Source organism: Pseudomonas sp. BIGb0558, from assembly GCF_024807515.1.
Taxonomy (GTDB): Bacteria; Pseudomonadota; Gammaproteobacteria; order Pseudomonadales; family Pseudomonadaceae; genus Aquipseudomonas; species Aquipseudomonas yamanorum_A.
This window is the reverse complement of the sequence record NZ_JANUEW010000032.1, coordinates 1-56,929: the sequence shown is the minus strand read 5'-3', so window position 1 is coordinate 56,929 and position 56,929 is coordinate 1. Positions and strand designations below refer to the sequence as shown.

The following is a 56,929-nucleotide window of genomic DNA, read 5'->3' as shown; positions in this document are numbered from 1 at the left end:
TAATTTGGGTGATGACGTATTAATGCTATGCGTGATCAATATTCTGAAAAAACGCTTTAAGGAATCGGATATCGCCGTGGGTGTCGATCATCCGGAGATCGCCCGCAACTTCAACCCGCGTATCAAGTGGCTGCACATCAAGGAGCCGGTCAAGGCCGACCTGGTGGTGCTGGGTGGCGGGGGCCAGTTCTTCTCGTTCATCCCGCCGGCCAAAGCCGCCACCGCCCGTCAGGGCATCGTGGCGAAGCTGCACAAGAGCCTCAAGGCGCAAACCGACCTGAAGTCCACGCTTCTGCGTTTGTATGTCGGCCTGCGCGGCGGCGTCGACCGGATCTATTTTCACCAGCGTCTGGCGGCGTTCTGTATCGGCCTGGGCCCGTTTGATGGCGGTGGCAAGTTGCTCGACCGCGCCGTCAGCGTGATCAATCGCTGCGACTACATCTCTGTGCGGGACGGCACCAGCCAGCAGCATTGCAACACCTTCGGCAAGTCCGACGTCGAGGTGTACACCGACCCCAGCCTGCTTTCCGACTTGTGGATCTCCAGCAAGGACCTGGAAATCGGCAGCCTCAAGAAGGGCAAGTACCTGTCCTTTATCCTGCGGGACTGGCCCCATGACGCGAACGGGCAGCAGTTCATCAAGGCGATGGTGCAGGCCGCTGATCAACTGGCCAGGCGCGGCGAGCAGGTGCGCCTGGTCTCGCTCTACAAAGAGCGTGACCAGCACCTGATCGACAAGTACGACCAGTTCGAATGGCTGTGCTGGGACGCTGCCGGCGAAACCCCTGAAACCTTCATGGCGAAACTGATCATCGAGTCCGACGTGATCATCAGCGCCCGTGCACACGGCGTATTGCTGCCGGCTTCCCTGGGCTTTCCGACCATCGCGGTCGAGATCGAAAACAAGCTGAAAAAAGTCCATGAAATGCTGCCCCGCGGCACCAGGCTCGTCAGCACCCCGGACCCTGAGGTGATCCTCTCGACCATCGCTGAGTTCAGGCAATCCAAAGTGCAAATGGCCGAGCACCTCAAGCAGGAGATCGCCCAGCGTTCTGCCCTTGCACAAAAAGCGGTGGACGACTTTTTGAACTGGGTCGATGAAAAATAGAGTTGAGGGGCAACCGACGTGAACAAGACAACCTCGACGCTACTCACTTTGGCGTGCGCGCTGCAGATGGCTGCCAGCGGCGCATCGGAGCTAAACGACCGTTGCGAGCAACCCATCAAGAACATCTACCCGTCACTGCCGGATGTTTCGCAGATGATCGACGGGCCCCAGGCGCAGCGCAGCATAAAGGGCAGCGCCAATCTGACGAACAAGGCCTACAGCCAGAAGATCAAGGACATCGCCGTGCACTTTCCGGCCGGTTCCTACGACCCGGGCTCGATGGTGCGCCTGGGTTTGCCCTATGGGGGCATTGAATTCAAGTCGCCGCTCCCGCCGCCGGGCCGGGAATGCCTGGTGCTGACCTACGAGTTGAAGTTCGACAAGAATTTCAACTTCGTAAAAGGCGGGAAGCTGCCGGGCCTCTACGGGGGCACCGGCAATACGGGCGGGAAAATACCCAACGGCCATGACGGTTTTTCCACGCGCTACATCTGGAAAGAAAAGGGTGCCGGGGCCATTTATGCCTACCTGCCCACCAGCAAAACCTGGGGCACCGCCGTAGGCCTGGGTACGTGGATCTTTACCGTCGGGCAATGGCACACCCTGGAACAACTCGTGAAGTTGAATACGCCGGGTAGGGCCGATGGGGTGATTTCCATCTGGTACGACAAAAAACTGGTGCACACCGAAACCGGGCTGACGTTCAGGGACACCCCGGACATCACCATTGATGGCCTGCTGTTTTCGACGTTCTTCGGCGGCAATAACCCCTCGTTCGCCACACCGGTGAGTACCAATATCCGCTTCCGCAATTTTGTGATGAGTTCCCAGCGCGTGACGGATACATCAGGGCAGGGCGACTAGATGAAGAACCTGAAACTGAATATCAAGAAGGCCGCCTTGGCCCTGTTCAACACGCTGCTCAGCCTGGCGCTGTTTTTCAACCTGCGGCGTTTTCTGCTGCGGGCAACCGGGTGCCGGGTGGGCGCCAATACCACGGTTCACCGCAAGGTGGTGCTGTTCTCGTTCGGCAACTGCTCGATCGGCAAAAACTGCACGATCAATTACGACTGCTACCTGGATAACCGCGCCGGCATCCGCATCGGCGACAACGTCAATATTTCCCATAACACCCGGATTTATACCCTGGGTCACGATATTGATGACCCGATGAGTTGCCTGGTGGGCAAGCCGGTGGTGATTGAAGACAACGCCTGGATCTTCCCCAATGTGATGGTGATGCCCGGCGTCACCATCGGCGAAGGCGCGGTGGTTTATCCGGGCAGCGTGGTGACGCGCAACGTTGAAGCCTATTCGATCGTGGGCGGCAACCCGGCCAAACCTATTCGCTCGCGAAATAAAAACATTCTGTACCGCGCCGACTTTCCTGTCTGGTTTGCCTTGTAAAGCACCCCGTGTGCCCACCCTTATTTATGCAGGATTCTTAAGTGAAATCATTAATGATTGCATGGATCGGCTATCAACGACGCGCCGATACCATGAAGCAATATTGGGCGTATGACATTCTGCATCTGCCCAACCGGTTCAAGAAGAAAGCGGCCCGGCCGCTGGACTATTTGATCAAGTCGTTCAAAACCCTCAAGACGCTGTTGGTCGGCTCGCCTGAAGTGCTCTGGGTGCAACTGCCGCCGAGCCCGGTCTTGCATATAGCACTGGCCTACAAGTGTGTATTCAACCGGCGCCTGAAGATTATTGCCGACGCCCACAACAGCCTGTTGCGTAAACAATGGATCGGTTTTCCGGGAACCGTGTCGCTGCTGAACCGGATTGATGCGGTGGTCGTACATAACTTCAAGGTCAAGGAAGAGTTGACGGGCCTGGGGGTCAAGGACGCGAACATCTTTATCCTGGAAGACCTGCCGTGCGACTTTCCGGCGGCCCCCGCCAGTGAGCGCGAGAGGCCGTATGTGCTGTTCCCTTGCTCCTTTGATATCGATGAACCGATCGAGATCGTGATCAACGCCGCCCGGGAAATGCCGGCGGTCGACTTCCTGATCACCGGCAAGCATCAGGGTAAGCTTTCCGAGGAACTCGTGGCCTCGCTACCCGGGAACATCAAGCTGACCGGCTTCCTCAGCAAAGCGACTTTCGAGCAGTTGCTGTGCAACGCGAATGTGGTGCTCGGCCTCACCACCCGCGACAACGTGCAGTTGAGCGTGGCCAACGAAGCGGTCAGCGCCGGGCGGCCCATGGCCCTTTCGAACACCACGGTGCTGCGCTCGTTGTTTTCCGAGGCGGCGGTGTTTGTGGAGACGCTGGACCCGCTGTCCATCAAGGCCGGTGTTTCACAGCTCATCGCCAATCAAGACACTTATAAAGAAAAGTCAGCCTTGCTCAAAGCCAAGCGAATTACCCGCTGGGAAGGGCAGGCGCAATTGTTAAGAACTGCCGCTGCTATTTAATGATGTCTATTAATTCTGACAGGAAGGGAACCGTCATGAGTCAATCAAGTGATGTTTTATTGATTTGTTCTGGAGGTGGACACTGGGTGCAAATGAGCAAGTTGCTGCCTGCCTTCGAGGGTCAAAAAGTTACGATTGCCACCGTCGATGTCAGTATTGGCTCGCAGTACCCATTGCATAAGTTTGCGCAAGTTCCGGACTTTAACCGCAGTGAACCCTTGAAGATCATCAAGGGCTTTTGCCAGATCTTTGCGATCGTCTACCGCAGCAAAGCCAAATACGTGATCTCCACGGGCGCCGCTCCGGGTTTGCTGGGTTTGATCGCGGGGAAACTCATGGGCAAAAAGACCCTGTGGATCGACAGCATCGCCAACCCCAAGCAACTCTCTTTGTCTGGAAGAATCGCGGTTTACTTTGTCGACGAGTTGCTCACCCAGTGGCCCTCGCTGTCACAAAACAGTCGGGCCCAATACAAAGGGAGGATCGTATAAATGATATTTTGCAGCGTTGGCACTCAAGCACCGTTTGAAAGAATGCTCGGCTACCTGAATGAATGGAGCCATGCCAATCCCCAGGTCCCGATTGTGGCGCAGGTGGGCAATAACGAAAATGACCTGGGCCGTATTACCGCCTACAAGACCATTGCCGAGCCGCTGTTTTCCAAGAACTTCAATGCCTCGAAGGTGATCGTTTCCCATGCGGGCATGGGCAATATCATTCGCTCCCTTGAACTGGGCAAACCCATCGTTATCGTTCCGCGCGACAGCCGACGGGGTGAACATATCAATAATCACCAGTTCGATACCGCCGAGAACTTTTCAGACCTGCCGTCTGTATTTATCGCCCATGACAAAGATGGGTTCTTTTCGGCGATTGATTCGGCGCTCAACTACAGCAGTGCAGAAAGTTCGTTGGACTTTACTGAGAGAAATCGTTTGATCAGTTATGTAAAGTCATTTACCTCTTAAGTCCTGATTGCTTGTCAATAAGCTCTTATTGCCTTTAATCATCGAGTAATCGCTATGATCCCAGTTATATTGTCTGGCGGCTCAGGCACGCGCCTGTGGCCGCTTTCCAGAGCACTTAAACCCAAGCAGTTTATTGCCCTGCACGGTGACTTGAGTTTGTTTCAGGCCACGTTGGAGCGAATCAAGAACTTGTCCATCGAGGGCGAGAGCGTCAGCCCTGCGATCATTGTGTGTAACGAAGAACATCGGTTCATCGTGGCCGAACAAAGTCGTTCGCTGGATTTGATCCCGCAGAAAATCCTCCTGGAACCCACTGCCCGCAATACCGCCCCGGCCATCGCGGCCGCGACGCTCTCGGCACTGGCGGACGGGGATGATCCGATCCTGCTGGTGCTGGCGGCAGACCATGTCATCGGCGATACGGACGCCTTCAACGCAGCCCTGACGTCGGCCAAGGCGGAGGTCAACAAAGGCAAGATCGTCACCTTCGGGGTGGTGCCCACCAAGCCGGAAACCGGCTACGGCTATATCCGCACTCAAGCGGCGGCGGTCGACGGCGCGGCGCATGTCGAGGCCTTTGTCGAAAAGCCTGACCTGGCGACCGCCCAAGGCTACCTGGCCCAGGGCAACTACTTCTGGAACAGCGGCATGTTCATGTTCCGCGCCTCGGTGATGAAAGCGGAGTTGGAGCGCTTGAGCCCGGAGATCATGGTGGCCGCCGAGCTGTCCCTGTCCAACGCGGCCCATGACCAGGATTTCACCCGGCTCAGCCAGGTGGATTTTGTGAACGCGCCCAACGTATCGATTGATTATGCGGTGATGGAAAAAACCGCTATCGCCTCGGTGGTCATCCTCAACTCCCCGTGGAGCGACCTGGGGGCCTGGGACTCGGTGTGGGAGGCGGGCGCCAAGGATGCCAACCAGAACTGCACCCAGGGCGACGTCTTGCTGCAAGACGTCACCAACAGTTATGTGCACGCCAGCCATCGGTTGGTCACCGTGGCGGGCATCAGTGATGTGGTGGTGGTCGAGACCGCCGACGCGATCCTGGTGACCACCAAGGAGCATGCCCAGGACGTGAAGAAAATCGTCACCGAGCTGACTAAAAACCACCGGATCGAAAGCGCGAGTCATCGCGAAGTCTATCGGCCGTGGGGCAAGTACGACTCGGTGGACCAGGGTTACCGGTACCAGGTGAAGCGCATCACGGTGAAGCCGGGGCACAAGCTTTCCGTGCAGCTTCACCACCATCGCGCCGAGCACTGGATCGTGGTGTCCGGCACCGCGAACGTGCAGATCGGCGACAAGCAGGTGCTGCTCACCGAGAACCAGTCCACCTACATCCCCATTGGCGTTGTGCACTCCCTCGAAAACCCGGGACGCATCCCGCTGGAGCTGATTGAAGTTCAATCGGGCTCCTACCTCGGCGAAGACGACATCATCCGCTTTGAAGACCGCTATGGCCGCCTCGAGCTTGTTTAAAGGAATATTGAAATGAATGTAACTGTATTTGGAATCGGCTATGTGGGCCTGGTGCAGGCGGCAGTGCTGGCTGACGCGGGGCATGAAGTGTGTTGCGTGGACATCGACGCCACCAAGGTCGAGAACCTCAAGAGCGGGATTATTCCGATCTTCGAGCCGGGCTTGAGTGCCCTCGTGCAGAAGAACCATGACGCCGGCCGCCTGCATTTCACCACCGATGCCGCCCAGGGCGTGCGCCATGGCGAGGTGCAATTCATCGCCGTGGGCACGCCGCCGGATGACGACGGCAGCGCCGACATCAAGTACGTGCTCTCCGTGGCGGCGACCATCGCACAGAACATGACCGAGCCGAAGATCATTGTTAACAAGTCGACCGTGCCGGTAGGGACAGCCGATAAAGTCCGCGCGAAAGTTGATGAGGTACTGAAGTCCCGTGGGCTTGAGGTGGAGTTCCACGTCATCTCCAACCCCGAGTTCCTGAAGGAAGGTTCGGCGGTGGCGGACTGCACGCGCCCCGACCGAATCATCATCGGCAGCGACAGCAACTACGCCGTGGAGCGCATGCGGGAGCTGTATGAACCGTTCAACCGCAACCACGAAAAAATCATCACGATGGACATCCGCAGTGCCGAGCTGACCAAGTACGCCGCCAACTGCCTGCTGGCCACCAAGATTTCCTTCATGAATGAAATGGCCAACTTCGCCGAACGACTGGGCGCAGATATTGAAGCGGTGCGTAAAGGCATTGGTTCTGATCCACGGATCGGCTACGACTTTATCTACCCCGGCTGCGGCTACGGCGGCTCGTGTTTCCCGAAAGACGTGCAGGCCCTGGAGCGCACCGCATCGTCCATCGGCTACCACGCCTCGCTGTTGTCAGCCGTCGAGGAAGTCAACAAGCGCCAGAAGCAGCACCTGTTCGGGCATATCCACCATCACTTCGGCGGGCAACTGGAGGGCAAGACCTTTGCGATCTGGGGCCTGGCCTTCAAACCCAATACCGATGACATGCGCGAAGCCTCCAGCCGGGTATTGATCGAACAATTGCGCAGCGTGGGCGCGCGGATTCAAGCCTTCGACCCGGAAGCGATGGCCGAAACCCAGCGCATCTACGGCATGAACGAAGACCTGCTGCTGATGGGCACCAAGGAAGCCGCGCTCCAGGGCGCCGATGCGTTGGTGATTGTGACGGAGTGGCGCGAGTTCAAGGCCCCGGACCTGGACTTCATCAAAGAAAAACTGAGTACGCCGGTGATCTTTGATGGCCGCAATATATTTGATCCGCAACGCATGAAAGCCAATGGATTCGAGTATTACGGTATTGGTCGCGGGTTATCCGTACGGCCAGTCATCTGATACTGACGATTATTAACATTGGTGGTTTGCAGTATCCACAAGTGAGATGATTCCGAGGAGGCTAATTGCGCGATTCACTCTATTGTCGTGCAGTTTTCATGGCCTCTTTATCTCCGTTCCATCACTACTCCCTTATTGCAAAGTTGTATAAGGGGTAAATATCGAGAAGGAGTCTGATATGAGGACATTACTGTTGGCCGGCGTGCTGGCTTTCACAAGTACGGCGGCACTGGCGGCGGGTGAAGTCGCCGGCGCAGCGGTGAGCGAGGCGGCCAGCACAGGCGGCGAGTCACTGTCGTTGAGCACTCCGCTGGTGGGCGGCGTGACGCTCGGTGAAACCGTCGGGGTCGGCACCGCAGTTGTCGGCGCTGCCGCTGCTGCGTCCAACTCGGGCGGCAGTTCCAATGGCGGTACTGCCGGCACTGGCGGCACAACCGGTACAGGTGGTACCACCGGTACCAACTAATCACCCGCAACTTGTGTTGTTCAAAGATCACCCGGAAGTTTCTGGGTGATCTTTTTTAGACTCGCCCTCGACTAGCGTAGTGCCATTATGATTCGTAGGTTACCTGTTCTTTTGCTGGCAAGTATCAGCTTGCACGGCTGTATGTTTTCGCCTGGTCAACACATGGACACGCGTCAAATGTCCAGTGAGGGTTCTCCCGAAAGTACCCGGGTGGAGTTGATTCCCATCACCCCCAAATTGATTGCCATGGATGCCGCCACTCACGTTCGTGAGTCGGTGCCCGCGGAGTTGTTGTCTTATGTGCCGGGCGGTTATCGCGTCGGCGCCAATGACCTGTTGTTCATCACGGTCTGGGACCATCCCGAGTTGACGGCGCCGTCGGGGCCGCAACAGCAGCTCGACGCCAACGGGCGCCTGGTGCGTCCGGACGGCACGCTGTTTTATCCGTATATCGGCAATGTTCCGGTGGCGGGTAAAACCATCGAGGAGTTGCGCGCCTTTATCGCCGGGCGCCTGGCGCAGTTTATTGAAAGCCCTCAGGTCGACGTCAGCGTGTTGCGTTTTGCCAGCCAGACCGTCGTCGTCACCGGTGCGGTGATCAAGGCCGGCCAACAGCCGATCACCACCACGCCCTTGAGCGCCGTGGAGGCTATCGGTGCTGCCGGTGTCGACCCGACGAATGCCGACCTGTCGGGCCTGACACTCACCCGGGACGGCCGTGAATACCGGTTGGACCTGGACAGCCTCAATCGCCAGGGCTCGCAACTGCAGGGCATCTACCTCAAGGGCGGCGACCGGTTGTACTTGCCCTATAACGACCAGAAACGCGTCTATCTCATGGGCGAAGTCAACCAGCCCCGGGCACTGAGCTTCAAGGGCAAATCGATCAACCTGACCGATGCGCTGGGCACGGCGGGGGGCTTGAACCAGACCACCTCCAATGGCAATGCGGTGTACGTGATTCGCGGCGTGGACAACCTGGAAGCCGAGCCGGCCAAGGTGTTCCAGCTCGATGCCCAGTCACCTTCGGCGCTGGTGCTCGCCACCCGATTCGACTTGCAGCCCCAAGACATCGTGTACGTCGGGCCGGCCGGCGTGACGCGCTGGAACCGCCTGATCAGCCAACTGCTGCCAACCGCCACTGCCATTGGGCTGGGTGCCCGATCGGCCAATGACCTCAGCGAAGTCAACAGCAGATAAGGCGCCATCCTGTCGTGAAAATTTTGCCTACCTGCGCCGGTCTGTCGATGGCGCTCTTGTTGTGCGGGTGTAACCCGTTGATGAGGGCGTCCTGGTACACCCTCGAAACCTCCGTCACCGGCCCTGAGCCGATTAATGTCACCCAGGCCCAGGTCGATGCGGTGCCGTATCCGCAGATTCTGGTCACCACGGCCGTCAGCGAAGGGGTGATGGCCATGGCCCGCCGCCGTGGCGACCTGGAGTTCTGGGTCGCCTCCGGCAAGCAGGTGGTGATGATGCGCGACGGCCTGGTGGTACGTACTGTCGGGTTGGGTTTTTCCCTGGACGGCACCCGCTTCAGTGGCGAGTCGCCGTTCAAGCGCGGCCTTCAACATTTGCCCGACGGCTATACCAGCACGCGCTGGATCGACCTGTATGACGGCAACCGGATCGGCGTCGCCGTCAACAGCCGTTTCAGCCCCCACGACATCGAGACCCTTCGCATTCTGGACAAGGATTACGCCTTGCTGCGCATCGACGAGCAGGTGGATGTTCCCACCTTGAATTTCCACGCTACCAACCATTATTGGGTCGACCCGCAGGATGGTTTCATCCTGCGCAGCGAGCAGCATTTGACGCCCCGGTTGACCCTGAAGATCGTGCAGTTGCGCCCCGACAGGGAGGCTGCCCGGTGAAGTGTTCCGAGCTTTTATGCCTTGGCCTGTTGTTGGTTGGCCCAGGCGTTGGCCAGGCGGCGGTCACGGTCAGTGGTGATGTGCGCAGCCCCGGCGCCTTCGAGGTCAAGCCGGGGGCGCGTTTGCTGGACGTTATTCGCCTGGCTCAACCCAACGCCGAAAGTTACTGGTTGGGCGCCGCCTGGCTGCACCAGTCGTTGATGGACAAGCAGGCACGGTTGAAGGCGGGTGTGCTGTTCGACCTGAAACTGCTGCAACGGGGCGCCTTGCTGGATGACCGGCACTCGCGGGCGGACTTGAGTGCGCGCCTGTATCAGCAGGTGGAGCAGTTGCCCGTCACCGGTCGCCAGGTGACGGTGCTGGACCCGATCGCCGTGGAGGCCGGGTTTGCCCGCAACGCCTTGCTGGATGATGGCGACCAGCTGGTTTACCCCGCGAGACCGTCCACCGTGGAAGTGCTCGGGGCGGTCGTGCAGCCCTGTGATGTACCGTACCAGGCCATGCGCGAAGTCCGGGAGTATGTCCGCGACTGCACCGTCCTCGATGACGCCGAGCGTGATGACCTGTGGCTGATCCAGCCCGACGGCCAGGTGCGCCGCGTGGGCGTGGCGGCATGGAATCGGGAGGACGGCATTGTGGCTGCACCCGGTAGCCGGATTCTGGTGCCGATCCGCAGCGATGACCTTGAGACGCCGACCCCCGATCTCAACCAACAACTGGCCGAGTTTTTCGCCACCCAACCGTTGGCTGAGGTGAACCCTTGAATTTACGTTTTGCTGCTGTATTGCTCTTGCCCTGCGGACTGGTTCACGGTGAACCCCGTTACACCCAAAACGACTTTGGCGGCGTGGGCCTGCTACAAACCCCCACTGCACGCATGGCCCCGGCGGGCGAGTTGAGCGCCAACGCCAACCGCACCGATCCCTACTCACGCTACAGCTTTTCATTGCAGCCGTTCGATTGGCTGGAGGGTTCGTTTCGCTACACCGCCATCAGCAACCGCCGTTACGGTGCCGAGGCGTTGAGCGGAAGCCAGAGCTTCAAAGACAAAGCCATCGACTTCAAGGCCCGCCTCTGGGAAGAAAGCCACTGGGCGCCCCAAGTGGCGTTCGGCGCCAGGGACATCGGCGGTACCGGGCTGTTTTCCAGCGAATACTTCGTCGCTAACAAGCGCTATGGCAACCTGGATTTCAGCCTCGGCCTGGCCTGGGGCTACCTGGGTAACCGAGGGGATTTCAGCAACCCGCTGTCGGTGTTCGGCAGCAAGTTCAACGACCGGCCCAAGAGCACGGCGGTGGTCGCCAGGGCAGGGGACGTGAACTCCAATGCCTACTTCAGGGGACGTCCTTCGCTGTTTGGCGGGATTGCCTATCAAACGCCCTGGGAGCCTTTGAGCCTGAAGCTTGAATACGAGGGCAATGACTACAAGCACGAGCCGTTGGACAACCCGATCAAGCAGGACTCGCCGGTCAACATCGGCGTGGTCTACAAGCTGGCCGACAGCGTCGATTTGAGTGCGGCCTGGGAGCGCGGCAACACCGCGATGTTCGGCATCACCCTGCACACCAACTTTGTCAGCCGCAAGGCGCCGGTCAAGACCTACGACCCACCCGCCGAACCGTTGCCGGCACGCATGCCCACCACCCCGGCCGACCAGGTCAACTGGGCCAATGTCGCGGACCGGCTGCAGCAGAATGCCGGCTACAAGGTGGAGCGCATTGCCCAGCGCGGCTCGGAATTGATGGTGTATGGCGAGCAGCAACGCTACTTCTATTCCGCCAAGGCCGTGGGGCGTGCCAGCCGCATTCTCGACAACAGCGCCAATCAGGACGTCGACTGGTTCACCCTGGTGAACAAGCGTTATGACATGCCTATCGAAGAAACCAGCGTGCCCCGTGACACCTTCCGTGCGGTAGTGAACAACGAGCAACCGCTGACGGATCTGCACCGTGCCACCGAGGTCAATCCGGCGATCGCCCATCGGGAAACCACGCTCTACACCGCCAAGCCTGCGCCGTTCAGCTACGGCCTGGGCCTGGGTTACAAACAGAACATCGGCGGCCCCGACGGGTTGCTCTACCAGTTCACCGCCGACGCCGACGCGGAGTACCGTTTTACCCGCAACACCTGGTGGAGCGGCTTGCTCAGTGCCAACCTGCTGAACAACTACGACAAGTTCACCTACGACGCGCCAAGCGGGTTGCCACGGGTGCGTACCGACCTGCGCCAATACATGACGACGTCGGATGTGACGATGCCGAACTTCCAGGTCAACCATGCGCAGCGCCTGGACCGCGACCTGTATGGCATGGTCTACGGCGGTTACCTGGAGTCGATGTACGCCGGGGTGGGCGGTGAAGTGTTGTTCCGGCCTGCGGGCAAGCACTGGTCGGTGGGCGCAGACCTGAACTTCGTGCGCCAGCGCGATTTCAACCAGGGCTTCGGCCTGCGGGATTACCAGACCATCACCGGCCATGTCACCAGCTATACCGAGCTGCCCTTTGACACCCTCGCGGCAGTCAGCGTGGGGCGTTATCTGGCACGGGACTGGGGCACCACCGTCGACATCTCCCGGCAGTTCAAGAACGGTGTGAAATTTGGTGGCTGGGTGACGCTGACCACCGCCTCGAAGGAAGAATACGGCGAGGGCAGCTTCGACAAGGGCATCTATATTTCGGTGCCGTTCGACGAGTTGATGAGCACCTCGACGATGCGTCGGGCGAATGTCGTATGGGCACCTTTGACCCGTGACGGCGGGGCTCGCCTGAACCGTGCCTACTCGCTGCAGACCATGACCGACGGGCGTGACAGCGAACTGTTCTACAACAACTTCGACAAGATCACTGAGTGACGCCAAGGTTATCCGCTGCCCGGTGCTGAATGCGCCGGGCAGCGCAAGGACCTGCAGCCACCCAACGCCAGGTGCAATGCCGGCGGGCAATACTCCCCTGACTTTCCCTCTGTGATTTCTATGCGAATGGCGTGGGCCTGGATGCCCAGGCGCTGCTGTGGGCGGTATCGTTGCGCATGGCGGGGGTTGGGCGGGGAGGAACGACAAACGCCCCGCAGGGCGCCTGGTGCCCCGCGCCGCCGGTGTGGCGGTACGGGGTAGGGAGGGATCAGTAGATGTCTTTGGAGAGTAGGGTAAACGGCGTTTTGAAGAGGATCTTGATGTCGAGCCACAGCGACCAGTTGTTGATATAGCTCAGGTCGATATCGACACGCTTTTGCATCTTCTCCAGGGTCTCGGTTTCGCCACGGCAGCCGTTGACCTGGGCCAGGCCGGTGATGCCGGGCTTGATGCGATGCCGCGCCATGTACGCGCGAATCTTGCCCGAGTAGTAGTCGTTGTGGGCCACGGCATGGGGGCGTGGGCCCACCAGCGCCATATGCCCTTGCAGCACGTTGAACAGTTGCGGCAGCTCATCGATGGAGGTGCGGCGGATAAAGCGCCCCACCGGGGTAATGCGTGAGTCGTTGCGGCTGGCCTGGCGCACCTCGCGGTCGTCATGCACGCGCATCGAGCGGAACTTCCAGACCTTGATCACTTCGCCATTCCAGCCGTGCCGGTCCTGCTTGAAAATCACCGGGCCGGGGGAGGTGAGCTTGATCAGCAAGGCGAACAGCAGCAGCAATGGGCTGAGCAGCACAATCGCCAACAGTGCCAGGCTCTTGTCCAGCAGCGACTTGCTGAGTGCTGCCGTCGGGCGACTGGTGAGCGGGCTCTCGTTGAGGAAGATCGCGGGCAAGCCATCTACTTCGGCCACGCTGTGATTGAGCAGGAGCATGTTGTTGAGGTCGGGCACCCAGATCACGTCCACGCTGATCTCCAGCAGGTTGACGTATAACTCCTCGATATGAGTCGCTTCCTGGAGCGAGTGAGTGATGTACAGCCGGCGAATACCGTGCTGCCTGATCAGCGTGGGAAGGTCGGGCAAGTCGCCGAGAATCTGCGGTTGAGTGCTGTTCTGTGGCGACGCTGTGTCTGGACCTACGAGGCCGACCAAGGGCGAGCGTTTTTGCCTGGAAAGTGTGTTGGCCAAGTCCGTTGCAAGTTTCCCGGTACCAATAATCAGTGATTTCTGGCGTTCGTGAAGTTGTCGATGGTAATACCTGGACAGACTGTGAATCGGAATGTAGCAAAGTGCTAGTACTGGATAGCTGACAGCGGCCCAGAGTAAGAGGATCTCCAGGGGAAACAGCGAGCTGGCATTACAGGCCACGCCGACAGCTGACAATATGCTGAGGGTCAATAACCAGCCCGTGAATAATCGTCCCAGTCCTACAAAAAAGTCATCTTTTTTGCTATAGACATCACATAACATGTAGGCCGGGATAGATGCCAGTATTGTAATGGCAGCCAATATCCGGTAGTGGGATTCCAGTTGTCCGGTCTTGAACAGTGCCAGTGAAAACAAAAGTACAACGACCATACTCACGGCAATAGCCCACTGCCCCCAAAAGGTGAGGCCCTTGGGTGTAAGGTTACGATGCATTCTTCTGTTGTTAAGCATACTTCTGCTCCCTGTGGTATCCACTCACGTGCTGGCAGGTTAAAGCGAGGCGTGGTTTTAATGACTATCAAATGGCAGGCGCACGCGTAGGCGTGCGTATTGATAGTAATGAATGGCAGGGAGCAATGGCTGACGACTTATAACGCGGGCATGTTGTTATAAAATGGCAGATAGAAAGGGGTTTTAATAGGCAGGGTGAATTGTAATTTTTATGAAATAATTATTGTTCGGCGACGTTGTTGCGGTTGCTCAATGGGCTTTTTATTTTTTGTGTGAGGCAATAACCGCGGTTACGTACCGCCCGGAACAGGCGTTCGCCATCGTTCACCCGCTTGAACTTGTCCTGGAGCCGGCTAAGGCACATTTCGAGCCCTCGATAGATATCGGGTTCGCGCCCGATGTTGCGGATCAGCTCCTCTTTGCTCACCACACGTTCTTCATGATTCAGCATCTTTTTGATCAGGGCCGACTCAATAGTGGTCAGGGAAATTCGCAATCCGCCTTTTACCAATGCCCGGTCTTGTTGGGTAAGTAGCCAGACATCCGGGGCGCGCAAGGCGGACGTTGTATTAACCATTTCCGCTGTAGTGTTATTAAGCTCATGGCGCGCAGGTTCTGACTTCAGTACGCTGATTTTCGGGTTTTTTGCGGTGTCTTGAAGGTGTCGGGTTAGTCGGTTGTTGGCCTCATAAAGTCTTTTGGCGGCGACATAATTGCTTAGCCATAGATTGAAGTTCTGTTCACTGGTCACGGCATAGGAACTGGCCGAGGCATCCGATGCTTTTTCAGCGGTTTCGACCAGCGGGCCGCTGTCAACGTCGTAATGTAAAAATGCCACGTTGGGCGTGAAATCATGTAGCGCGATGGACGGGTACGTGGATGTAAATGTGTGTTTCTTGAGAGAACTCATGGCATTCACCGATTCCAGGAAAGTACGGGGGTTCATAAACTATCAGCAGGGGAGAAGTAGGGGCCCTGAAAATAGTCAAAAGGCAAGCGTCTGGCGAGAAGCGCGCTGTCGGCATACTCGACGTTGTCGGCGATGAACGAGACCCGGGTGGTGCTGATTAGTCCCAGCATCTGGTCGTAAAGCCGGTCGAACAGGCCTGAGCGCGTATTCAGACTGAGCCGGAGGGCCGAGTCTGGAAAAGGCATTTTTATATAGTCATAAAGACTCAAGTCGATCAGCAGGTCGGTGTTTTTTGTATGCAATGTGTAATTGTTATAGGCAAGTTTTACGTCGCTACGGTCTTTCAGTGTATAGAGTTGGCGGATCATGTTTCTGCGTTCTGCCGGACCCGCGAGAGTATCCAGTGTATTTTCAATGCTGACAATAAGTTGTTGTTTGTGTTTTTCCAGTGCGTTGGAAGTGTTGATGATTTCCTTGAGCAGGTCATCATTCATCAATAAGGATTGCTCTATCCGGAGAAACTTGTGCGGCCCCGGGCCTTTATCCACACGCAAACGTTTTCCTTCTCGGGCAAATGAGTTGGGCTTTGTGTATTGCAGAGCTTCGCTGTAAGCGTCTTTTAGCTTTTTGGAATAAAAGGGATACACATCATCAGGCAGGCTCTCAGGCGCCTGCTCGCTATGAACCCTGATCTCGCTGCCCCATAACGTACAATTTCGTTCAAGTATCGCTTGCCGCGAAAACTTGAAGTCGAATGACTCCGCAAGTAATTGAGTTCCGCTATTCACGGTTCGGCCGCTCCTTGACGGGGTGGATATGGTTAACCGAAGCCAGCCCTCTGCTTAGTTTGTAGCCGTAACCCCGAATACTTTGAATAATATTACTTCCGTAGTGTGATTTTATTTTGCCACGCAAGCGGCTAATCGATTTTTCCAGCGCGCGCGAGTCATAAAATCTGGCGTTAAGTCCCATCACCACGGCAATTTCATCGTGACTGAGCAGGCGATTATGAATGAGGGCTTCAAGTACCTTCATTTCGACGAAAGACACTTCAAGCTTTTTGCCGCCGCCGTAGATGCACATGCGGTCCTGATCGAGTAGCAAATCAGTATTACTTAGCCAGTATGTCTCGCTGAGGAACGCGGCGAAGAGCGCAAGTTTTTTCTCGGGCGAGCTCTCGACGACCTTTATGCAGTAGTCGGCGCCTGCGAGATAATATTTGGTTTTGCTTAGTGTGGTGGCAAAGGTGACAACCAGGAAAATCGTGCTGCCGGGGTTTTCGGATCTGGTTTTTTTAATGATGTCCAGCGTTTGAGTGCTGGCAGAGGGGGTGTCGATCTCTATGATGATGGCACGGTAATGTCCATGGCTTTCATAGGGACCAATTAGTTGGCCGTAGGAGCGTGTATCGACTTTTAGATTTTTCGGTACAGTACGAACTATAAGCTCGCTGAAGTCCTCGGATTTCGATGGGGTCCGTGCAATAGCGAGGACGTTGGAAAAATGCATCACGTTGCTCCCTTTTCCGGCATGCGAGGCCGTCAATTCAATCGCTGCAGGCGTTTAGATGTTAATCGAATTGAATACGCCAAAACGTGACAAATTTTAACATTCGGCACTTTATTTACGGGGGGTAAGGCGGTTTTCGGGTGGGTATTGAAAGCGGATTTCTGGGCGGGAGTTCTCATATGCTAGTGCAAATTTTTAGTGTGCGATAAGTATTTTAGGCCGGCTTGATTTTTCTGGCCGGATTGATTTAACCCTTCTAGTCCTTAAGCTCTAAATGCTTAAAATTCGACTATTTATAATAATCCAGCAGGGCGATAGCGGGCGTTGTGCGCTCGGATATGCCTGCACGGTCTGCGAGGTAGCGCGCCGGTGGTTTGCCGATAGCCTTGCGGAACATGGTGATAAAGCCGCTGGCGTTCTCATAGCCCAGGTCCAGCGCGACCGTTTGCACACTTTCACCTTTGGCCAGGCGCTGCAGTGACAGGATCACATGCAGCTGCCGGCGCCAGCGGCCGAAACTCAGGCCGAGCTCCTCCAGCAACAGCCGCGTCATGCTGCGTTCGCTCATGCCGATGCGCACGGCCCATTCACCCAGGGTGGCCTTGTCGCTGGGGTTGGCCAGCAAACTGTCGGCCAGGCGCCTGAGCCGGATGTCCCGGGGCATGGGCAGGTGCAGGGCCTCGACCGGTGCCAGTGCCAGTTCGTCCAGCAGCGTCGCCACCAGCCGTCCCTGGGCGCCATCCGTGTCATACAGCGGCGGGAAGCTGACGGCCTTGCTGATCAATTCGTGTAACAGCGCTGATACGGCGAGCGTGCAGCATTGCCGGGGCAGGGCGCTGGCAGCGTCGGGATCGACCAGCAGGCAGTAGACATCCGCGGCTCCCGACCCGCGTGCGGCGTGGGACAGGCCACCGGGAATCCACAACGCACACTGGGGTGGCACGATCCAGATGCCTTCTTCAATGACGCAATGGATCACCCCGCGCAACGTGTACATCAACTGACCCTTGCGGTGCTGGTGGGGTGCGTGCTCCCAGCTGGCGGAGGTACTCGAGGCGCTCACCGCTACCACGGCGCGGGGGATCGCATCGGCAAGGGCCGGGCGCAACGGGTCACGGGTTTCGAGGCGATGGTTGTACATGGCGGCGAGAGCCTTGGCTGGAATGCGAAACATTCTGGCCATTCTGTGCAATGGCGTCCAGTGGCGGCTTGGCTATTATGAGAACCATTCTCGTTAAAGGAGCTTCCCATGCAACTCGACAGTTCAACATTCCCCGTGGTGAAAATCGTGTTTGACGCCCCAAGCGACACGCCACCGCCCGATACCTTTGCCGCGTTCGAGGCCTTGTTGCAGCGTGAGGAGCCCTTCGTCCTGCTGCACGAAAAAGCCGTGGATGAAAGCACACACGAGCACTCCCACGAAGAACGCAAACAGGCCTCGATCTGGATGAAGAAGCACAAGCCGGCCCTGCGGGCTTTCGTCAAAGGCATGATTCAAGTGGAGCCCAACGCGGCCAAGCGCCTGGCGCTCAAGCCGTTTGCCGTGATGTTCGGCAAGGCGTGGGGCTACCCGCTGCTGGTGGTGGAGTCCAGGGATCAGGCCTGGGCCTTGGCGCGGGACGTGCTGGATACCCAGGTGTCGGATGTGGCGCACTACTGAGTCTTGGGCGCTGCCGTGCTGTCGCGCAAGGTGAGTTCGAACGGCAACACCACCTGGCGTTCCGGCAGGGACGTTTTCTCGATCAATGCGATGAGCATCTCCACCGCCTTGCGGCCAAAGGTTTCGGCAGGCTGGGCGATGGTGGTCAGCGGCGGGTCGCAGTAGGCGGCGAAGGGGATGTCATCAAAGCCCACCAGGGAAATATCCTCGGGCACGCGCAGGCCCTGTTGCTTGATGCGCTTCAAGGCACCGATGGCCATTTCGTCGTTTTCGCAGAACAATGCCGTGGGGCGTTCGGGCAGGGCGAGCATGATGCCAGCGCCCTCGAAACCGGCGTGCAACGTGAAGTCGCCGTGGCAGATAAGTGCCGGGTCGCGCGGGATGCCCGCGGCGTGCAAGGCGTCTTCATAACCGGCCACGCGGTCCTGGGTCAGCGGGCTGCTTTTGGGGCCCTTGATCAAGCCGATGCGGCGGTGGCCGAGGTCGATCAAGTGCTGGGTCATGGCCATGGCCGCGCCACGGTTGTCGAGGCTGATGGTGGGGTGGCGGCCGTGCTGGATCACCTCACAGGCATTCACCAGCGGCGGCGAGTCGGTGCAATCACTGAACGGGTCGGATGCGCGCAACTGAATCACCCCATCGGCCTGATGGGCGTGGACCAATTCGGCGAACTGCTTTTCGATTTCTGCCTGGCCCCGGGTGTCGCATAACAGCAACCGGTAACCCGCCGCTTGCGCCGCTTGCTGTGCACCGCTGATGACCCGGGCGAAAAACGTGTTGGCAATCGCCGGCACCAGGATCACCAGGTTGCCGGTGCGCCGCGAACGGAATTGCACCGCCATGCGGTTCGGCCGGTAGCCGGTCTGTTCCACGGCGGCGTTGACCTTGTCGCGGGTCTCGGGCAGCACACGTTCAGGGCTGGCCAGGGTTCTGGACACGGTGGCCACCGAGACCCCGGCCAAGCGGGCGACTTCACGAATATTGGACAAGACCACCTCGTTATCAGAGCAACAGCCGCCAAGTTTACCGCAGCCGGGGTTTGACACCGCGTGCAACTGGGCCTAAATTTCCGGCATGATGTAACCGGTTACATCATGATCGGTAAACGCCCCAAAAGAGAAGACTTGCGATGACGGCAGTGCTGCAGAAAATAAGAATGGGCTTTGTGGGCGGCGGCGAGGGCGCCTTCATTGGCCAGGCTCACCGCCAGGCGGCGGGCCTGGATGGCGGTTATGAGCTGGTGTGCGGAGCCTTCAGCCGCCAGCCCGAGAACAACCGCAATACCGGCAACGCCCTGGGCTTGCCCGCGGCCCGCTGCTACAGCGACTGGCAGCAGATGCTGGCCGCCGAGCAGGCGCTCCCGGCCGACCAGCGCATGCAGTTGCTGGTGATCGTTACCCCCAATCACCTGCATGCGCCCATTGCGACCCAGGCGTTGCAGGCGGGCTTTCATGTGTTCAGCGAGAAACCTGCCGCCCTCAACCTTGCTCAAGTGCAGGCGCTGGCAGAGGTCGTCAACACCAGCCCCGGACTCTACGGGCTGGCACACACCTACCTGGGCTACCCGATGGTGTGGCAAGCACGCGACATGGTGCGCAGCGGCGTCATCGGCACCCTGCGCAAGGTGATCGTCGAGTACCCCCAGGGTTGGCTCAGCCAGGACGTGGCCGGGCAGGGCAACAAACAGGCGGACTGGCGCAGCCGTCCCGAGCTGTCGGGGCTGGGCGGCTGCATCGGCGACATTGGCACCCACGCCTTTTCCCTGGCCGAATTCATCGCTGACCAACCGATCGAACAGCTCTGCGCCAGCCTGGGCATCCACGTACCTGGCCGCCAACTGGACGACGATGCCGCGATGTTGTTCAAGATGGCGGCCGGCGCCAGCGGCGTGCTGATCGCCAGCCAAGTGTGTGCCGGTGAAGAGAACCCGCTGAAGATCCGCCTGTATGGCGACAAAGGCGGCCTGGAATGGCGCCAGGAAGAACCCGCCAGCCTGATCCACCGTTCCCTCGATCAACCCCTGCGCATCCTGCGCTCCGGCACCGGCCAGCCCTGGCTGTGCGACGCGGCACTGCAACGCATGCGTCTGCCCGCCGGGCATCCCGAGGGTTATCTCGAAGCCATGGCCAACCTCTACCGCGACTTCGCCAGCGCCATTCGCCAAGGCACCGAAGCCGTCGGCGTGCCCGGCATCGAAGTCGGCGTACGCGGCATGGCCTTTATCGAAGCCGTGATCGCCAACCATCGCGGTGACGCGAAGTGGACGACCCTGGCCAGCCATCTATGAAGGAGATCACAGACATGCGCGGCCCCGGTATTTTTCTCGCCCAGTTCATTTCGGACGAAGCGCCTTTCGACACCCTCGCCAACATCGCCCAATGGGCAGCGTCCCAGGGCTACAACGCGATCCAGTTGCCCACACTCGGTACCCGCTATATCGACCTGGCCCGCGCCGCTGAAAGCCAGGCCTACTGCGACGAACTCAAGGCGACCTGCGCCCACGCCGGCGTCGAAATCAGCGAGCTGTCGACCCACCTGCAAGGCCAACTGGTGGCCGTGCATCCGGCATTCGACACGCTGTTCGACGACTTCGCCCCGGCCCATCTGCGGGGCCAACCCCAGGCGCGCACCGAGTGGGCCATCGAGCAATTGAAACTCGCCGCCCGCGCCAGCCAACGCCTTGGCTTAAGCGCACACGCGACCTTCTCCGGCGCGCTGCTCTGGCCCTACATCTACCCGTGGCCACAGCGCCCCGGCGGCCTGGTGGAACAAGGCTTCGCCGAGTTGGCCAAGCGCTGGCTGCCGATCCTCGATTGCTTCGAAGCTGCCGGTGTCGACCTGTGCTACGAAATCCACCCCGGTGAAGACCTGCACGACGGCGCCTCCTTCGAACGCTTCCTCGAAGCCGTCGACCACCATCCCCGGGCGAACATTCTCTACGACCCCAGCCACCTGCTGCTGCAGCAAATGGACTACCTGGGCTTCATCGACCGCTACCACGCGCGCATTCGCATGTTCCACGTCAAGGATGCCGAGTTTCGCCCCGATGCGCGCTCCGGTGTCTATGGCGGCTATCAGGGATGGGTCGACCGCCCCGGGCGTTTCCGCTCATTGGGCGACGGCCAGATCGACTTCAAATCGATCTTCAGCAAGCTTACCCAATATGACTTCAAGGGCTGGGCCGTGCTGGAGTGGGAATGCTGCCTGAAGGATGCACAGCAAGGCGCGGCAGAAGGGGCGGCGTTCATCCGGCAGCACATGATCCGCAAGACCACCAAGGCGTTCGATGACTTTGCCGGTGTGACATCCGACGAGCAATCCAACCGACGGCTGCTGGGCCTGCCCGACGCCTGAACACCGCTTCTGACCCAAAATAACAATAAAACGGTGACCACAATGAAAGCGCGACTGAGCGTCATGATGTTCCTACAATTCTTTATCTGGGGCGGCTGGTTCGTCACCCTCGGTACCTTCCTCGCCAGCAACCTGGGGGCCAATGGCGGGCAAATCGGCATGGCGTTTTCCACCCAGTCGTGGGGCGCGATTATCGCCCCGTTTATCATCGGCCTGATCGCCGACCGCTACTTCAACGCCGAGCGCATCCTGGCGGTGCTGCACCTGATCGGCGCGGTGCTGCTCTACCAGTTGTACCGCGCGCCGGACTTCGTCGGCTTTTATCCCTACGTACTGGCGTACATGGTCATCTACATGCCGACCCTGGCCCTGGTGAACTCGGTGGCCTTCCGGCAAATGAGCGACCCGGCCCAGGAGTTCTCGCGCATCCGCGTGTGGGGCACCCTGGGCTGGATCGTCGCGGGGTTGGTGATCAGCTTTGTGTTCGCCTGGGATTCCCAGCAGTCGATCACCACCGGCGCCTTGCGCAACACCTTCCTGATGTCTGCCATCGCCTCATTGGTGCTGGGTTTCTACAGCTTCACCTTGCCGCGTACCGCGCCGTTGAAGGCCGAGGCGGGCAGTGGTGGTATCAAGCAACTGCTGGGGCTGGATGCGCTGGGCTTGCTCAAGGACCGCAGCTACCTGGTGTTCTTCATCGCCTCGATCCTGATCTGCATTCCCCTGGCGTTTTACTACCAGAACGCCAACCCGTTTCTCGCGGAAATCGGCGTGACCAACCCGACGGCAAAAATGGCCATCGGGCAAGTGTCCGAGGTGTTGTTCATGCTGCTGTTGCCGCTGTTCATCCAGCGCTTCGGTATCAAGATCGCGTTGTTGGTGGGCATGCTGGCCTGGGCGCTGCGCTATGCACTGTTCGCCTATGGCAACAACGGTGAGTTGGCGTTCATGCTGTTTACCGGGATCGCGCTGCATGGCATCTGCTACGACTTCTTCTTTGTCTCGGGGCAGATCTACACCGACGCCAAGGCCCCGGAGCGCTTCAGGAGTTCGGCCCAGGGGCTGATTACCCTGGCCACCTACGGCGTGGGCATGTTGATCGGGTTCTGGGTGGCAGGGCAGGTGACTGACCACTACGCGGCGGCCGGTGGCAGCCATGACTGGCGCAGCATCTGGCTGTTCCCGGCGGGGTTTGCGTTGCTGATCTTTTTTTGTTTTTCGGTGGCCTTCAAGGGGCGGGAGCGTGTAGCGGGTCAAAGGTAGGAGCTGGCTTGCCTGCGATAGCATCACCTCGGTGCAACTGATACATCGAGGTGTCTGCATCGCAGGCAAGCCAGCTCCCACATTGATTTTCTTTGCTTGTTGGAACGCCTGAAGGCCCTTTTTTTGCGCTGTCAGCGAGATTGAACACACCCGTAAGTCCCGGCGTTTCAGGTATCCTCCGCGCCCGCCAATCATTATTTTCCAAACCATGCCCGAACACAACATGCAGTCCCTGTTGGAGTCGATCCTCGACGAAGTCCGTCCACTGATCGGCCTCGGCAAGGTCGCCGACTACATCCCCGCGCTCGCCGACGTGCCGGCGCAGCAACTGGGCATTGCCGTGTATGGCAATGACGGCTCGTCCTACTGCGCGGGCGATGCCCACACCTTGTTCTCCGTGCAGAGCATCTCCAAGGTGTTCAGCCTGGTGCAGGCCATCGACCATGGCGGCGAAAGCATCTGGGAGCGCCTGGGCCACGAACCGTCGGGGCAGCCGTTCAACTCCATGGTGCAACTGGAGTTCGAGCGCGGGCGGCCACGCAACCCGTTTATCAATGCCGGCGCGCTGGTGATCTGCGACATCAACCAGTCGCGCTTTGCCGTGCCTATCCTGTCCATGCGCGACTTCGTGCGACGGCTGTCGGGCAACCCGCAGATCCTGGTCAACAGCGTCGTGGCCGAATCCGAAGCCCAGCATGGTGCGCGAAATGCTGCGATGGCGTACCTGATGAAGTCGTTCGGCAACTTCCACAACGATGTGGACGCGGTGCTGCACAGCTACTTCAACTACTGCGCGTTGCAGATGAGCTGCCTGGACCTGGCCAAGGCGTTTTGCTTCCTGGCGAATGAAGGCGTGTGCACCCACAGCGGCGAGCAGATTCTGACGGCGCGCCAGACCAAACAGGTGAACTCGATCATGGCCACCAGCGGGCTGTATGACGAGGCGGGGAATTTTGCGTATCGCGTTGGCTTGCCGGGCAAGAGCGGGGTAGGCGGCGGGATTCTCGCGGTGGTGCCGGGGCAGTTTACGGTGTGCGTGTGGTCGCCGGAGTTGAATGCAGCCGGGAATTCGTTGGCGGGGATGAAGGCGTTGGAGCTGTTGAGTGAGCGGATTGGGTGGTCGGTGTTCTAGGGCTTGATTGCTCCCACGCGTGTGGGAGCAATCATTACGATCATTAGCGCGGGCAGGTTTGCGCGCAGCTATCCAGCGCTTTGTCGACCAGCATCTGCACACCTTCCAGCATCCGGCAAATGCCCAGCGCCACATTGCGTTGGGTGCCGTCGACTTCGAAGGCCAAGTGAGCGGCGATGACATTGATCGACGCCAGGTCTTGCGAGGCGTTGGCCAGCAGGGTTTCTGTGTCCAGGTCCTTACGCACGGTAAATAATCCATCGAACGGTAGCTCGGTGGGTTCGGGCGTTTGGGGTTGGGCGTCAGGTTTCAGGTAGTGGTGGATGGCGCGGTAAGCGGCTTCTTGAAGCCGGTCGGCATGATTTGGGGGATTTGGACTGTCTTTAATCATGGTGAAACTCCAAGGGGAATGGAGCTGCCACGATTCGCGGTCAAACGAATTAGGGTGGCAGCTATACGCGGGTTGACCGACCGGTCCCAAGGAAACCCGGCATACCCGAAGGTATCCCGCGTACAGCTGCCGCGACACGATACAACAGACGTAAAAAAAACGCCTGAGTCGATGTTGGCACAGGTGTACTTGGGAGTGGCGGACGGTCAAATCCGGCCGCTGAATTGGCAGCGACTGCGGGAGGTTAGTCAGCCCGAGTCCGACCGACAACCTGAAACAGTTGTCGGAAAAATCCGAGCACGAACCTTGACCTTCACCGCTGACCTTTCCGACGCCACGGCAGTACCATGCCGACCTCTTTCTGATAGCGCCGGTAGGTCTCCCCAAACAGCGCCACCAGATCCTTTTCTTCAAAGTGCGCCCCAATGAAGATGTAGGCCGTGAAGGCCAGCGCAAACAGCAGATGCCCGACGGTCATGTCCGGGGTTGCCCAGAACGCGATCAGGAACCCCAGGTACAGCGGGTGACGAACAACCTTGTACAGCAACGGTGTCTTGAACGGTTGGGCGCGGGGTTTTGCGCCCCGAAGGTGATCAATCGCTTGCTTGAGGCCGAACAGTTCGAAGTGGCTGATCAGTAACGTTGCCACAAAAACCACTGCCCAACCTGTCCAGAACAAACCGGTTATCAACGCCTTTGCGAGTGGAGAGTCCGCCGTCCAGACAGGTGCGGTGATGGGCTGCCACAGCCAGAACATCAACCCGAGTATCAGGCTGCTGACCAACACATAGGTGGAGCGCTCAATGGTCGCCGGAATGAACCGGGTCAGGCGTGTCTTGAAGCCCGTACGGGCCATGACCGAATGCTGAATCGCAAACAGCGTGATCAGGCCAAGGTCGGTCAACGCTGCCAGATGCCAGTCGAGGAGGGGCCCGTCATCAATATGTTTGGGCACTGCCAGGTGGCCAAGAAAGCCAATCAGGTACACGACGCTGAGCAAAAAGATCCCATAGCTGACGGCGCTATAGAACAGCATGGCCAGGCGTGCTGCCGGTCCGTTTGCCGTTGTTCCACTGTTCACGGACGACTCCTTTCGTACAGGTTGGGGCTGGGGGCCGGGGCAGGGGCGCGACGAAAAGCGCGCCCCTCGTTCTCAGCTCACATTCAAGCGATCGAGCAAGCTGTACCACGCCACGCCCGCGCCGATGTAGAACCGTTGCAATCCATGCAAGGGTAGTCGCTGCAGCGGGGTTACCGGATAGGAAAAGTCCGAGCGGCTGTCACATAAACGTCCCGCCAGTTGCTGGCCCAGGCTGGTGCACAACGCAATCCCGCGTCCATTGCAGCCCAAGGCCAGGGTCAGCCCCGGCGCAGGTTCGTGAACGTGGGGCATAAAGTCCCGGGTGATCGCGATCCGTCCCGCCCAGCGGTACTCAAAGTCCAGCTTGCCCAACTGCGGAAACAGCAGCGCCAGCGAGCGCTCCAGGTGCGCAAAATCTGCCGGCCCGGTGGGGTCGTTGAACAGCCCGCGTCCGCCCATCAGCAGGCGGCCATGGGCGTCCTTGCGAAAGTACAGCAGCAGGCGTTGGGCGGTTGAGACGGTTTCCTGCCCCGGCAAAATGCTGTCTGCCGCAGGCCCGTTCAATGGCCGGGTGGCGACGATAAAACTGTTGGCCGCCAGCACGCTCTGGGCCATGCCGGGCCACAAGTCGCCGCTGTAGCCGTTGGTAGCCAATACCACCTGGCCGGCCGACACCTGTGCGCCGCTGGCGGTCTGCAACTTCCAGCCGGCGCCCGCCTGTTGCATCGCGGTCACTGCGCTTTGTCCGTGAATGCGCACCCCCACCGCCTGCGCAGCGCGCACCAGCCCGCGTGCATAGGCCAGCGGTTGAATGGCCCCGGCGCGGCCGTCCAGCCAGCCACCGGCAAACGCCTGGCTGCCCATGCGAGAGGACACTGCGTTGGCATCCAGGCGCTGCACCGGTACCCCGCGTCGCTCCCACTGTTCGGCCCGGGCATGCAGGCCCGCCACGCCTTTTTCGGAATAGGAAACCTGCATCCAGCCCTTGCGTGTGGGGGCGCAGTCGATTCCATGGCGCTGGATCAGGTTGAACACCAGGTCGGCCGAGCTGGACACGGTATGGATCAGCGGCTCGGCGCGCGCGGCGCCGTACATCTGCACCAGTTGATCCGGGTCGTATTTGAGTGTCGGGTTGACCTGCCCGCCATTGCGCCCGGACGCGCCCCAGCCGGGTTCGTTGGCTTCCAGCACGCACACGCTCACGCCGCGCTCCGCCAGGTGCAGGGCCGTGGACAAACCGGTGTACCCGGCACCGACGATGGCCACGTCGACCTTGATGGATTCCGCCAACGCGGGCGTCGGCGGTGCGGCAGGTGCTGTCGCTGCCCAGAGTGACTTCATGACAGGCTCCGGGTGTTGGCCGTCGGGTGCAGCACGCGGCGCAGGAAGTCCTGGGTACGCGGCTGTTGCGGGTTGCCCAGCACTTGCTCCGCTGGCCCGCTCTCCACGATGTAGCCGCCGTGCAGGAAGCACACGCGGTCGGCCACTTCCCGGGCAAAGCCCATTTCGTGGGTCACCACGATCATGGTCATGCCTTCATCGGCCAGGGTGCGCATCACCTCCAGCACGTCGCCCACCAGTTCCGGGTCGAGGGCCGAGGTGGGTTCGTCGAACAGCATCGCATCGGGCTTCATCGCCAGCGCGCGGGCGATGGCGACGCGTTGCTGCTGGCCGCCGGAGAGTTGTTCCGGGTAGGCATCGGCCTTGGCCGACAGGCCGACTTTATCCAGCAGCGCCAAGGCTTCTTCCCGCGCCTGTTTCAGCGGTTCGCGTTTGACGTACACCGGGCCTTCCATCACGTTTTCCAGCACGGTGCGATGGGGGAACAGGTTGAAGCGCTGGAACACCATGCCCATGCGGCTGCGCAGGGCGTGCACGGTCTTGCTGCCACGTTGCACGGTCTCGCCGAACACGTTGATAGTGCCGCCGTCGTAGGCTTCGAGGGCGTTGATGCAGCGCAGCAAGGTGGACTTGCCCGAGCCGGACGGGCCGATCAGGCACACCACTTCGCCCTTGGCCACGTCCAGGTCAACGCCGTGCAGCACACGATGGGTGCCGTAGTGTTTTTGCAGTTGGCGAATCTCGATCATGCTTTTTTCCTCCGGCCCAGGTGCTGTTCCATGCGGCGCAGGCCATACACCAGCGGCAGGCTCATCAGCAGGTAGAGCAGGGCGACCAGGGTGTAGACGGTCATGTTCTGGAAGGTCGACGAGGCGATCAGTTGGCCCTGGCGCGTCATCTCGGCCACGGTGATGGTCGACACCAGGGATGAGTCCTTGAGCATCATCACCAGGGTGTTGCCGTAAGGCGGCAGGGCGATGCGAAAGGCCTGGGGCAGGATCACCCGGCGCATCATCAGCACCGAGCGCATCCCCAGGGCTTCGGCGGCTTCACGCTGGCCTTGCTCGACCGCGATGATGCCGGTGCGGAAGTTCTCCGCCTGGTACGCCGAATAGGCGATGCCCATGCCGATCACACCCGCCTGGAACGCGCTGAGGTGCACGCCCATGTCCGGCAACACGAAGTAGATGTAGAACAGCTGCACGATGATCGGCAGGCCGCGAATCACGTTGATCACCGTGCTCGCCGCCCACGACAGCGCCTTGATCGGCGACAGCTTGAGCAGCGCCAGCACCAGGCCGATGGCGCTGCTGAGCAGGAACGACAGCACGGTAATCTGGATCGTCACCCACGCGCCTTGCAGCAGGATCGGCAGGAAGTCCTGGGCGTTCTGCAGGAATTCAGCCGGGTTCATGGCTGCACCTGGGCATCAAGCCCCCACTTCTTCAGGATCGCCTCCAGGGTGCCGTCAGCCTTGATGCTGGCGATGGCCTGGTTCAGGCGTGCGAGGGTTTCGCTGTCGCCCTTGCGCACCACCAGGCACACCTCGCCGACGTTGACCGGCTTGTAGTCGGCGGCGAGCTTCACGCCTTTGAAAAGCTTCTGGCGGATCTGGTACGCCACCACCGGCTGGTCGCCCACGGCGGCCTTGATACGGTCCAGGCTCAGGTCCCGCACCATTTCACCGATGGAGTCGTAGGTGCGGATTTCCTTGAAGATGCCGAGCTTGTTGAGCATGTCGTAGAAGATCGTGCCGGCTTGCACGCCCACCACCTGGTCTTTCAGGGAGCTGAGGTCGGGATAGGCGGCATTGTCGTCGGCGCTGACGATCAGGCCTTCGCCGTAGGCGTACACCGGGGCGCTGAAGTCGACGACTTTGGTGCGCTCTTCGGTCTTGAGCATGCCGGCGGCGATGAAGTCGAGCTTGCCGGAGGTCAGCGAAGGAATCAGCGCGGCAAAGTTGGTCTGCTCGATTTCGCTGGTGAAACCACCGGCCTTGCCCACGGCATTGGCGACATCGACCATCACGCCCTGGATGCTGTTGCTCTTGATGTCGAGGAAGGTAAACGGCGAGCCGCTGGCCGTTGCACCGACTTTGTACGAGGCTGCACCGGCGGCGTGCACGGTTGCCACGCAAAAGGTGGCGCAGAGGCCAAAGGCGAGGCGGCGAAACAAGGGCGAAAGACTGTTCATCGGGTTACTCCAGAAGGAAAACGGATCGTCAGTACCGCAAGCGGCTGGAGAGGAAACCGCAAGCTCTGTGCCATTTCGATTCAATAAAATCGTTTAGTGGAATAGAAAATCGACAAAGTGAACCATTCGTATCGATATGCGATTTTTAGTGGTCGGATTTCGCGCTTTGGTGTAGAAATATCGCCACGCTTGATCGACCTGACCGCGAGTCCGCCATGTCTGAAGAACGCAACAGCTTGCACAACCAATCCCTGGAAAAAGGCCTGTCGGTGCTCAAGGCATTCAGCGCACAGCGCCGCAGCATGAGCCTTGCAGAGGTGGCCGAGGCCGCCGGCATGACCAAAAGCTCGGCCCAGCGCATGGTGTTTACCCTGGAGAGCCTGGGTTACCTTCGGAAACACTCGCGCACCCGTCATTACCAACTCACACCCCGGGTGCTGGAGTTGGGCTTCAGTTATCTGGATGCGCATTCGTTGATTGAAGTGGCCAACCCGTTCTTGTCGGAATTGACTCGGCTGACCGGAGAAACCTCGTGCCTGACGGAGCCTGCGGGTTACGACATGACGTACATCGCGCGCTTCGTCAGCTCAGGCTTTGTGCCGGTGCACATGCCGATTGGCTCGCGGGTGCCGATGTACTGCACGGCGTCGGGCCGGGCGTATTTGAGTGCGTTGCCGCCGGATGAGGCGTTGGCGTTGATCGAGCACAGCCAGCGGGTGGCGCACACCAGCCAGACGTTGACGGACGTCGACAGGATCATGGAGTCGTTGCAGCAGGTGCGCGAGCAGGGCTATGCGGTGAATGGGCAGGAGCTGTTCCTGGGGGACATGACCATCGGCGCGCCGGTGCTGGGGGCGAATGGCCGGCCGGTGGCGGCGGTGCATGTGGTGGCGCCCACCAGTCGCTGGAGCCGGGCGGATGCCGAGAAGCAGCTGGCGCCGGCGTTGTTGCAGTGTTCAAGGGCGTTGAGTAATTCGGCGCGCAATCTTGAATAAAAGTGAACACCGTCAGTGTGGGAGCTGGCTTGCCTGCGATAGCGGCGTGTCAGGCAATATAACCTGCACTGACCCACCGCTATCGCAGGCAAGCCAGCTCCCACATTTGATTTTCATTGGGTTTGAGGTTTGGGTTGGCCCCAACAAAAAATGCGCCCCATCGGGCGCATTTTTTTGTGCGGTCAGCTATCGCCTGTCAGGCAATCGCATCCCAGGCACGGTCACCGTTCTCGTCTTTGATCCGAGTCGGCAAGCCCATCACGTCCAGCGCTTTGAGGAACGGCTCAGCCGGCAGTTCCTCGACGTTGGCCATGTGCTTCACATCCCACTCGCCACGGGCAACCAGCAGCGCTGCGGCTACAGGCGGAACGCCGGCGGTGTAGGAGATGCCCTGGCTGTCGGTCTCGGCGAAGGCTTCTTCGTGGCAGGCCACGTTGTAGATGAACAGCTCGCGTGGCTGGCCATCCTTGGTGCCCTTGACCAGGTCGCCGATGCAGGTCTTGCCGGTGTAGCCCGGTGCCAGCGACGACGGGTCAGGCAGCACGGCCTTGACCAGTTTCAGCGGCACGACTTCCAGGCCTTCGGCGGTAGTGACCGGTTTTTCGGAGAGCAGGCCGAGGTTTTTCAGCACGGTGAACACGTTGATGTAGTGTTCGCCGAAGCTCATCCAGAAACGCACGTTGGGCACGTCGAGGTTTTTCGACAGCGAGTGCACTTCATCGTGGCCGGTCAGGTACAGGTTCTGCGAACCGACCACAGGCAGGTCGTCGGTACGTTTGACTTCGAACATGGTGTTGCTGGTCCACTGGCTGTTCTGCCAGCTCCACACCTGTCCGGTGAATTCGCGGAAGTTGATTTCCGGGTCGAAATTGGTGGCGAAATATTTGCCGTGGGAGCCGGCATTGACGTCGAGAATGTCGATCGAATCAATGCGGTCGAAATGCTTTTGTTGCGCCAGCGCTGCATAAGCGTTGACCACACCCGGGTCGAAGCCCACGCCAAGAATGGCCGTGATGTTCTTCTGTTTGCACTCTTCCAGGTGGTTCCATTCGTAGTTGCCGTACCACGGCGGGGTCTCGCAGACCTTGCCCGGCTCTTCGTGGATGGCGGTGTCGAGGTACGCCACGCCCGTGTCGATGCAGGCACGCAGTACCGACATGTTGAGGAACGCGGAACCGACGTTGATGACGATCTGCGATTCGGTCTCGCGGATCAGAGCCTTGGTCGCTTCCACGTCCAGAGCGTTCAGCGCGAAGGCCTGGATGTCGGCGGGTACCTTGAGGCTACCCTTGGCCTTGACGCTTGCGATGATGGCCTGGCATTTGGAGATGTTGCGCGACGCGATAGCAATACGACCGAGTTCGTCGTTGTGCTGCGCGCACTTGTGGGCCACCACCTTGGCGACACCTCCTGCACCAATGATAAGAACGTTCTTTTTCAATTGCTTTATCTCTCCTTTATCTGTCCGCTTTACGAAAGGCTGGACAGGTAGTCGTCGTAACCAAATTCACGAACCACTTCGACTGTACCGTCGAGTTGTTTCACTACGATGGACGGCATTTTCAGGCCGTTGAACCAGTTTTTCTTGACCATGGTGTAGCCTGCCGTGTCGATGAACGACAGTCGATCGCCGATGGCCAGCGGCTGATCAAATTGGTATTCGCCGAAGATGTCCCCGGCCAGGCACGACTTGCCGCACACCATGTAGGTGTGTTCGCCACTGCTTGGCGCCAGCTTGGCGTTCAGGCGATAGATCAGCAGGTCCAGCAGGTGGGCTTCGATGGAGCTGTCTACCACGGCGAGGTGCTTGCCGTTGTAGAGGGTGTCGAGCACGGTCACTTCCAGGGAGGCGCTGTTGGTGATCGCCGCTTCGCCGGGTTCCAGGTACACCTGCACGTCGTACTTCTGCGAGAACGCCTTGAGGCGCTGGCAGAAGGCGTCGATGGCATAGCCTTCACCGGTGAAGTGGATGCCGCCGCCGAGGCTGACCCAGTTGACCTTGTGCAGCAGTGCGCCGAAGCGTTCTTCGATGGTGTTGAGCATCTGGTCGAACAGGTTGAAGTCACCGTTCTCGCAGTTGTTGTGGAACATGAAGCCGGAGATCTGCTCGATCACGCCTTCGATCTTCACCGGGTCCCATTCGCCCAGGCGGCTGAACGGGCGCGCCGGGTCGGCCAGCAGGTAGTCGGAGCTGCTCACTTGCGGGTTGACGCGCAGGCCGCGGGTCTTGCCTTCGCTGCGCTCGGCAAAGCGCTGCAGCTGGCTGATGGAGTTGAAGATGATCTTGTCGCAGTTATCCAGCATCTCTTCGATTTCATCGTCGGCCCAGGCCACGCTGTAGGCGTGGGCTTCACCTTCGAACTTCTGGCGACCCAGCTTCAACTCGTACAGCGACGACGAGGTGGTGCCGTCCATGTATTCCTGCATCAGGTCGAACACCGACCAGGTAGCGAAACACTTGAGGGCCAGCAGAGCCTTGGCGCCGGACTGTTCGCGCACGTAGGCGATCTTCTGCATGTTGACCAGAAGCTTCTGTTTGTCGATGAGGTAGTACGGCGTTTTGATCATTTTCAGAGCCTGCGGCGGTGCCTGCCAAAAAAGGACACGCATTGTGCCCGCACTTGGGACAGATCGAAAGGTTAGTCAGCGGAATTTGCGCGCCCGGTTATAAGCTGACCTGTGAATATGACAGCCTGTGGGTATGATGAGCCGCATTGGAAACGGATCCCGGCTTTGGCGACGAGAGGTGAGAATGGACGCATGGACACTATTTGCTCGCCAGTTTTCGCAGCGGCTCCCTGCGTCGGCATGTGGTGCATGAAGTGCATCATTGCCTGCGCATGGCGGGCCCGGGTTATGGCTGGACGCTGGGAGAGGCCATGGTCAGCGAAGGGCTGGCCGGACAGTTTGTGCGGCGGGTGCTGGGCAGTGAGCCGGAGCTGTGGGAGAGGGCGCTTGCACCCGAGGAGCTGCTGAGTTCGCCGGTAGAGCTCCAGCTTCTGGAGGCCACGTATTACGACCACAGCGAATGGTTCTTCGGCACAGGGACGCGGCCGAGGTGGCTGGGGTACACGTTGGGTTATCAGATGGTGGACGCCTGGTTGGCGAAGCAGGGCGAGGTGGACGCCGCCACGTGGGTAAACGTGCCTGCGCAAGACATACTCGCCAACGCGACCCAGGAAGGGCTCGTAACCCGACCGTGAAACACAACACCATCAAGCAACACTGATCCCCTGTGGGAGCTGTCGAGCTTCAGCGAGGCTGCGATGGCGGCGGCACATTCAATAGAAGTGTCGCCTGACCCACCGCTATCGCAGCCTCGCTAAAGCTCGACAGCTCCTACATGAGATGTTCAGCGAACTCCAAAACCCCGCCCACGCTGACATCAAACCGTCATCTCCCCATCGCCTGACTGCCACATTCCCCCGTTACTGTCCTCGCCAATGAGATCGATCTCAAGCGAGTGACAATGACTGATTTGAAAGACGTAGCCCGGTTGGCCGGCGTATCCCGCGCCACCGCCGCCCGGACCTTTGCTTCCCCCGAGCAGGTACGCCCGGCCACCCGCGAGCAGGTCTTCGCCGCCGCCCGCGAGCTGGGCTTTCGGCCCAACCTGCTGGGCCGCCAACTGCGGCTGCAAACCACCAACCTGATCGGCGTGGTGGTGCCCAACCTGCTTAACCCGGTGTTCGCCGAGCAGTTCCAGGCCATGGAGCGCGCGGCACGCCTGCGTGGCTATAACCTGTTGCTGGCGACCACCGACTACAGCGCCGAGCGCGAAAGCAGCGTGGTGGAAGAGCTGCTGCGCCAGCGCGTTGACGGCCTGGTGCTGACCGTCACCGACGCCGAAAGCAACAGCGTGCTCCACAGCCTGGCCACGGAAGAAACGCCGTTCGTGCTGGCCTACCACCAACCCGACAACCCCAACTACAGCGCCGTCTCGGTGGACAACCGCGCCGGTATGGCCCTCGCTACCCGTTATCTGCTGGAAGCGGGCCATCGCCGCATCGCCATGGTCGCCGGCCCTGCGTTGCAGTCCGACCGGGCGCGCCTGCGTTATGCCGGGTATTGCGATGCCATGGGCGAGTACGGCCTCGATAGCCAACCGGTGATCGAAATGCCGGCCCACACCCAAGCCGAGTTCGCTGCCGTCGAGTCCTTTCTGCAAGGCCCGCAGGCACCCACGGCGCTGGTCTGCTCCAACGATTTTCTCGCCATCAGCCTGATCGCCGAACTGCGCCGCCACGCCTGGAATGTGCCTGAGCAACTTTCGGTGATGGGGTTTGACGGCATTTCCCTGGGCACCCAGATGCACCCGACGTTGTGCAGCGTGGTGCAGCCCATCGCGCTTTTGGCCAGCACCGTGATCGACCAACTGCTGGCGCAGATCGCCGGCAACGCCCCGGTTTCCCATTGCCTGCCGTGCCATATCCGGCCGGGCGAAAGCACCCAACCCCATAAAGGAGACGCTTGATGAGCATGCTCAGTAAAACCCTGGCGGCATTGCTGCTGTGCGGCGCGGCCAGCCTGGCCCAGGCCGCCGACACTGCGATTTGCTACAACTGCCCGCCAGACTGGGCGGACTGGGGCACGCAACTCAAGGCCATCGCCGCGAGCACTGGCGTGCAGGTGCCGCTGGACAACAAGAACTCCGGCCAGTCCCTGGCGCAGTTGGTGGCCGAGAAAGCCGCGCCGGTGGCCGATGTCGTCTACTACGGCGTGACGTTCGGCCTGCAAGCGCAGAAGGCTGCGGTGGTGGAGGGCTATAAACCCAAAGGCTGGGAACAGATTCCCGCCGGCCTGAAAGACCCTGACGGCCAGTGGTTCGCGATTCACTCCGGCACCCTGGGCATCATGGTCAACGTCGACGCCCTGGGTGGCCTGCCGGTGCCGCAAAGCTGGGCCGACCTGCTCAAGCCTGAGTACAAAGGCATGGTCGGCTACCTCGACCCTTCCAGCGCCTTCGTCGGCTACGTCTCTGCGGTGGCGATCAACGGCGCCATGGGCGGCGACCTCGACAACTTCGCCCCGGCCATCGACTACTTCCAGAAGCTGTCGAAAAACGCCCCCATCGTGCCCAAGCAAACCGCCTACGCACGGGTGCTTTCCGGCGAGTTGCCGATCCTGGTGGACTACGACTTCAACGCCTACCGCGCCCGCTACAAGGACAACGCCAACGTGGCCTTCGTGATTCCCAAGGAAGGCAGCATCAGCGTGCCGTACGTGATGAGCCTGGTGGCGAACGCGCCGCATCGTGCCAATGGTGAAAAGGTCCTGGATTTCGTGCTGTCCGATCAAGGCCAGGCACTCTGGGCCAAGGCCTACCTGCGCCCGGTGCGGCCGGTGAAGATGCCGGCGGACGTCGCCGCGCAGTTTCTGCCGGACAGCGACTATGCCCGGGCCGGCGTGGTGGATTACCAGAAAATGGCCGCTGTGCAGGAAGCCTTCGCCGCGCGCTACCTGAGTGAGGTCAAGTAAGTGAAGGCACTTTTGCGGCCAAATCCCGCCTGGGCGCTGGCCCCGGCGTTTGCGGTGCTGCTCGCCTTCTGGCTGTTGCCGTTGGCGCACCTGCTGGTGCTGGGGGGCGAAAGCCGTGACAGCAACGGCAGCGGTTACTGGCAGGTCCTGAGCAGCGCGCAATACCTGGGCAGCCTGGCGCAAACCTGCGTGCTCGCGGTGCTGGTGACGTTGGCGGCGCTGCTGGTGGGCGGCATCGCCGGTGTGTTTCTCGCCCGCCAGCAATTCTTCGGGCGTTCGGCGCTGGTGGCGCTGCTGACGTTTCCCTTGGCGTTTCCCGGTGTGGTGGTGGGCTTCCTGGTGATCCTGCTGGCGGGCCGCCAGGGCTTGTTTGCCGCCCTGGGATTGCAGTTGGCCGGCGAGCGCTGGATCTTTGCCTATTCCCTGGCGGGGCTGTTTGTCGGCTACCTGTACTTCTCGATTCCACGGGTGATCCTCACGGTGATGGCGGCGTGTGAAAGCCTCGACCGCAGCCTGGAGGAAGCCGCCCATTCACTGGGTGCCGGGCATTGGCGGGTGGTGTGCGATGTGATCGTGCCGGGCCTGGCGCCGGCGTTGGCCTCGTGCGGGGCGATCTGTTTTGCCACGTCCATGGGCGCCTTCGGCACCGCGTTCACCCTGGGCACGCGGCTGAACGTGACGCCCGTCGCCATCTATAACGTGTTCACCAACTACGCCAATTTTGCCGTGGCGGCCGCGCTCTCGGTGGTGCTCGGTGCGGTGACCTGGGCCGTGCTGTTGCTCACGCGGCGCCTGGTGAAAAACGCGGGGACGGTCCTGTGAAGCGCTCATCGCTGTTTGTCATCCAGCTGCTGTTTACCTTGCTGGTCTGCGCCTTCATGTTGGTGCCGGTATTGATGTCATTGCTGGCGGGGCTGACGCGCAATTTCTTCGTCGGCCTGTCCAGCGGCCTGACCTTCGACTGGTTGATCCAGGTGTGGCAGGCCTACTCACCGACGGTCTGGCTCTCGCTGCAACTGGCCCTGGCCTGCGCGGTGTGCGTCTGCGTGATCGGCGTGCCGGCGGCATACGCCCTGGTGCGCATGAACAACCGCTTCAGCCGCGCCTTCGAGGAATTGATGGTGCTGCCGGTGGCCATGCCCGGCCTGGCCAGTGCCCTGGCGTTGTTGCTGACCTACGGCCAGTTCGGCGGGTTTCGCAGCAGTTGGCTGTTCATCCTGGTGGGGCATGTGTTGTTCACCTTGCCGTTCCTGGTGCGCCCGGTGATGGCGGTGATGCAACGCCAGCAACTGCCGGTGCTGGAAGAGGCGGCGGCCAGTCTGGGTGCGGGGCCGATCAAGCGCTTTTTCAGCGTGGTGGTGCCCAACTGCCGGGCCGGGATCCTCGCGGGCGTGCTGATGGTCGTCACCTTGAGCCTGGGTGAGTTCAACCTGACCTGGATGCTCCATACGCCGATGACCAAGACCTTGCCTGTGGGCCTCGCCGACAGCTACGCCTCGGCGCGCCTGGAAATCGCCAGCGCCTACACCCTTATCTTTTTGCTGATGATCGTGCCGCTGCTGATTGCGTTGCAGGCCATCAGCGCTCGTCTGTCCCGTGGAGAGCGTCGATGACCGCTATCACCATTCGCCTGAAGGGTTGCCGCAAGGCATTCGCCGACGGCACCGTTGCCGTGCAGAACCTTGACCTGACCATCGAGGGCGGCGAAACCCTGGCCATTCTCGGCCCCTCCGGTTGCGGCAAGACCACCACGTTGCGCTTGATCGCCGGCCTTGAACGTCCCGATGTGGGCCAGGTTTTTTTTGGTGACACCGACGTCACCCGCCTGCCCATCGAGCGGCGTGACGTGGGCATGGTGTTCCAGAACTATGCGTTGTTTCCCAACCTGGATGTGGCCGGCAACATCGTCTATGGCTTGAAGATTCGCGGTATCGCGCCGGCGCAGCGCAACAAGCGCTGTGACGAACTGCTGGAGCTGGTGGGCCTGCAGAATCATGGCAAGCGCAGCATCCATGAACTGTCCGGCGGCCAGCGCCAGCGTGTGGCACTGGCCCGCGCGTTGGCGCCTCGCCCCAAAGTGCTGTTGCTGGACGAACCGCTGGCCGCCCTCGACGCACAGTTGCGTGAGCGCCTGCGCAGCGAGCTGGATCAGCTGTTGCGCGGCCTGGGCATCACCTCGGTGTTCGTCACCCACGACCAGGGCGAAGCCATGGCCCTGGGGGATCGTATCCTGGTGATGGAGCAGGGGCGTATCGCGCAACTGGCCAGCCCGCGGGAGATCTACCAGCAGCCGGCCAATGCGTTTGTTGCAGGCTTCGTGGGCAACCTGAATGCCTTTTCGGTGATCGATCGCACCGCCCATGGCCTGACGGTGTGCGGCGGCGAACTGCCGTGGCACGAACCCCATCTGCCGACCACCGTGTACTGCCGCCCCGAACACCTGCGGGTGATGGAGAGCGAAGGGCACCTGCACGGGCGCCTGCTGGCGCAGTTTTTCCAGGGCGCGCAAAGCCGTCTGCTGGTGGACGTCGGCGGCCCGCAACCGCTGCTGGTGGACAGCAACGACAACCAGCTTCACGCGGTCGGCGCGCCGATTGTCCTGGCCATCGCCCCACACAAGCTGTTCACCCTGCATGCCTGAATTCAGAGAGCCTATTTTGAAGCGTCCGTTTCTTGTTGCGCAGATCAGCGATCTGCACCTTAAAGCCGGCCAGCGCCTGACTTATGGGGTGGTCGACACCCTTGGTGCGTTGCGCCGCGCGGTCGACCATTTGAATGCCAGCTATCCACGACCGGATATCGTGGTGATCAGCGGCGACCTGGTGGACTTCGGTCGCGCCGATGAATACGCCGTGCTGCACCCCGAGCTGGCCCGCTTGCAGATGCCTTGCTACCTGGTGCCGGGCAATCACGACCACCGCCAGCATTTGCTGGATGCCTTCAGCGATCATGCTTACTTGCCCCATGGCACCGAGGGACCGCTGGACTGGGTGGTGGATGACTACCCGGTGCGTTTGATCGGCCTGGACTCGACGATTCCCGACGCCCATGGCGGCCAGTTACTCGACAGCCAGTTGCAGTGGCTTGACGAGCAACTGGCGCTGCGCCCGAACGTGCCGACCCTGCTGATCTTGCATCACCCGCCGTTTATCAGCGGCATCGGCCATATGGACCGAGAGCCGTTCCGTAATGCTGCCGCGCTGGAAAAGGTCATCGCCCGTCACCCCCAGGTGGAACGCCTGCTGTGCGGGCATTTGCACCGGCCGATGCAACGCCGTTTCGGCGGCAGTGTGAGCTGTGTATGCCCGGGCACGTCCCATCAAATCGTGCTGGATTTGCAGGAGGCCGCACCGGCGCATTTCAACCTGGAGCCGGCGGGTTATCTCTTGCATCGCTGGGATGAACAGCAAGGGCTGGTGAGCCACAACGGCGTGTTCGGGGACTACCCGGGGCCGTATCCGTTTTATGACGCGGATGGGCTGATTGACTGAAGTCTGTTAACGCTTCTGGGCACTTAATGGTTTGGCATGAAGTGCCATTGGCATCAGACGGCGTGGTCACTGATCATGCAGTGGTTTGGGCAGCAGGCGCGGCATGCTAACGTCACCGCTTAACTTTCCAGCGTCAGCCCACCCATGAAAATGCCCGATATCGACGCCATCCAGGCGTTCGTCCTGGTCGCCGAACTCCAGAGCTTCACCCGCGCCGCCGATGCTATCGGCGGCACTCAGGCGGCCATCAGCCTTAAGATAAAACGCCTCGAAGAAAACCTCGGCCGCAAGCTGCTGGAGCGTACGCCGCGGCGAGTCACGCTGTCGGCCCACGGCCAGATGTTCCTGGCCAGCGCCCGACGTTTGCTCGACAACTACCAGGATGCAATGAACTGCTTTGGCCCGCAGAAGCGCACCTTGCGCGTGGGCGTCAGCCATCACATTGTCGGCGCCGATCTCAGCCTGTGGCTGCGACGGTTGGCCACCACCGACCCGGACGTCATCGTCGCGTTCAGCCTCGGCACCTCGCGGGACATGCTGATGAACTACGAGCAGGGCAAGCTGGATGTGGCGATGATCCTGCGCCATGACAACCGTCGCCAGGACGGCGAAGTGGTGGGCGTTGAACGCTTCGGCTGGATGGCTTCACGCGACTTCGAGTTGCGCCAGGGCGGGGCGTTGCCCCTGGCCATCCAGCCGGAGCCTTGCGGCATGCGCAGCATGGTGATGGCGGCGCTGGCCCAGCAGAACCGTGCCTGGGAAGAGGCGTTTGTGGGCAGCGGCATCCTGGCGATCGGCGCGGCGGTGGTGGCGGGGATTGGCATTGGTGCGATGGTGGGGCGGATGGCGCCGAGTGGCTGCGTCGACGTGGAGCAGCGCTTCGACCTGCCGCCGCTGCCCAGTCGCGAAGTGGTGCTGTACACCGCGCAGCGGGACGCTCAGGCGCACGCGCTGATCCGTACCTTGAGCGCCGACATTCCGGCCGACTGACCTAGAAAATCAGGCGCCCGGCCCAGGCCATCAACAGGGCCAGGCTACCGATGCCGAGGATGGCCACGCCCAACGCGGCGAAGTGAACGAGCAGGGTGGTAACAGGCGCAGGCTGATGAGGTTCCATGTGAGGGCTTCCTTGGAGGTTCGGGAAGCAAAAGTATGGGGAGCGTGCGGTAGGTGAAACAGACGCTGCCGGCTATTTCAGTGATAAGCAAAACAGGCGTGATGTAGCGCGAAGCAAAGGCATACGCGGTCGATAGCACTCTGTCAGTTGATAGAAGTGCAGCTGACCCACCGCAATCGCAGGCAAGCCAGCTCCCACACCTGATTGCGCTGGCATCATGAATAGAACTTGTGATCATCTGGAATAGAATGAGTTTGTCTCACTATCGTTCGATCCCGACAATAGCTCCCATACACACACATTGGAGCTTTATGTCATGGCTGTTGCCCATTCCCTTGGATTCCCGCGCATTGGTCGCGATCGTGAACTGAAAAAAGCGCAGGAAGCGTTTTGGAAGGGCGAACTCGACGAAGCCGGCCTGCGCGCCGTAGGCCGCGAACTGCGCAAGACCCACTGGGAGCTGCAAAAAAATGCCGGCATCGAGCTGTTGCCCGCCGGTGATTTTGCCTGGTACGACCAGGTGCTGACTCACTCGCTGATGTTCGGTGTGATCCCTGAGCGTTTCCGCCCGGCCGACGGCAAAGCCACCCTGCACACGCTGTTCGGCATGGCCCGTGGCGTCAGCGACAACTGCTGCGGCGGTGCCCACGCCCAGGAAATGACCAAGTGGTTCGATACCAACTACCACTACCTGGTGCCTGAATTCAGCGCCGACCAGCAATTCCACCTGGGTTGGGATCAGTTGTTCGAAGAGGTCAAGGAAGCCCGCGACCTCGGCCACACCGTCAAGCCGGTGGTCATCGGCCCGCTGACGTACCTGTGGCTGGGCAAGGCCAAGGGTGGCGAATTTGACAAGCTCGACCTGCTGGACCGCCTGCTGCCGCTGTACGGTCAGATCTTCCAGCGCCTGGCGGACCTGGGCGTGGAGTGGGTGCAGATCGACGAGCCGATCCTGGTGCTGGACTTGCCGCAGGATTGGAAGAACGCGTTTGAGCGTGCCTACAACCTGATCCAGCGTGACCCGCTGAAGAAGCTGGTGGCCACCTACTTTGGCGGCCTTGAAGAGAATCTTGGCCTGGCTGCCAACCTGCCAGTCGACGGCCTGCACATCGACCTGGTGCGTGCACCGGATCAATACCCGACCATCCTCGATCGCCTGCCGGCTTATAAGGTGCTGTCCCTGGGCGTGGTCAATGGCCGTAACGTGTGGCGCTGCGACCTGGAAAAGGCCCTGGCTACCTTGCAGCACGCTCATGAGCGCTTGGGTGATCGCCTGTGGGTCGCGCCGTCCAGCTCGTTGCTCCACAGCCCGGTGGACCTGGGCCGTGAAGACAAGCTGGATGCCGAGCTGAAAAGCTGGCTGGCGTTTGCCGTGCAGAAGTGTGAAGAAGTGGCCGTGCTGGCCCAGGCCGTGAATCAACCTGAAGCGCCAAACGTGGTCGCCGCCTTGGCCGAAAGCCGCGCCGTGCAGGCTGCACGGGCCGCTTCCCCGCGTATCCACAAGCCTGCTGTGCAAGCCCGCGTTGCCGCTATTACCGCCAAGGACAGCCAGCGTCACTCGCTGTTTGCCCAGCGTATCGAGAAACAACGGGCCGGCCTGAACCTGCCGCTGTTCCCGACCACCACCATCGGTTCGTTCCCGCAAACCGCCTCGATCCGCCTGGCACGCCAGTCGTACAAGGCCGGCAAGCTGAGCGAAGCCGAATACGTCGAAGCCATGCACAGCGAGATTCGCCACGCGGTAGAGGTGCAGGAAAACCTTGGCCTGGATGTGCTGGTACACGGTGAGGCCGAGCGCAACGACATGGTCGAATACTTCGCCGAACAGCTGGACGGTTATGTATTTACCCGCTTCGGCTGGGTACAGAGCTATGGTTCGCGCTGCGTGAAACCGGCGGTGATTTTCGGTGACCTGAGCCGCCCGAAAGCCATGACCGTGGAGTGGATCCGCTATGCCCAAGGCCTGACCAACAAGGTGATGAAAGGCATGCTGACCGGCCCGGTGACCATGCTGATGTGGTCGTTCCCCCGTGAAGACGTGAGCCGTGAAGAGCAGGCCCGGCAACTGGCATTGGCGATTCGTGACGAAGTGGTGGACCTGGAAGCCGCCGGGATCAAGATCGTGCAGATCGACGAAGCCGCGTTCCGTGAAGGCTTGCCGTTGCGCCAGGCGCAGTGGAAGGAGTACCTGGACTGGGCCACCGAAGTCTTCCGCCTGTGCGCCTCCGGCGTGCGTGACGAAACCCAGATCCATACCCACATGTGCTACAGCGAGTTCAACGACGTGATCGAGTCCATCGCGGCCATGGATGCTGACGTGATCACCATCGAAACCTCGCGCTCGGACATGGAATTGCTGGAGGCGTTCGAAGCCTTCGCTTACCCGAACGACATTGGCCCTGGGGTGTACGACATCCACTCGCCACGGGTACCGGATGCGTCGGAAATGGCCAACCTGCTGCGCAAGGCGGCCAAGCGCATCCCGGCCGAGCGGCTGTGGGTGAACCCGGATTGCGGTTTGAAAACCCGCGGCTGGCCGGAGACGGAAGCGGCGCTGATTCACATGGTGACGGCGGCGCGTCAACTGCGGGCTGAACTGGCGTAATCCAAGCGCCCGGATAACACGCCGGGCGAAGCTCAAAAATGTAGGAGCTGGCTTGCCTGCGATGGCGGCGGCCCAGCTTGCATCGTTGGTGACTGATACACCGCCATCGCAGGCAAGCCAGCTCCCACAGGAATCTTCAGCGCTGAAAAAACTGTGAAATTGCCAGCACCCTCGATGCAGATTAGAATGCGATCAATTCTTAATTACGCTTGAGCCTCACCGCTCCGGCGCGCCCCGGTGATCGGCATGTCGTCTCCCCTCAATCTGCATATCCAGGACCTGTACTGCGAACACCATGGATGGTTGCACCGTTGGCTGGACCGCAAGCTGGGCAACGCCAGCGATGCGGCCGACCTGGCCCACGACACCTTCATGCGCCTGCTCACCCGACAAACCACCAGCAACCTGGGCGCCGAGCCACGAGCGTTGCTCACCCATATCGCCAAGGGCCTGATGATCGACAGCTGGCGCCGCCAGGAGGTGGAGCGCGCCTACCTGGAAACCATCGCCCATCTGCCCGAGCAGCACGTACCCTCGCCGGAAACCCGCTGGCTGATTCTCGAAGCGCTGTACCGCATTGAAGCGATGCTGCGGGACCTGCCGGAGAAGACCCGCCAGGCATTCCTGATGTCGCAGATCGACGGCCTGACGTATCAGCAGATCGCCGATGCCCTGGGCGTGTCGCTGGTTTCGGTCAAACGCTACATGCGCGATGCCTTCCTGGCCTGCCTGAGCGTGGCATGAGCCAGCCGATTGATCCGCTGATCCTCGGGGAAGCCGCCGACTGGATGGTGCAGCTGCAGTCCGGCAGTGCCACCGATGAAGACCGTCGCGCCATTGCCCAGTGGCAGGGCCGCAGTGTCCAGCACGCCCAGGCCTGGCAGCGGGCGCAGGCGATTCTCGGGGACTTCAACACGGTGCCGGCGGCGATTGCCGGCGATACCCTCAAGCGCATCGGCCGCAAGAAACCCCTCGGCCGACGCCAGGCCCTCGGGCTGTTGCTGGCGGCGGGCCCGGCGACCTGGCTGGCGTATCGGCAATTGCCGTGGCAGCAATGGACGGCCGACCAGCACACCGCCATTGGCGAACAAAAGAACCTTACTTTGCCCGACGGCACGCGTGTGCTGATCAACACCGGCAGCTCGCTGAATATCGCGTTCTCCGATCAGGTACGGCGCATTGAGCTGCTCAAGGGCGAAGTGCTGATCACCACCGCCAAGGATGCGGCCCATCGTGCCTTTATCGTCCAGACCCGCCACGGTACCGCCCGGGCCTTGGGCACGCGTTTCAGCGTGCGGGTAGGTGAGCAGGCAAGCCGAGTGGCCGTGACCGAAGGCGCGGTGGAGTTGCTGCCGGAGCATGCGACCCAAGGCGTGATCGTCAAGGCGGGCGAGCAGGGCGCCTTCGGTGCGGACCGTGTGGCCGCCGTGGAACCGCTGGATGTCAGCGCCCTGACCTGGGAGAGCGGCATGCTGCTGGCCCAGCACATGCGCCTGGCGGACCTGCTGGATGAGTTGGGGCGTTATCGCGCCGGTGTGTTGCGCTGCCACGACTCGGTGGCCAACCTCACCGTGTCGGGCGCGTTTTCCCTGCGCGATACCGACGCCAGCCTGCACCTGTTGCAGGAAACCCTGCCGGTCAAGGTCAGCAGCCTCACCGGGTATTGGGTGACGGTCGAACCTCGCTGAAATTTTTCAACGTTCGCTGATACCTTTTTCGTGGTCGTTCGGTGTAGGGGAGAACCCTCAACATTGCTCCGCGCCGACAGGAATGCCCATGACCGCCAGACCGCTCCCGTACTGCCCCCGCCCCTTGAAGGCATTGAGCCTGGCAGTCGCCCTCGCAGCCCTCGCGCCACTGCAAAACGCCCAGGCCGAAGAGGCAGCGCAAAGCACTGCGGCGCGCAGCTATAACATCGCGCCGGGGCCGCTGGGAAATGTGCTGGCGCAGTTTGCAGCGTTGTCCGGGGTGCCGTTGTCGTTCGATTCCACCTTGCTCAACGATCAACAAAGCCCTGGGTTGCAAGGCAGCTATAGCGCGCAATCCGGCTTCGCCCAGTTGCTGCAGGGCAGCGGATACACCCTGCAAGGCACCGGCACCCATGGCTACACCGTGGTGCCCCAGGCCAGTGGCGACGCGTTGGAGTTGGGCGCCACCACCATCAGCGGCGAGGCGAGCGGGGCGCAGGCGGACACCTATGCCGGTGGCCAGGTGGCGCGGTCGGCGCGCCTTGGCGTGCTGGGCAATCGGTCCATCAACGACGTGCCATTCAGCGTGGTCAGCTACACCTCGAAAACCATCGCCGACCAACAGGCGCGGACCGTGGGCGATGTGTTGCTCAACGACGCGTCGGTGCGCCAATCGTCCGGGTTCGGCAACTTTTCCCAGGTGTTCACCATTCGCGGCTTGCCCCTGAGCACCGACGACATCGCATTCAACGGCCTGTACGGCGTGCTGCCCCGACAGATCATCACCACCGAAGCCCTGGAGCGGGTGGAACTGTTCAAGGGCCCCAATGCGTTCGTCAACGGCGTGTCGCCCTCGGGCAGCGGGATTGGCGGCAGTGTGAACCTGGTGCCCAAGCGCGCCGAAGACACGCCCACCCGCAGCGTCACCCTCGACTACGCCAGCGACAGCCAGACCGGCGGCCACATCGACCTCGGCCAACGCTTTGGTGAAGACAACCGCTTCGGCGCGCGGGTCAACCTGGCACGGCACGGTGGCGAAACTGCGGTGGATGACGAAAACAAAAGTTCGCAGTTGATTGCCGTCGCCCTGGATTATCGCGGCGATCGGTTGCGGGTCTCCACCGATTTTGGCTACCAGAAAGAGCGCATCAATAACGGCCGCTCGGTGGTTTACCTCACCGGCACCAAAGTGCCCAGGCCGCCATCGGCCAAGGACAACTACGCCCAGGACTGGAGCTGGTCGCAGCTGGAAGACACCTACGGCATGGTCAACGCCGAATATGACTTGAACGATAACTGGACGGCCTACGCCGCGGGCGGTGCCAAGCACACCCGGGAGAACGGTCAGTATTCGTCGCTGTATGTCGGCAACGATGGCAGCGCCAAGGTGGGCTTCCTGTATTCGCCCCACGACGAAGACAACAAAAGCGCGATGGCCGGCCTGAACGGGCACTTCGCGACGGGGCCGGTGACCCATCAGATGAACTTCGGGTTGTCGGGGATCTGGGGCGAGCAGCGTTCGTCTTATGAAGCGATCCTGCAGGCCAACCGCCAACCCGGCAACCTGTACAACCCTACGCAAACACCGCGGCCGACCAACACCTATTTCGGCAGTGATATCCACGACCCGCGGGTTGTCGGCAAGAACCGGATCAAGAGTGCGGCGGTGTCCGACACCCTGGGCTTCATTGATGACCGGGTGCTGTTGACGCTGGGGGTACGGCGCCAGACCATCGAGGTGGACAGCTGGAACACCGCCACCGGTGTGCGGGGCACGCCGTACTCGGAGTCCATCACCACGCCGGTCTATGGCCTGGTGATCAAGCCGTGGGAGCACGTGTCGCTCTACGCCAACCGCATCGAAGGCCTGGCCCAGGGCCCGACGGCGCCGCTCACTAACGTCACCAACCCGGGCGAAGTCTTCCCGCCCAAGCGCAGCAAGCAGACGGAAGCCGGGGTCAAGCTGGACTGGGAAAACTATGGCGCCACCCTGGGCGTTTACCGCATCGAACAGCCGAACAACGCCACTACGCGCTTCCCGGGGCAGAGCCAGGACACCTTCACCGTCGACGGCGAACAGATCAACAAAGGCGTAGAGCTCAATGTGTTCGGCGAGCCCCTCGACGGCCTGCGCCTGCTGGCTGGCGCCACCTGGATGGACACCGAACAGAAGAGCACCTCCAACGGCGCCACCGACGGCAACCGCGCCGCCGGAGTGCCGCGCTTCCAGTACAACGTCGGTGCGGATTGGGATGTGCCAGGCATTCAAGGCGCGGCGGTCAGCGCACGGATGCTGCGCACTGGTGGTGAATACGTCAACGCTGCCAACAGCCTGAGCATCCCGGCCTGGACCCGTGTCGACCTGGGGGCGCGGTATGGCTTCAAGGCAGACGACAAGTACATCACCTTGCGCGCCAATGTGGAGAACGTGGCGAACAAGGCGTATTGGTCGTCGGCCTCGACCGCCAATAACTACCTGACCCAGGGTGAGCCACGGACGGTGAAGTTATCGGCGACGGTGGATTTCTAAGCTGCCAAAAATCTATGAAGACCCTGTGACCAGGGAGCTTGTTATGGCCAGGAAGCTTGCTGTGGCGAGGGAGCTTGCTGTGGCGAGGGAGCTTGCTCCCGCTGGGCTGCGAAGCAGCCCCAAAAAAGGCCCCAGCGTTCTTTCAGGTGGATCGCAATTACCTTGTTGGGGCCGCTTCGCGACCCAGCGGGAGCAAGCTCCCTCGCCACAACAACAGCGCCAAAAGGTCAACCCGCCTTCACTTCAATCCGGTCAAACCCCTTGAGGCGATACAGCATCACCGATATCGCCCAACTGGCCACGAAGATCCCGATGATCATGTAGCCCAACACCCCGAAACTGTCGTTCAACGCGCCGATAAAGCCCCAGAACGACCCCTTCAGATCCAACTGGTCACCAATCAACCCCAGCGCTTCAATGCTGCCGATCACCACCGCAACCACCACCGACACCAGGGTGATGGTCATGTTGTAGTAGATCTTGCGGATCGGCTTCATGTACGCCCAGCCATACGCCCCCAGCATCAGATGCCCGTCGAGGGTATCCACCAGTGACATGCCGGCGCTGAACAGCAGCGGGAACACCATGATTGACCACGGCGACAGCCCTTGAGAGGCCTGTGTTGCAGAGATGCCCAGCAGCCCGATCTCGGTGGCCGTGTCAAAGCCCAGCCCGAACAGGAACCCCAACGGGTACATGTGCCAGCTGCGGCTGACCAGGCGAAACACCGGGCGGAACATCCGCGCCATAAAACCCCGGTTCGCCAGCAACAGGTCGAAGTCATCCTCCACATACGCGCCGCCCTGGCGCACATGGCGCCAGGCCTTGTAGATGGCGTGCAGGATCACCAGGTTCATCAAGGCGATCACCAGCAGGAACGAGGCCGAGACCGACGTGCCGATCACCCCGCCAATGGCCTTGAACCCTTCAAACCGCTCCTGCATCGCCGATGCCGCAAACGCGACGCCAATGGACGCCAGCACCACCACCGAAGAATGGCCCAGGGAGAAAAAGAACCCGACCGTCACCGGGCGTTTCTTCTCCTGCATCAGCTTGCGGGTGACGTTGTCGATGGCGGCGATATGGTCGGCGTCCACCGCATGCCGCAGCCCGAAACCGTAGGCCAGCAACGCGGTGCCGAGCAGCACCGGATGTTCATGAAACGCCACCAGCGCCCAGAGCCAGGCCACCACGTTAATGCCGATCAACACCCCGTAGATGCCAAACAGCTTGGCGCGGACCTGGGGGTTGGAGTCACTGAAAATCTGGGCAAGGCGTAGGATCATCAACGGGACCTTTGTACAGTGGAAACATTCAGACATATTCCGGAACTTTAAAGGTTTTGTTTAAGGCGATGATGAAATCTGTGGGCTTATCGAGGAGAGGGCAGTGACGACTATCGAGAATGGAGCGCTGGCAGTTATTGAGTTCTGGAAGCAGGCAGGGCCCAAGCGTTGGTTTGCCAAGGATGAAGCGTTTGACCGGCGCTTTCGCGAGGCTTTTCACACGGCGCACTTCCAGGCCGCCCGGCGCGAGCTGGAGAACTGGATGCAATCACCGGAAGGCGCGCTGGCGCTGCTGTTGCTGCTGGATCAGTTCCCGCGCAATACCTTCCGCGGCACGGCGCATATGTTCGCCACCGACCCACTGGCGCGCCTGTATGCGCGGCAGATGGTCGAGGCGGGGATGGATCAGTTGATTGAAACCCCGTTGCGGGCGTTTTGTTATTTGCCGTTCGCGCATTCTGAAGACCCCGAGGATCAGCAGTTGTCGGTCGCGCTGAACAAGGACCTCGATGCCAATACCTATCACTGGGCTAAAGAGCACGCTCGCATCATCGAGCGGTTCGGGCGCTTTCCCCATCGTAATGAGGTGTTGGCCAGGGTCACGACAGAAGAGGAGCGGGCGTTTCTGGAGGGCGGTGGTTTTTCGGGCTAGACCTCTGGTTCGGCGACTGTGTCCCGGACACCCACCTGACGAAAACGCCGCACACCCTTGAGGTCAATCGCCCAGCGCAGCGCTTGCGTCGCCGACGGGCGTTCGCCGTGGGTGATCGCGGTTTCATCGGTGGTCAATTGGCTGAGGTAACCCTGCTTGCCGCCGCGTTCGCTCCAGTAGTGGGTGTGGCTGAGCCAGGACCTGGCCAGCCAGCCTTTCCATTTGCCCACGGTCACCGGCAGGTCCAGCACGCCGGCGCCCATCACCGGGCTTACCGGCCCGCCGACGATATCGCCAAACAGGCCCATTGGCGCAGGGAAGTAGAGGTTGGTCCAGCGGGTCACGGCGAAGGCCGCTGCGTGGTGCAGGTACAACGGTGAGAAGGGGCGCTGGCCCACGGTGATGGACAGCCGGCCGCTGTAGCCGTAGCCCTTTTCGTCGAGGGTCGGCGGGCACGCGGGCGCCTCGCGGCGTTCGATGCGCCGCTGGAAGTCGCTCACGCTGCGGCCCAGCAGCAGGCTGGCGTGGGCCATGGGGCTGCCGACGGTGACGAGGTCGGTGATGCGCCACGGGTTGCCGAGGTTGCGCTGTTCGATAAAGGCTTCGGCCTGCTGCTCGCGGAATCGGAGCAGGCTTTGCAGGCGGCCGTCGAGGGCCCTTCCGGCCTTGGGCAACGTGTCCTGGACCACCGGTTGCAGGCGCTCGTGGTTGGCGTAGCGGGCGGCGAGTTCCGGGCTGTTGGGGTGCAACTGGTCGTGATGTTCGTGCCACAGGTAGCCGACGATATCGTAGGCAATCACGCTGCCCAGGCTGTGGCCGACGACGATGATGCGGTCGTAGTCGCCCTTGTCGTGCAGGGCCCGCAGCAGGTCGACGCCATCGGCGCGGATCTGTTCGCGCACCGCCACGTTCTGCGGGTTGGGGCTCAGGTAGCGGGCGGCATCGCCGAGGTAGGAGAGTGCCGAATACTTCAATGCCAGGCCGATCACGGCCAGCAGCACCGGGACCAGGGCAAACGGGTTGTCGCTGTGGGGGAAACGTCCATACAGGGTGGCCAGGGTGCCGCTGACCAGCAGCACCAGCAGGGCCAGCACGGTCCAGCGGGTGGCGCGCCAGATCGGCACGATGGCGGTGGGGATATCCCGGCGCGGGCGCTTGAAAATGTCCCATAGCCAACTCAGCAGGTGGCCGACCTTGGTGCCCTGCATCTTGTGCGCCCAGTAGTATTCGTAGAAATCGGTGGTGTTGCGGCCGGCCGACTTCAACACGCGCAAATCGAAATTGCGCGAAAAACGGTCGGGTTTGCTCCAGTAGAACGGCGTGGCCTCGGGGGTGTCCGCCGGGATCATCGCTTCCACGAAGCCGCGCAGGGTGTCCATCGGGCGCTGCTCGCCGATGCCGTGGATGACGACTACCGCTTGTTTCATCGTTTGATCGTTCCTTGATCTGGTTTTGGGGCACCTCAGGTGGGGTGGCTAGGCGCCATAGTATTGCCATTATCGGTGGTATTCCAGCCAGGAATGCCCCCATAAAAACCGCGCATTTCATTTGCGCCGCGCGATCTCGTAGTGTGGTGCTCCCACCAAGGAGATGTCGCCGTGAACCATCGCCCGCTGAGCCTGTACGTTGACGCCCACTTCACCAGTCCCTACGCGATGTCGGCGTTTGTGACCCTGCGGGAAAAAGGCCTGGAGTTCGAGTTGCTCACCCTCAACCTCGACACGGGCGAGAACCAGTCCGAGGCGTTCGGCCAGTTGTCGTTGACCGGGCGCGTACCGACCCTGGTGCAGGGAGAGTTTGCGTTGTCCGAGTCTTCGGCGATTACCGAGTACCTGGAGGATGTGTTCCCGCAGGTGCCGGTGTACCCGGCAGAGCCTTGCCAGCGGGCGAGGGCGCGCCAGGTGCAGGCGTGGCTGCGCAGCGACTTGATGCCGATCCGGCAGGAGCGCTCGACCCTGGTGGTGTTTTACGGGCTTAAAGGCGAACCGCTGTCGCCGGCAGCGCAAGCGGCAGCCCACAAGCTGATCAACGCGGCACAGGCGTTGTTGGCCGATGGCCGCGACTACCTGTTCGGCGAGTGGTCGATCGCCGACGTGGACCTGGCCGTGATGCTCAACCGGCTGATCCTCAACGGTGACAGCGTGCCCGCCGGCCTGGTGGCGTACGCCGAGCGCCAGTGGCAACGGCCTTCGGTCCAGGAATGGGTCAAGCAGGCACGACCGTCGCTGTAGTCATCTTCTCCATTACAAAGTGAATCCTGGTCCATGAATATACTGTCGAGTGACTCCCGCCTGCCGCTGTACCAACGCTTTCGGGATCATCTGATTGAGCAGATTGCCAATAATCACTGGCGCGCCGGTGCGGCGATCCCTCCTGAGGCGGTGCTGTCGACGCAATACCAGCTGTCGACCGGCACCGTGCGCAAGGCGATCGAGGCGTTGGTGGGCGAGGGCATCCTGGAGCGTCAGCAAGGCCGGGGCACGTTTGTGCGCCGCCCTAAGTTCCAGTCATCGTTGTTCCGGTGTTTCCGCTTCCAGGGTCCGGGCGGTGAATGCCAGTTGCCACAAAGCCGGATCCTGTCGGTCAAGCCGGTGGCGGCGCCGTTGTCGGTGAGCGAGGTGCTGGGCCTCGGGCCGGATGCGCCGGTGATTTGTATCGTGCGGGTGCATGTGCTGGACACGGGGCCGGTGCTGGCCGAGGAAATCTGGCTGCCGCGCGCGCGGTTCCAGGCGCTGTTGGACGTCGACCTGACGCGGCAGGGGTTGTTGCTGTACCCGACCTACGAAGAGGTCTGCGGGCAGGTTGTGGCGTCTGCCGAGGAAGCCCTTACCGCCGAATCCATCGATGACGTGTGGGCGCGTTGGCTGCAGGTGCCGGTGGGCAGCCCGGTGATGGTGATCGAACGGCTGGCCCGGGATTACGCCGGCCAACCCCTGGAGCTGCGGCGCGGCCGTGGCCATGCCGAACACTTCCGTTACCGCGTGGATATTCGCTGAGCCGCTGGCGTGGCGCTATTCGGCTTGCTGCAACACCAGCCACGCCTGCACCACCCGGCGGTCGAGGTCTTCCCAGTCGGCCATGCCCAGCACCCGGGTGGTGTTCAAACCGCGCAAGTAGCCGCGCAGTTGCTGGGCGATGGCGTAGAGCACTTGCGGCTCGGCGGCGGTGTCCAGCAGCACTTCCTCATAATCGACCAGGTAATCGGCAACCCGGTCGCGAAATTCCGGCAGCACGGCTTCACGGATGCGGTCGAAGGTTTTCTGATGGCGGTTCATAGGCATTCCTTATCGTTTTGTATGGGGCGGCCTGCACAACACTATTGCTCCAGATAATAGTCACCATCAAGCATTGCGAGTTCTGTTTTTCTGGAAAAGGAGGACAATTGCCCTCATCGGAAATGATGTGCAAGGACCCTGCGATGCGGACTTTTACTGGATTGGCCCTGGTGGCGCTGCTGATGAGCGGGATTGGCGTGGCAGTACCGGCTTTGGCCTCGGGCCTGCAAACCAGCCATTTGTTGCCGATCGCCGCCAGCCCGGTGAGTTTGCAACACTCGCAATCGGTCGGCGTGCTCTACAGCGACAACACCCTCGACAACCTGCAGTACCTGGCGCGCTACCACGACATGGCGGCCAATGGTGCCAAGGGCCAGTTGGACGAGCAGATACGCCAGGCCTTCGTCGACAGCTCCGACCCGGACCTGGCGATTGACTGGCTGATGACGTCCCTGCGGCACACCTTTGCCTCGGTCACCCGCTACGACAACCTCGATGCGCTCTTGCAGGCGCACCCGGACGTGGTGGTGATGCTCGACACCTACAACCAGTTGCTGACCCAGCGTAATGACCTGGTGGAGGCGCGGTTTGTGGCGAAGTTCTACGACCTGGACCTGCAATACATCGCCAAAGCCGAAGGTTCGATGCAAATGCACTTGCCTTCTGTATGGGTCCATGACAAAACGGCGCCCCAGATCGCTGCACAGATTGGGCAGCAGCGCGACGTTCAGTTGAATGCGTTGAAACAGTTCGATGCCTCGCTCAAGGCGTTGGTCGCCGCCGGTTAGCCCACTTCTTATATTTTTCAGGATTTTTTATGCGCGTGTTGTTAGTGCCTGCGATGGCTTTTGCTTCTGTTTTGATGACGGGCTGTGCGTCCGCCCCCAACGCTCCATCCCTCACCCTGCAAACCGCCAAGGACCCCGAAGCCTATGTGCAGTGTGTGGTGCCCAAGTTCGAGAAAGACGGCATGAGCTCCACGATCACGCAGAACTCGCGCCATGCCCGGATCGTGGTGAGCAGCAAGATCGCCGCGGACAACATTCTTGAGGTCTACAAGGCTCAGGACGGCGGCAAGGTGTTCCTGTATGAGCGCAAGCCGGTAGCGTCGCCGTTCAAGCCGTCGCGTTTCGAGCATGCGGCGCGGGATTGCCTGTAAATCCATGACCCTGTAGGAGCTGGCTTGCCAGCGATAGCATCGCCTCGGTGTATCTGATGCACCGAGGTGTCTGCATCGCTGGCAAGCCAGCTCCTACACTCGAATGAATCAGCTCGGTTTTGGCTCGCTGCTGAACGTCTCCACCGCCTTCACCAAGCCCTTGGCCGCCAACGCCACCAACTCACCGCCTTTTTGCGGGGTGGCCAGCGCCGGGTCTGAACCCATGCGGCCATCGGGGAAACGTGCGCGGAAGTCGCGGGCTTCGCGGATCGGCCCGGTGTTGGCGATTTGCGGTGAGTAGTCTGCCGACTTGATCGCGTCCGGATAAGCCCATTGGGTCACCGCGATCTCCGACGGCGTGGCATGGCTGCCGTGGCCCACCGGGAATTGCTGGTGCGCCAGTTCGTTCACGCCTTCCAGGTCCCACCAGTTGCACAGCTTCAGCGCATAACCCGCCGGGCGCCCGGCAAAACTCGCCTCGGCGTACAGCTCGGAGAACGCCGCTTCAATCGAGGCGATGTTGCCGCCGTGGCCATTGAGGAACAGGATCTTTTCGAAACCATGGCCGGCCAGCGAGCGCACCCAGTCGCCAATCGCCGCGATAAAGGTCGACGGGCGCAGGGAGATGGTGCCGGGGAAGCCCAGGTGGTGTTGCGCCATGCCGATATTGAAGGTCGGGCCGATCAGGATGTCGGCATTTTTTTGCGCTTCATGGGCGATGATTTCCGGGCACATCCAGTCGGTGCCGAGCAGGCCGGTGGGGCCGTGTTGCTCGTTGGAACCGATGGGAATCACGATGCTGCGGCTGCGTTCCAGAAACTGACCAATCTCGATCCAGGTGGATTGATGTAAAAGCATCTCGGGGTCTCTCTCTCATCAAGCCCAGGAACACGGTGAAGTTCCTGGTGGCGTGAGCCGCATGGTGCACGCCAACGGCGAGACCATCAACCGCCTTTGACGGTGCCGGCGCTCGCCATCTGGCGCGGCTTGCAATTGAGGTACGCCGAGGACTTCAGCCAGCGCTGGTCGGGGTACCAGGAAAACATGAACTGGCCGTCCTTGAGTTTATCCACCACCTGGCGCGCCACTTGCGGGCGCACGGCCGGGCAACCCTGGCTGCGGCCGATGCGGCCTTCGCGCTTGCTCCACAGGGGGCTGACGTACTCGGCGGCATGAATCACGATGGCGCGGTCCCGCGCACGGTCATTGAAACCCGGCTCCAGGCCGTCCATGCGCAGTGAGTAGCCATGGGCGCCTTCATAGCTCTCCTGGGTGCGGAACAAACCAATGCTGGACTGGTAGCTGCCCTCGCGGTTGGAGAACTGGGTGGCGAAGTTTTCCCCGGACTTTTGCCCGTGGGCCACCAGGTCCCGCAGCACTAACGTCTTCTTGCGCAGGTCAAAGATCCACAGGCGACGGGCGGTCGAAGGTTGGGAGTAGTCGATCACGGCCAGTCGATCGGACTGTTCAAGGCCGTTTCCTACAGCGCACTGCATGGCCGTGAGGGCACTTTTAAGAACGGCGGGGTTGAGTTCTGGAGCGGCGTGGGCGAGGCTGCTATACAGAGTAAGAGGTTTACCCGTGTCTGCGAGCGCAACGGTGCTCAGCGAGGCAAAGGTCGAGATGATCAGGCCGAGTCGGCAGCAAAAGGTCAGCATGTATAGAGCATCTCCGCCGTGGATGGGAGCTAAGCGATTGTTCAAAAAACACGCATGTTACTTGAGCATTTGCCTGCTCGTTGCACCGCTGGTCGCGACAGCCGAAGACCTGTTGGTGGTGTCGCCGGCCCCGGTGCAATTGGCGCTCTCGCAATTGTCCAGCGTTTGTCCCGATCTGGGCGGGCAAGTCGATGCGCCTTCCCTGGCACGCTTGCAGGCTTTTTATCAGCAGCAGGGCGACGGGGTGCTCTGGTCCGAGGGGGATCGGCGCGCCGCGTTGCAAGCCCAACTGCTGATGCTGGCCGATGACGGCCTGGACCCGGGTCACTATAGACTGCCTGCGGTGGATGCCACGGCCAACGTGCTGTGCAGCGACATCGGCACCAGCCGGCAATACCTGCAAGCGCTGCAGGATCTGCATTTTGGCCGCTTGCAGCAGTCGCGCTTCGAGCCTGTGTGGCACTCGCAGCCACCGGCCCCGGACCCCGACACCCAAGTACTGGCCATGGCCGAAGCCGGTATGCAGAACATCGCCCAAGCCTTCGACCAGGCCCGCCCGAGTGCGCCGCTATACCTCAGCCTGCGCAGCGCCTATGCCGCCTTGCGCCAGCAACCGTTGCAGCATTGGGAGGCGGTAGCCAGCGGCCCGTTGTTGCGCCCGGGCATGGACGATGCGCGGGTGCCGCAACTGGCGCGGCGAATGGTCAATGGCGGCTACCTCACCGGTACATCGTCCGGCACCCAATACCGTGGCGAGCTGGTGAACGCGGTCAAGACCTTCCAGCAAAGCCATTCCCTGCAAGCCGACGGCGTGATCGGCCCCGGCACCGTCACCGAGCTGAACATCAGCCCGGCGATTCGCCGCGAACAACTGCGCATCAACCTTGAGCGGTTTCGCTGGCTGTCCCGGGACCTGGAGCCCGAAGGCGTGCTGGTGAACGTTGCGGCGGCGCAGTTGAGCTTCTACCAGGGCGGCGTGCCTGTGTGGCAAACCCGCCTGCAAGTCGGCCGTGCCGACCGCCAGACGCCGTTGCTCAAATCGCGCATTACCCGGCTGACCCTCAACCCCACCTGGACCATCCCGCCCACCATCATGCGCGAGGACAAGCTGCCGGCCATCCGCCTGAACCCCGAGTACCTGCGCCAGCAGAACCTGCAAGTGCTCGACAGCCAGGGCAACCTGCTGATGCCCGAACAGGTCGACTGGTCGCGCCCCGGCAACATCCTGCTGCGCCAGGGCGCCGGCCCGCGCAACCCGCTGGGCCGGATCGTGCTGCGCTTTCCCAATCCGTTTTCTGTGTACCTGCACGACACCCCGAGCCAGCCGCTGTTCTCCAAGGGCCCGCGAGCCTTCAGTTCGGGGTGTGTAAGGGTTGAGCAGCCGCTGCTGCTGCGGGATTTGCTGGTAAGCCCGGCGGAGAAGATCCGTACCGAAGAATTGCTGGCGACGGAAACGACCCACGAGTTCCGGCTGGCGACGCCAGTGCCGGTGCTGTTGGCATATTGGACGGTGCAGGTCGATGGCAAGGGCGCGTTGTTGTACGCACCGGATATCTACGGGCGGGATCCGGTGCTGATGAAGGCGATGGAAAGTACGCTTTAACTGCGTAATCCCTGTGGGAGCTGTCGAGCCTTGGCGAGGCTGCGATGGGATCACCGCGGTGTGCCCGGGAGACTGAGTCGCCAGCATCGCGGGCAAGCCCGGCTCCCACAGAGGAGGCATTGCACCTCACAGGGAATGCATTCCAAATTTGCGAGCGACACACCTCTAAAATGTGGGAGCTGTCGAGCCCTGGCGAGGCTGCGATGGGATCACCGCGGTGTGCCCGGGAGACTGAGTCGCCAGCATCGCGGGCAAGCCCGGCTCCCACAGATGTGGCATTGCACCTCACACGGAATGCATTCCAAATTTGGGCGCGACACACCTCTAATGTGGGAGCTGTCGAGCCTTGGCGAGGCTGCGATGGGAT

General features: G+C 60.9%; 57 protein-coding genes (1 of these 57 cut by a window edge). 37 read left to right on the top strand and 20 right to left on the bottom strand.

From position 1 onward, the window contains the following. The 13 genes from M2400_RS26580 to M2400_RS26520 form a co-directional block, all read left to right on the top strand. A protein-coding gene (locus M2400_RS26580; protein WP_177047545.1) for a polysaccharide pyruvyl transferase family protein crosses the window boundary here: on the top strand, positions 1-1,108 show its 3' portion. It extends 44 nt beyond the left edge of the window; 1,108 of the gene's 1,152 nt are visible here — the last part of the coding sequence; the start codon falls outside the window, past its left edge; it ends in the stop codon at positions 1,106-1,108. Positions 1,109-1,126: 18 nt separating this feature from the next. Further along, on the top strand, positions 1,127-1,972 hold the full coding sequence (locus M2400_RS26575) for a polysaccharide lyase (RefSeq protein ID WP_259198145.1): 846 nt from the start codon (positions 1,127-1,129) through the stop codon (positions 1,970-1,972). Beyond that, the gene (locus M2400_RS26570; RefSeq protein WP_177047547.1) at positions 1,973-2,515 is read left to right on the top strand and encodes a DapH/DapD/GlmU-related protein; all 543 of its coding nucleotides are present in this window, start codon (positions 1,973-1,975) and stop codon (positions 2,513-2,515) included. 53 nt (positions 2,516-2,568) lie between these two features. Then, on the top strand, positions 2,569-3,531 hold the full coding sequence (locus M2400_RS26565) for a glycosyltransferase family 1 protein (RefSeq protein ID WP_177076671.1): 963 nt from the start codon (positions 2,569-2,571) through the stop codon (positions 3,529-3,531). 35 nt (positions 3,532-3,566) lie between these two features. Continuing rightward, complete coding sequence (locus M2400_RS26560) at positions 3,567-4,022, top strand: UDP-N-acetylglucosamine transferase subunit ALG14 (RefSeq protein WP_256390358.1); 456 nt, start codon at positions 3,567-3,569, stop codon at positions 4,020-4,022. Continuing rightward, entirely contained in the window at positions 4,023-4,499 is a 477-nt protein-coding gene (locus tag M2400_RS26555; protein WP_177047549.1) for a glycosyltransferase, read from the top strand. Positions 4,500-4,553: 54 nt separating this feature from the next. Then, on the top strand, positions 4,554-5,981 hold the full coding sequence (locus M2400_RS26550; protein ID WP_177076624.1) for a mannose-1-phosphate guanylyltransferase/mannose-6-phosphate isomerase: 1,428 nt from the start codon (positions 4,554-4,556) through the stop codon (positions 5,979-5,981). Positions 5,982-5,993: 12 nt separating this feature from the next. Then, positions 5,994-7,337 (top strand): UDP-glucose/GDP-mannose dehydrogenase family protein, encoded by a 1,344-nt coding sequence (locus tag M2400_RS26545; RefSeq protein ID WP_177047553.1) that lies wholly within the window; start codon positions 5,994-5,996, stop codon positions 7,335-7,337. A gap of 178 nt (positions 7,338-7,515) precedes the next feature. Next, the gene (locus tag M2400_RS26540) at positions 7,516-7,803 is read left to right on the top strand and encodes a hypothetical protein (protein WP_259198139.1); all 288 of its coding nucleotides are present in this window, start codon (positions 7,516-7,518) and stop codon (positions 7,801-7,803) included. Positions 7,804-7,890: 87 nt separating this feature from the next. Further along, positions 7,891-9,003 (top strand): polysaccharide export protein, encoded by a 1,113-nt coding sequence (locus M2400_RS26535; RefSeq protein ID WP_177047557.1) that lies wholly within the window; start codon positions 7,891-7,893, stop codon positions 9,001-9,003. A gap of 14 nt (positions 9,004-9,017) precedes the next feature. Beyond that, entirely contained in the window at positions 9,018-9,677 is a 660-nt protein-coding gene (locus M2400_RS26530; RefSeq protein ID WP_294737876.1) for a YjbF family lipoprotein, read from the top strand. Continuing rightward, positions 9,674-10,441: a capsule biosynthesis GfcC family protein gene (locus M2400_RS26525; protein ID WP_259198134.1), complete on the top strand. Its 768-nt coding sequence runs from the start codon at positions 9,674-9,676 to the stop codon at positions 10,439-10,441. Before M2400_RS26530 ends, M2400_RS26525 begins: the two co-directional genes overlap by 4 nt. Next, the gene (locus tag M2400_RS26520) at positions 10,438-12,528 is read left to right on the top strand and encodes a YjbH domain-containing protein (RefSeq protein WP_177076615.1); all 2,091 of its coding nucleotides are present in this window, start codon (positions 10,438-10,440) and stop codon (positions 12,526-12,528) included. The genes M2400_RS26525 and M2400_RS26520 overlap by 4 nt, the downstream gene beginning before the upstream one ends. 268 nt (positions 12,529-12,796) lie before the next feature. Here the strand turns inward: M2400_RS26520 and M2400_RS26515 are convergent, their stop codons facing one another. From M2400_RS26515 to M2400_RS26495, 5 genes are all read right to left on the bottom strand, one after another. Beyond that, on the bottom strand, positions 12,797-14,191 hold the full coding sequence (locus tag M2400_RS26515) for an undecaprenyl-phosphate glucose phosphotransferase (RefSeq protein WP_259198131.1): 1,395 nt from the start codon (positions 14,189-14,191) through the stop codon (positions 12,797-12,799). A gap of 220 nt (positions 14,192-14,411) precedes the next feature. Next, entirely contained in the window at positions 14,412-15,101 is a 690-nt protein-coding gene (locus M2400_RS26510) for a helix-turn-helix domain-containing protein (protein WP_259198130.1), read from the bottom strand. 32 nt (positions 15,102-15,133) lie between these two features. After that, a complete protein-coding gene (locus M2400_RS26505) occupies positions 15,134-15,889 on the bottom strand; it encodes an EAL domain-containing protein (RefSeq protein ID WP_259198128.1) in 756 nt (251 codons plus the stop codon). Then, a complete protein-coding gene (locus M2400_RS26500; RefSeq protein WP_177047586.1) occupies positions 15,882-16,610 on the bottom strand; it encodes a winged helix-turn-helix domain-containing protein in 729 nt (242 codons plus the stop codon). The genes M2400_RS26505 and M2400_RS26500 overlap by 8 nt, the downstream gene beginning before the upstream one ends. A gap of 289 nt (positions 16,611-16,899) precedes the next feature. Beyond that, positions 16,900-17,751, bottom strand: coding sequence for a helix-turn-helix domain-containing protein (locus tag M2400_RS26495; RefSeq protein WP_177047671.1), 852 nt, complete (start codon positions 17,749-17,751; stop codon positions 16,900-16,902). A gap of 108 nt (positions 17,752-17,859) precedes the next feature. Here M2400_RS26495 and M2400_RS26490 point away from each other — a divergent pair, with 108 nt between their 5' ends. Continuing rightward, positions 17,860-18,270, top strand: coding sequence for a hypothetical protein (locus tag M2400_RS26490; RefSeq protein WP_177121449.1), 411 nt, complete (start codon positions 17,860-17,862; stop codon positions 18,268-18,270). Here M2400_RS26490 and M2400_RS26485 read toward each other — a convergent pair. Next, positions 18,264-19,259, bottom strand: coding sequence for a LacI family DNA-binding transcriptional regulator (locus tag M2400_RS26485; RefSeq protein WP_177131268.1), 996 nt, complete (start codon positions 19,257-19,259; stop codon positions 18,264-18,266). The genes M2400_RS26490 and M2400_RS26485 overlap by 7 nt on opposite strands. Before the next feature lie 140 nt (positions 19,260-19,399). Here M2400_RS26485 and M2400_RS26480 point away from each other — a divergent pair, with 140 nt between their 5' ends. The 4 genes from M2400_RS26480 to glsB all read left to right on the top strand — a co-directional run bounded on the left by M2400_RS26480 (position 19,400) and on the right by glsB (position 24,019). Further along, on the top strand, positions 19,400-20,557 hold the full coding sequence (locus M2400_RS26480; protein WP_405046201.1) for a Gfo/Idh/MocA family protein: 1,158 nt from the start codon (positions 19,400-19,402) through the stop codon (positions 20,555-20,557). A gap of 14 nt (positions 20,558-20,571) precedes the next feature. After that, positions 20,572-21,624 (top strand): sugar phosphate isomerase/epimerase, encoded by a 1,053-nt coding sequence (locus M2400_RS26475; protein ID WP_259198124.1) that lies wholly within the window; start codon positions 20,572-20,574, stop codon positions 21,622-21,624. A 42-nt stretch (positions 21,625-21,666) separates the two neighbouring features. Further along, positions 21,667-22,887: a nucleoside permease gene (locus M2400_RS26470; RefSeq protein ID WP_177047594.1), complete on the top strand. Its 1,221-nt coding sequence runs from the start codon at positions 21,667-21,669 to the stop codon at positions 22,885-22,887. Positions 22,888-23,110: 223 nt separating this feature from the next. Next, a complete protein-coding gene (glsB, locus tag M2400_RS26465; RefSeq protein WP_177047596.1) occupies positions 23,111-24,019 on the top strand; it encodes a glutaminase B in 909 nt (302 codons plus the stop codon). Between the two features lie 43 nt (positions 24,020-24,062). Here the strand turns inward: glsB and M2400_RS26460 are convergent, their stop codons facing one another. The 6 genes from M2400_RS26460 to M2400_RS26435 all read right to left on the bottom strand — a co-directional run bounded on the left by M2400_RS26460 (position 24,063) and on the right by M2400_RS26435 (position 29,025). Then, positions 24,063-24,410, bottom strand: a complete 348-nt coding sequence (locus M2400_RS26460; RefSeq protein WP_259198122.1) for a DUF6124 family protein — start codon at positions 24,408-24,410, stop codon at positions 24,063-24,065. Between the two features lie 313 nt (positions 24,411-24,723). Continuing rightward, positions 24,724-25,491, bottom strand: a complete 768-nt coding sequence (gene mddA / locus M2400_RS26455; protein ID WP_259198119.1) for a methanethiol S-methyltransferase — start codon at positions 25,489-25,491, stop codon at positions 24,724-24,726. 72 nt (positions 25,492-25,563) lie between these two features. Further along, positions 25,564-26,832: an FAD-binding oxidoreductase gene (locus tag M2400_RS26450; RefSeq protein ID WP_177076598.1), complete on the bottom strand. Its 1,269-nt coding sequence runs from the start codon at positions 26,830-26,832 to the stop codon at positions 25,564-25,566. Continuing rightward, complete coding sequence (locus tag M2400_RS26445) at positions 26,829-27,581, bottom strand: amino acid ABC transporter ATP-binding protein (protein WP_177114525.1); 753 nt, start codon at positions 27,579-27,581, stop codon at positions 26,829-26,831. The genes M2400_RS26450 and M2400_RS26445 overlap by 4 nt, the downstream gene beginning before the upstream one ends. Continuing rightward, entirely contained in the window at positions 27,578-28,246 is a 669-nt protein-coding gene (gene ehuD, locus M2400_RS26440) for an ectoine/hydroxyectoine ABC transporter permease subunit EhuD (protein ID WP_008435412.1), read from the bottom strand. The genes M2400_RS26445 and ehuD overlap by 4 nt, the downstream gene beginning before the upstream one ends. Next, entirely contained in the window at positions 28,243-29,025 is a 783-nt protein-coding gene (locus M2400_RS26435) for an ABC transporter substrate-binding protein (protein WP_259198113.1), read from the bottom strand. Before M2400_RS26435 ends, ehuD begins: the two co-directional genes overlap by 4 nt. A gap of 215 nt (positions 29,026-29,240) precedes the next feature. On the opposite strand from M2400_RS26435, the gene M2400_RS26430 reads away from it, so the two are divergent. Continuing rightward, complete coding sequence (locus M2400_RS26430; RefSeq protein WP_177114527.1) at positions 29,241-30,020, top strand: IclR family transcriptional regulator; 780 nt, start codon at positions 29,241-29,243, stop codon at positions 30,018-30,020. 196 nt (positions 30,021-30,216) lie between these two features. Here M2400_RS26430 and M2400_RS26425 read toward each other — a convergent pair whose 3' ends face one another. Further along, complete coding sequence (locus tag M2400_RS26425) at positions 30,217-31,461, bottom strand: saccharopine dehydrogenase family protein (RefSeq protein ID WP_177047612.1); 1,245 nt, start codon at positions 31,459-31,461, stop codon at positions 30,217-30,219. Positions 31,462-31,490: 29 nt separating this feature from the next. Further along, the gene (locus M2400_RS26420; RefSeq protein ID WP_259198109.1) at positions 31,491-32,588 is read right to left on the bottom strand and encodes a carboxynorspermidine decarboxylase; all 1,098 of its coding nucleotides are present in this window, start codon (positions 32,586-32,588) and stop codon (positions 31,491-31,493) included. Positions 32,589-32,791: 203 nt separating this feature from the next. Between M2400_RS26420 and M2400_RS26415 the strand changes: the two genes are divergently transcribed. From M2400_RS26415 to M2400_RS26380, 8 genes are all read left to right on the top strand, one after another. Continuing rightward, positions 32,792-33,223, top strand: coding sequence for a DUF2268 domain-containing protein (locus M2400_RS26415; RefSeq protein ID WP_259198107.1), 432 nt, complete (start codon positions 32,792-32,794; stop codon positions 33,221-33,223). 266 nt (positions 33,224-33,489) lie between these two features. Then, positions 33,490-34,494, top strand: a complete 1,005-nt coding sequence (locus M2400_RS26410) for a LacI family DNA-binding transcriptional regulator (protein WP_177121441.1) — start codon at positions 33,490-33,492, stop codon at positions 34,492-34,494. Then, complete coding sequence (locus M2400_RS26405) at positions 34,494-35,498, top strand: ABC transporter substrate-binding protein (RefSeq protein WP_259198104.1); 1,005 nt, start codon at positions 34,494-34,496, stop codon at positions 35,496-35,498. The genes M2400_RS26410 and M2400_RS26405 overlap by 1 nt, the downstream gene beginning before the upstream one ends. Next, entirely contained in the window at positions 35,499-36,320 is an 822-nt protein-coding gene (locus M2400_RS26400; RefSeq protein ID WP_177047621.1) for an iron ABC transporter permease, read from the top strand. Continuing rightward, a complete protein-coding gene (locus M2400_RS26395; protein WP_177047623.1) occupies positions 36,317-37,111 on the top strand; it encodes an ABC transporter permease in 795 nt (264 codons plus the stop codon). The genes M2400_RS26400 and M2400_RS26395 overlap by 4 nt, the downstream gene beginning before the upstream one ends. Beyond that, positions 37,108-38,139 carry an ABC transporter ATP-binding protein gene (locus M2400_RS26390; protein WP_259198097.1) on the top strand — a complete coding sequence of 344 codons (1,032 nt, stop codon included), beginning with the start codon at positions 37,108-37,110 and terminating at the stop codon, positions 38,137-38,139. Before M2400_RS26395 ends, M2400_RS26390 begins: the two co-directional genes overlap by 4 nt. Positions 38,140-38,155: 16 nt before the next feature. Next, positions 38,156-38,989: a phosphodiesterase gene (locus M2400_RS26385; RefSeq protein WP_259198095.1), complete on the top strand. Its 834-nt coding sequence runs from the start codon at positions 38,156-38,158 to the stop codon at positions 38,987-38,989. A 144-nt stretch (positions 38,990-39,133) separates the two neighbouring features. Beyond that, positions 39,134-39,979, top strand: coding sequence for a LysR family transcriptional regulator (locus tag M2400_RS26380; protein WP_256348191.1), 846 nt, complete (start codon positions 39,134-39,136; stop codon positions 39,977-39,979). A gap of 1 nt (position 39,980) precedes the next feature. Here the strand turns inward: M2400_RS26380 and M2400_RS26375 are convergent, their stop codons facing one another. Then, positions 39,981-40,106: a hypothetical protein gene (locus M2400_RS26375; RefSeq protein ID WP_256348192.1), complete on the bottom strand. Its 126-nt coding sequence runs from the start codon at positions 40,104-40,106 to the stop codon at positions 39,981-39,983. Between the two features lie 316 nt (positions 40,107-40,422). Between M2400_RS26375 and metE the strand changes: the two genes are divergently transcribed. The 4 genes from metE to M2400_RS26355 all read left to right on the top strand — a co-directional run bounded on the left by metE (position 40,423) and on the right by M2400_RS26355 (position 46,929). Beyond that, positions 40,423-42,711: a 5-methyltetrahydropteroyltriglutamate--homocysteine S-methyltransferase gene (metE, locus tag M2400_RS26370; protein WP_259198089.1), complete on the top strand. Its 2,289-nt coding sequence runs from the start codon at positions 40,423-40,425 to the stop codon at positions 42,709-42,711. A 246-nt stretch (positions 42,712-42,957) separates the two neighbouring features. Then, complete coding sequence (locus tag M2400_RS26365) at positions 42,958-43,455, top strand: sigma-70 family RNA polymerase sigma factor (protein WP_177047632.1); 498 nt, start codon at positions 42,958-42,960, stop codon at positions 43,453-43,455. Continuing rightward, the gene (locus M2400_RS26360) at positions 43,452-44,399 is read left to right on the top strand and encodes a FecR domain-containing protein (RefSeq protein ID WP_259198086.1); all 948 of its coding nucleotides are present in this window, start codon (positions 43,452-43,454) and stop codon (positions 44,397-44,399) included. The genes M2400_RS26365 and M2400_RS26360 overlap by 4 nt, the downstream gene beginning before the upstream one ends. Before the next feature lie 88 nt (positions 44,400-44,487). Continuing rightward, positions 44,488-46,929, top strand: a complete 2,442-nt coding sequence (locus M2400_RS26355; protein WP_259198085.1) for a TonB-dependent receptor — start codon at positions 44,488-44,490, stop codon at positions 46,927-46,929. A 227-nt stretch (positions 46,930-47,156) separates the two neighbouring features. Here the strand turns inward: M2400_RS26355 and M2400_RS26350 are convergent, their stop codons facing one another. Then, on the bottom strand, positions 47,157-48,215 hold the full coding sequence (locus M2400_RS26350) for a HoxN/HupN/NixA family nickel/cobalt transporter (RefSeq protein ID WP_259198084.1): 1,059 nt from the start codon (positions 48,213-48,215) through the stop codon (positions 47,157-47,159). Positions 48,216-48,318: 103 nt separating this feature from the next. On the opposite strand from M2400_RS26350, the gene M2400_RS26345 reads away from it, so the two are divergent. Then, on the top strand, positions 48,319-48,867 hold the full coding sequence (locus tag M2400_RS26345; protein ID WP_259198081.1) for a DUF924 family protein: 549 nt from the start codon (positions 48,319-48,321) through the stop codon (positions 48,865-48,867). Here the strand turns inward: M2400_RS26345 and M2400_RS26340 are convergent. Next, positions 48,864-50,294, bottom strand: coding sequence for a lipase family protein (locus M2400_RS26340; RefSeq protein ID WP_259198079.1), 1,431 nt, complete (start codon positions 50,292-50,294; stop codon positions 48,864-48,866). The genes M2400_RS26345 and M2400_RS26340 overlap by 4 nt on opposite strands. 171 nt (positions 50,295-50,465) lie before the next feature. Between M2400_RS26340 and yfcF the strand changes: the two genes are divergently transcribed. Then, entirely contained in the window at positions 50,466-51,098 is a 633-nt protein-coding gene (gene yfcF / locus M2400_RS26335) for a glutathione transferase (protein WP_259198077.1), read from the top strand. Between the two features lie 33 nt (positions 51,099-51,131). Beyond that, positions 51,132-51,863: a GntR family transcriptional regulator gene (locus M2400_RS26330; protein ID WP_177076568.1), complete on the top strand. Its 732-nt coding sequence runs from the start codon at positions 51,132-51,134 to the stop codon at positions 51,861-51,863. Positions 51,864-51,878: 15 nt separating this feature from the next. Here the strand turns inward: M2400_RS26330 and M2400_RS26325 are convergent, their stop codons facing one another. Continuing rightward, positions 51,879-52,142, bottom strand: coding sequence for a hypothetical protein (locus M2400_RS26325; RefSeq protein WP_177047649.1), 264 nt, complete (start codon positions 52,140-52,142; stop codon positions 51,879-51,881). Positions 52,143-52,285: 143 nt separating this feature from the next. Between M2400_RS26325 and M2400_RS26320 the strand changes: the two genes are divergently transcribed. Both M2400_RS26320 and M2400_RS26315 read left to right on the top strand, forming a co-directional pair. Further along, complete coding sequence (locus M2400_RS26320; RefSeq protein ID WP_177047651.1) at positions 52,286-52,930, top strand: ATPase; 645 nt, start codon at positions 52,286-52,288, stop codon at positions 52,928-52,930. Positions 52,931-52,959: 29 nt separating this feature from the next. Further along, complete coding sequence (locus tag M2400_RS26315; protein ID WP_259198072.1) at positions 52,960-53,301, top strand: hypothetical protein; 342 nt, start codon at positions 52,960-52,962, stop codon at positions 53,299-53,301. 108 nt (positions 53,302-53,409) lie between these two features. Here the strand turns inward: M2400_RS26315 and M2400_RS26310 are convergent, their stop codons facing one another. After that, positions 53,410-54,159 carry a creatininase family protein gene (locus tag M2400_RS26310; protein ID WP_259198070.1) on the bottom strand — a complete coding sequence of 250 codons (750 nt, stop codon included), beginning with the start codon at positions 54,157-54,159 and terminating at the stop codon, positions 53,410-53,412. An 86-nt stretch (positions 54,160-54,245) separates the two neighbouring features. Continuing rightward, on the bottom strand, positions 54,246-54,959 hold the full coding sequence (locus tag M2400_RS26305) for a murein L,D-transpeptidase catalytic domain family protein (RefSeq protein ID WP_177047658.1): 714 nt from the start codon (positions 54,957-54,959) through the stop codon (positions 54,246-54,248). Positions 54,960-54,996: 37 nt separating this feature from the next. On the opposite strand from M2400_RS26305, the gene M2400_RS26300 reads away from it, so the two are divergent. Further along, entirely contained in the window at positions 54,997-56,562 is a 1,566-nt protein-coding gene (locus M2400_RS26300) for a murein L,D-transpeptidase (RefSeq protein ID WP_259198069.1), read from the top strand. The last annotated feature ends 367 nt before the right edge of the window (positions 56,563-56,929 follow it).

Coding starts and splice junctions, on each gene's coding strand:
- M2400_RS26570 (WP_177047547.1), top strand. CDS start 1,973: ATGAAGAACCTGAAACTGAATATCAAGAAGGCCGCCTTGGCCCTGTTC.
- M2400_RS26565 (WP_177076671.1), top strand. CDS start 2,569: ATGATTGCATGGATCGGCTATCAACGACGCGCCGATACCATGAAGCAA.
- M2400_RS26560 (WP_256390358.1), top strand. CDS start 3,567: ATGAGTCAATCAAGTGATGTTTTATTGATTTGTTCTGGAGGTGGACAC.
- M2400_RS26555 (WP_177047549.1), top strand. CDS start 4,023: ATGATATTTTGCAGCGTTGGCACTCAAGCACCGTTTGAAAGAATGCTC.
- M2400_RS26550 (WP_177076624.1), top strand. CDS start 4,554: ATGATCCCAGTTATATTGTCTGGCGGCTCAGGCACGCGCCTGTGGCCG.
- M2400_RS26545 (WP_177047553.1), top strand. CDS start 5,994: ATGAATGTAACTGTATTTGGAATCGGCTATGTGGGCCTGGTGCAGGCG.
- M2400_RS26540 (WP_259198139.1), top strand. CDS start 7,516: ATGAGGACATTACTGTTGGCCGGCGTGCTGGCTTTCACAAGTACGGCG.
- M2400_RS26535 (WP_177047557.1), top strand. CDS start 7,891: ATGATTCGTAGGTTACCTGTTCTTTTGCTGGCAAGTATCAGCTTGCAC.
- M2400_RS26515 (WP_259198131.1), bottom strand. CDS start 14,191: ATGCTTAACAACAGAAGAATGCATCGTAACCTTACACCCAAGGGCCTC.
- M2400_RS26510 (WP_259198130.1), bottom strand. CDS start 15,101: ATGAGTTCTCTCAAGAAACACACATTTACATCCACGTACCCGTCCATC.
- M2400_RS26500 (WP_177047586.1), bottom strand. CDS start 16,610: ATGCATTTTTCCAACGTCCTCGCTATTGCACGGACCCCATCGAAATCC.
- M2400_RS26495 (WP_177047671.1), bottom strand. CDS start 17,751: ATGTACAACCATCGCCTCGAAACCCGTGACCCGTTGCGCCCGGCCCTT.
- M2400_RS26490 (WP_177121449.1), top strand. CDS start 17,860: ATGCAACTCGACAGTTCAACATTCCCCGTGGTGAAAATCGTGTTTGAC.
- M2400_RS26480 (WP_405046201.1), top strand. CDS start 19,400: ATGACGGCAGTGCTGCAGAAAATAAGAATGGGCTTTGTGGGCGGCGGC.
- M2400_RS26475 (WP_259198124.1), top strand. CDS start 20,572: ATGCGCGGCCCCGGTATTTTTCTCGCCCAGTTCATTTCGGACGAAGCG.
- M2400_RS26470 (WP_177047594.1), top strand. CDS start 21,667: ATGAAAGCGCGACTGAGCGTCATGATGTTCCTACAATTCTTTATCTGG.
- glsB (WP_177047596.1), top strand. CDS start 23,111: ATGCAGTCCCTGTTGGAGTCGATCCTCGACGAAGTCCGTCCACTGATC.
- M2400_RS26460 (WP_259198122.1), bottom strand. CDS start 24,410: ATGATTAAAGACAGTCCAAATCCCCCAAATCATGCCGACCGGCTTCAA.
- M2400_RS26450 (WP_177076598.1), bottom strand. CDS start 26,832: ATGAAGTCACTCTGGGCAGCGACAGCACCTGCCGCACCGCCGACGCCC.
- M2400_RS26445 (WP_177114525.1), bottom strand. CDS start 27,581: ATGATCGAGATTCGCCAACTGCAAAAACACTACGGCACCCATCGTGTG.
- ehuD (WP_008435412.1), bottom strand. CDS start 28,246: ATGAACCCGGCTGAATTCCTGCAGAACGCCCAGGACTTCCTGCCGATC.
- M2400_RS26435 (WP_259198113.1), bottom strand. CDS start 29,025: ATGAACAGTCTTTCGCCCTTGTTTCGCCGCCTCGCCTTTGGCCTCTGC.
- M2400_RS26430 (WP_177114527.1), top strand. CDS start 29,241: ATGTCTGAAGAACGCAACAGCTTGCACAACCAATCCCTGGAAAAAGGC.
- M2400_RS26420 (WP_259198109.1), bottom strand. CDS start 32,588: ATGATCAAAACGCCGTACTACCTCATCGACAAACAGAAGCTTCTGGTC.
- M2400_RS26410 (WP_177121441.1), top strand. CDS start 33,490: ATGACTGATTTGAAAGACGTAGCCCGGTTGGCCGGCGTATCCCGCGCC.
- M2400_RS26405 (WP_259198104.1), top strand. CDS start 34,494: ATGAGCATGCTCAGTAAAACCCTGGCGGCATTGCTGCTGTGCGGCGCG.
- M2400_RS26390 (WP_259198097.1), top strand. CDS start 37,108: ATGACCGCTATCACCATTCGCCTGAAGGGTTGCCGCAAGGCATTCGCC.
- M2400_RS26380 (WP_256348191.1), top strand. CDS start 39,134: ATGAAAATGCCCGATATCGACGCCATCCAGGCGTTCGTCCTGGTCGCC.
- M2400_RS26375 (WP_256348192.1), bottom strand. CDS start 40,106: ATGGAACCTCATCAGCCTGCGCCTGTTACCACCCTGCTCGTTCACTTC.
- metE (WP_259198089.1), top strand. CDS start 40,423: ATGGCTGTTGCCCATTCCCTTGGATTCCCGCGCATTGGTCGCGATCGT.
- M2400_RS26365 (WP_177047632.1), top strand. CDS start 42,958: ATGTCGTCTCCCCTCAATCTGCATATCCAGGACCTGTACTGCGAACAC.
- M2400_RS26360 (WP_259198086.1), top strand. CDS start 43,452: ATGAGCCAGCCGATTGATCCGCTGATCCTCGGGGAAGCCGCCGACTGG.
- M2400_RS26355 (WP_259198085.1), top strand. CDS start 44,488: ATGACCGCCAGACCGCTCCCGTACTGCCCCCGCCCCTTGAAGGCATTG.
- M2400_RS26350 (WP_259198084.1), bottom strand. CDS start 48,215: ATGATCCTACGCCTTGCCCAGATTTTCAGTGACTCCAACCCCCAGGTC.
- M2400_RS26340 (WP_259198079.1), bottom strand. CDS start 50,294: ATGAAACAAGCGGTAGTCGTCATCCACGGCATCGGCGAGCAGCGCCCG.
- M2400_RS26330 (WP_177076568.1), top strand. CDS start 51,132: ATGAATATACTGTCGAGTGACTCCCGCCTGCCGCTGTACCAACGCTTT.
- M2400_RS26325 (WP_177047649.1), bottom strand. CDS start 52,142: ATGAACCGCCATCAGAAAACCTTCGACCGCATCCGTGAAGCCGTGCTG.
- M2400_RS26320 (WP_177047651.1), top strand. CDS start 52,286: ATGCGGACTTTTACTGGATTGGCCCTGGTGGCGCTGCTGATGAGCGGG.
- M2400_RS26315 (WP_259198072.1), top strand. CDS start 52,960: ATGCGCGTGTTGTTAGTGCCTGCGATGGCTTTTGCTTCTGTTTTGATG.
- M2400_RS26310 (WP_259198070.1), bottom strand. CDS start 54,159: ATGCTTTTACATCAATCCACCTGGATCGAGATTGGTCAGTTTCTGGAA.
- M2400_RS26305 (WP_177047658.1), bottom strand. CDS start 54,959: ATGCTGACCTTTTGCTGCCGACTCGGCCTGATCATCTCGACCTTTGCC.